At 72.6% G+C, this 57,066-nt stretch carries 55 protein-coding genes (2 of these 55 cut by a window edge); 23 read left to right on the top strand and 32 right to left on the bottom strand.

Annotated features, from left to right (window positions below; all coding sequences use genetic code 11):
* The 3 genes from BJ999_RS15855 to BJ999_RS15845 form a co-directional block, all read right to left on the bottom strand.
* Positions 1-426, bottom strand: partial view of a PucR family transcriptional regulator gene (locus BJ999_RS15855; RefSeq protein WP_179834017.1) — the 5' end (the start) only. The gene continues 780 nt to the left of window position 1, outside the view; only the first 426 of its 1,206 coding nucleotides appear in the window; it begins with the start codon at positions 424-426; the stop codon falls past the left edge of the window.
* A 12-nt stretch (positions 427-438) separates the two neighbouring features.
* The gene (locus BJ999_RS43540; RefSeq protein WP_179834016.1) at positions 439-1,482 is read right to left on the bottom strand and encodes a polyprenyl synthetase family protein; all 1,044 of its coding nucleotides are present in this window, start codon (positions 1,480-1,482) and stop codon (positions 439-441) included.
* A gap of 674 nt (positions 1,483-2,156) precedes the next feature.
* Positions 2,157-4,253: a catalase gene (locus tag BJ999_RS15845; protein WP_179834015.1), complete on the bottom strand. Its 2,097-nt coding sequence runs from the start codon at positions 4,251-4,253 to the stop codon at positions 2,157-2,159.
* Positions 4,254-4,533: 280 nt separating this feature from the next.
* Between BJ999_RS15845 and BJ999_RS15840 the strand changes: the two genes are divergently transcribed.
* The 4 genes from BJ999_RS15840 to BJ999_RS15825 all read left to right on the top strand — a co-directional run bounded on the left by BJ999_RS15840 (position 4,534) and on the right by BJ999_RS15825 (position 8,688).
* Positions 4,534-5,805, top strand: coding sequence for a PucR family transcriptional regulator (locus BJ999_RS15840; protein ID WP_229809932.1), 1,272 nt, complete (start codon positions 4,534-4,536; stop codon positions 5,803-5,805).
* A 119-nt stretch (positions 5,806-5,924) separates the two neighbouring features.
* Complete coding sequence (locus tag BJ999_RS15835; protein WP_089312171.1) at positions 5,925-6,281, top strand: histone-like nucleoid-structuring protein Lsr2; 357 nt, start codon at positions 5,925-5,927, stop codon at positions 6,279-6,281.
* Positions 6,282-6,298: 17 nt separating this feature from the next.
* Positions 6,299-6,628, top strand: coding sequence for a histone-like nucleoid-structuring protein Lsr2 (locus BJ999_RS15830; RefSeq protein WP_179834013.1), 330 nt, complete (start codon positions 6,299-6,301; stop codon positions 6,626-6,628).
* A gap of 182 nt (positions 6,629-6,810) precedes the next feature.
* The gene (locus tag BJ999_RS15825) at positions 6,811-8,688 is read left to right on the top strand and encodes a CASTOR/POLLUX-related putative ion channel (protein WP_229809931.1); all 1,878 of its coding nucleotides are present in this window, start codon (positions 6,811-6,813) and stop codon (positions 8,686-8,688) included.
* Between the two features lie 54 nt (positions 8,689-8,742).
* Here the strand turns inward: BJ999_RS15825 and BJ999_RS15820 are convergent, their stop codons facing one another.
* Together BJ999_RS15820 and BJ999_RS15815 are read right to left on the bottom strand one after the other, a co-directional pair.
* A complete protein-coding gene (locus BJ999_RS15820) occupies positions 8,743-9,747 on the bottom strand; it encodes a hypothetical protein (protein WP_179834012.1) in 1,005 nt (334 codons plus the stop codon).
* A gap of 110 nt (positions 9,748-9,857) precedes the next feature.
* Positions 9,858-10,838, bottom strand: a complete 981-nt coding sequence (locus BJ999_RS15815; protein ID WP_179834011.1) for an MBL fold metallo-hydrolase — start codon at positions 10,836-10,838, stop codon at positions 9,858-9,860.
* A 152-nt stretch (positions 10,839-10,990) separates the two neighbouring features.
* Between BJ999_RS15815 and BJ999_RS15810 the strand changes: the two genes are divergently transcribed.
* From BJ999_RS15810 to BJ999_RS15795, 4 genes are read left to right on the top strand one after another with little or no spacing between them, the layout of a single operon-like run.
* Positions 10,991-12,316, top strand: coding sequence for a hemolysin family protein (locus tag BJ999_RS15810; protein ID WP_229809930.1), 1,326 nt, complete (start codon positions 10,991-10,993; stop codon positions 12,314-12,316).
* A complete protein-coding gene (locus tag BJ999_RS15805; protein ID WP_179834009.1) occupies positions 12,313-13,332 on the top strand; it encodes a hemolysin family protein in 1,020 nt (339 codons plus the stop codon). The genes BJ999_RS15810 and BJ999_RS15805 overlap by 4 nt, the downstream gene beginning before the upstream one ends.
* Before the next feature lie 60 nt (positions 13,333-13,392).
* Positions 13,393-13,626, top strand: a complete 234-nt coding sequence (locus tag BJ999_RS15800) for a helix-turn-helix domain-containing protein (RefSeq protein ID WP_179278852.1) — start codon at positions 13,393-13,395, stop codon at positions 13,624-13,626.
* 3 nt (positions 13,627-13,629) lie between these two features.
* A complete protein-coding gene (locus BJ999_RS15795) occupies positions 13,630-14,187 on the top strand; it encodes a Clp protease N-terminal domain-containing protein (RefSeq protein ID WP_179834008.1) in 558 nt (185 codons plus the stop codon).
* 8 nt (positions 14,188-14,195) lie between these two features.
* On the opposite strand, the gene BJ999_RS15790 is transcribed toward BJ999_RS15795, so the two are convergent.
* The 5 genes from BJ999_RS15790 to gndA form a co-directional block, all read right to left on the bottom strand.
* Entirely contained in the window at positions 14,196-14,693 is a 498-nt protein-coding gene (locus BJ999_RS15790) for a hypothetical protein (protein ID WP_179834007.1), read from the bottom strand.
* Between the two features lie 126 nt (positions 14,694-14,819).
* A complete protein-coding gene (locus BJ999_RS15785; protein ID WP_179834006.1) occupies positions 14,820-15,623 on the bottom strand; it encodes a carbon-nitrogen hydrolase family protein in 804 nt (267 codons plus the stop codon).
* Positions 15,624-15,633: 10 nt separating this feature from the next.
* A complete protein-coding gene (locus BJ999_RS15780; RefSeq protein WP_179834005.1) occupies positions 15,634-18,138 on the bottom strand; it encodes a DEAD/DEAH box helicase in 2,505 nt (834 codons plus the stop codon).
* 54 nt (positions 18,139-18,192) lie between these two features.
* The gene (locus BJ999_RS15775; protein ID WP_179834004.1) at positions 18,193-18,789 is read right to left on the bottom strand and encodes an HD domain-containing protein; all 597 of its coding nucleotides are present in this window, start codon (positions 18,787-18,789) and stop codon (positions 18,193-18,195) included.
* A 92-nt stretch (positions 18,790-18,881) separates the two neighbouring features.
* Positions 18,882-20,306, bottom strand: a complete 1,425-nt coding sequence (gndA, locus tag BJ999_RS15770) for an NADP-dependent phosphogluconate dehydrogenase (RefSeq protein WP_179834003.1) — start codon at positions 20,304-20,306, stop codon at positions 18,882-18,884.
* A 156-nt stretch (positions 20,307-20,462) separates the two neighbouring features.
* Here gndA and BJ999_RS15765 point away from each other — a divergent pair, with 156 nt between their 5' ends.
* The gene (locus BJ999_RS15765) at positions 20,463-21,212 is read left to right on the top strand and encodes an HAD family hydrolase (protein ID WP_179834002.1); all 750 of its coding nucleotides are present in this window, start codon (positions 20,463-20,465) and stop codon (positions 21,210-21,212) included.
* A complete protein-coding gene (locus BJ999_RS15760) occupies positions 21,209-23,602 on the top strand; it encodes a glycoside hydrolase family 65 protein (protein ID WP_179834001.1) in 2,394 nt (797 codons plus the stop codon). Before BJ999_RS15765 ends, BJ999_RS15760 begins: the two co-directional genes overlap by 4 nt.
* Here the strand turns inward: BJ999_RS15760 and soxR are convergent.
* The 7 genes from soxR to BJ999_RS15725 form a co-directional block, all read right to left on the bottom strand.
* Positions 23,599-24,153 carry a redox-sensitive transcriptional activator SoxR gene (soxR, locus tag BJ999_RS15755; RefSeq protein WP_179834000.1) on the bottom strand — a complete coding sequence of 185 codons (555 nt, stop codon included), beginning with the start codon at positions 24,151-24,153 and terminating at the stop codon, positions 23,599-23,601. The two genes, BJ999_RS15760 and soxR, sit on opposite strands and share 4 nt — an antisense overlap.
* Positions 24,154-24,218: 65 nt before the next feature.
* On the bottom strand, positions 24,219-24,794 hold the full coding sequence (locus BJ999_RS15750) for an HdeD family acid-resistance protein (protein WP_179833999.1): 576 nt from the start codon (positions 24,792-24,794) through the stop codon (positions 24,219-24,221).
* A gap of 134 nt (positions 24,795-24,928) precedes the next feature.
* Entirely contained in the window at positions 24,929-26,746 is a 1,818-nt protein-coding gene (locus BJ999_RS15745) for a phosphoenolpyruvate carboxykinase (GTP) (protein WP_229809929.1), read from the bottom strand.
* Positions 26,747-26,923: 177 nt separating this feature from the next.
* Entirely contained in the window at positions 26,924-27,955 is a 1,032-nt protein-coding gene (locus tag BJ999_RS15740) for an ABC transporter ATP-binding protein (RefSeq protein WP_218935859.1), read from the bottom strand.
* Between the two features lie 62 nt (positions 27,956-28,017).
* Positions 28,018-28,848, bottom strand: coding sequence for a molybdate ABC transporter permease subunit (modB, locus tag BJ999_RS15735; protein ID WP_179833996.1), 831 nt, complete (start codon positions 28,846-28,848; stop codon positions 28,018-28,020).
* Positions 28,845-29,624: a molybdate ABC transporter substrate-binding protein gene (gene modA, locus BJ999_RS15730; RefSeq protein WP_179833995.1), complete on the bottom strand. Its 780-nt coding sequence runs from the start codon at positions 29,622-29,624 to the stop codon at positions 28,845-28,847. The genes modB and modA overlap by 4 nt, the downstream gene beginning before the upstream one ends.
* Positions 29,625-29,633: 9 nt before the next feature.
* Positions 29,634-30,041, bottom strand: a complete 408-nt coding sequence (locus BJ999_RS15725; RefSeq protein ID WP_179833994.1) for a TOBE domain-containing protein — start codon at positions 30,039-30,041, stop codon at positions 29,634-29,636.
* 170 nt (positions 30,042-30,211) lie between these two features.
* Between BJ999_RS15725 and BJ999_RS15720 the strand changes: the two genes are divergently transcribed.
* Positions 30,212-31,186, top strand: coding sequence for an alpha/beta hydrolase (locus BJ999_RS15720; protein ID WP_179833993.1), 975 nt, complete (start codon positions 30,212-30,214; stop codon positions 31,184-31,186).
* A 1-nt stretch (position 31,187) separates the two neighbouring features.
* Here BJ999_RS15720 and BJ999_RS15715 read toward each other — a convergent pair whose 3' ends face one another.
* The gene (locus tag BJ999_RS15715; RefSeq protein ID WP_179833992.1) at positions 31,188-32,318 is read right to left on the bottom strand and encodes a nucleoside 2-deoxyribosyltransferase domain-containing protein; all 1,131 of its coding nucleotides are present in this window, start codon (positions 32,316-32,318) and stop codon (positions 31,188-31,190) included.
* Between the two features lie 91 nt (positions 32,319-32,409).
* On the opposite strand from BJ999_RS15715, the gene BJ999_RS15710 reads away from it, so the two are divergent.
* Positions 32,410-33,024 carry a hypothetical protein gene (locus BJ999_RS15710; protein ID WP_179833991.1) on the top strand — a complete coding sequence of 205 codons (615 nt, stop codon included), beginning with the start codon at positions 32,410-32,412 and terminating at the stop codon, positions 33,022-33,024.
* Here the strand turns inward: BJ999_RS15710 and BJ999_RS15705 are convergent.
* The 14 genes from BJ999_RS15705 to BJ999_RS15640 all read right to left on the bottom strand — a co-directional run bounded on the left by BJ999_RS15705 (position 33,021) and on the right by BJ999_RS15640 (position 46,803).
* Positions 33,021-33,224 carry a hypothetical protein gene (locus tag BJ999_RS15705; RefSeq protein WP_089312195.1) on the bottom strand — a complete coding sequence of 68 codons (204 nt, stop codon included), beginning with the start codon at positions 33,222-33,224 and terminating at the stop codon, positions 33,021-33,023. The genes BJ999_RS15710 and BJ999_RS15705 overlap by 4 nt on opposite strands.
* A 174-nt stretch (positions 33,225-33,398) precedes the next feature.
* The gene (der, locus tag BJ999_RS15700) at positions 33,399-34,784 is read right to left on the bottom strand and encodes a ribosome biogenesis GTPase Der (protein ID WP_179833990.1); all 1,386 of its coding nucleotides are present in this window, start codon (positions 34,782-34,784) and stop codon (positions 33,399-33,401) included.
* A 37-nt stretch (positions 34,785-34,821) separates the two neighbouring features.
* Positions 34,822-35,484: a (d)CMP kinase gene (gene cmk, locus BJ999_RS15695; protein ID WP_229809928.1), complete on the bottom strand. Its 663-nt coding sequence runs from the start codon at positions 35,482-35,484 to the stop codon at positions 34,822-34,824.
* A 120-nt stretch (positions 35,485-35,604) separates the two neighbouring features.
* Complete coding sequence (locus tag BJ999_RS15690) at positions 35,605-36,696, bottom strand: prephenate dehydrogenase (protein ID WP_229809927.1); 1,092 nt, start codon at positions 36,694-36,696, stop codon at positions 35,605-35,607.
* Between the two features lie 10 nt (positions 36,697-36,706).
* Complete coding sequence (aroH, locus tag BJ999_RS15685) at positions 36,707-37,069, bottom strand: chorismate mutase (RefSeq protein WP_179833989.1); 363 nt, start codon at positions 37,067-37,069, stop codon at positions 36,707-36,709.
* A gap of 37 nt (positions 37,070-37,106) precedes the next feature.
* A complete protein-coding gene (locus BJ999_RS15680; RefSeq protein WP_179833988.1) occupies positions 37,107-37,838 on the bottom strand; it encodes a pseudouridine synthase in 732 nt (243 codons plus the stop codon).
* Entirely contained in the window at positions 37,835-38,410 is a 576-nt protein-coding gene (scpB, locus tag BJ999_RS15675) for an SMC-Scp complex subunit ScpB (protein ID WP_179833987.1), read from the bottom strand. Before scpB ends, BJ999_RS15680 begins: the two co-directional genes overlap by 4 nt.
* On the bottom strand, positions 38,403-39,305 hold the full coding sequence (locus BJ999_RS15670) for a segregation and condensation protein A (RefSeq protein ID WP_229809948.1): 903 nt from the start codon (positions 39,303-39,305) through the stop codon (positions 38,403-38,405). The genes scpB and BJ999_RS15670 overlap by 8 nt, the downstream gene beginning before the upstream one ends.
* Positions 39,306-39,426: 121 nt before the next feature.
* The gene (locus BJ999_RS15665) at positions 39,427-40,059 is read right to left on the bottom strand and encodes a SecDF P1 head subdomain-containing protein (RefSeq protein ID WP_179833985.1); all 633 of its coding nucleotides are present in this window, start codon (positions 40,057-40,059) and stop codon (positions 39,427-39,429) included.
* A gap of 36 nt (positions 40,060-40,095) precedes the next feature.
* Positions 40,096-41,007 (bottom strand): ParA family protein, encoded by a 912-nt coding sequence (locus BJ999_RS15660; RefSeq protein WP_373292630.1) that lies wholly within the window; start codon positions 41,005-41,007, stop codon positions 40,096-40,098.
* A gap of 161 nt (positions 41,008-41,168) precedes the next feature.
* On the bottom strand, positions 41,169-42,203 hold the full coding sequence (locus BJ999_RS15655) for a site-specific tyrosine recombinase XerD (protein ID WP_179833984.1): 1,035 nt from the start codon (positions 42,201-42,203) through the stop codon (positions 41,169-41,171).
* Positions 42,204-42,242: 39 nt separating this feature from the next.
* Positions 42,243-42,887, bottom strand: a complete 645-nt coding sequence (locus BJ999_RS15650) for an NUDIX domain-containing protein (RefSeq protein ID WP_179833983.1) — start codon at positions 42,885-42,887, stop codon at positions 42,243-42,245.
* On the bottom strand, positions 42,884-44,578 hold the full coding sequence (locus BJ999_RS15645) for a CTP synthase (protein WP_179833982.1): 1,695 nt from the start codon (positions 44,576-44,578) through the stop codon (positions 42,884-42,886). Before BJ999_RS15645 ends, BJ999_RS15650 begins: the two co-directional genes overlap by 4 nt.
* A 473-nt stretch (positions 44,579-45,051) precedes the next feature.
* Complete coding sequence (locus tag BJ999_RS15640) at positions 45,052-46,803, bottom strand: coiled-coil domain-containing protein (RefSeq protein WP_179833981.1); 1,752 nt, start codon at positions 46,801-46,803, stop codon at positions 45,052-45,054.
* Positions 46,804-47,176: 373 nt separating this feature from the next.
* Between BJ999_RS15640 and pip the strand changes: the two genes are divergently transcribed.
* The 11 genes from pip to BJ999_RS15585 all read left to right on the top strand — a co-directional run.
* Positions 47,177-48,145 (top strand): prolyl aminopeptidase, encoded by a 969-nt coding sequence (pip, locus tag BJ999_RS15635; protein ID WP_179833980.1) that lies wholly within the window; start codon positions 47,177-47,179, stop codon positions 48,143-48,145.
* A gap of 616 nt (positions 48,146-48,761) precedes the next feature.
* Positions 48,762-49,310, top strand: a complete 549-nt coding sequence (gene ectA, locus BJ999_RS15630; RefSeq protein ID WP_179833979.1) for a diaminobutyrate acetyltransferase — start codon at positions 48,762-48,764, stop codon at positions 49,308-49,310.
* Positions 49,311-49,362: 52 nt separating this feature from the next.
* Positions 49,363-50,625: a diaminobutyrate--2-oxoglutarate transaminase gene (ectB, locus tag BJ999_RS15625; RefSeq protein ID WP_179833978.1), complete on the top strand. Its 1,263-nt coding sequence runs from the start codon at positions 49,363-49,365 to the stop codon at positions 50,623-50,625.
* Positions 50,626-50,659: 34 nt separating this feature from the next.
* Positions 50,660-51,055: an ectoine synthase gene (locus BJ999_RS15620; RefSeq protein ID WP_089312209.1), complete on the top strand. Its 396-nt coding sequence runs from the start codon at positions 50,660-50,662 to the stop codon at positions 51,053-51,055.
* Positions 51,052-52,017 (top strand): ectoine hydroxylase, encoded by a 966-nt coding sequence (gene thpD, locus BJ999_RS15615; protein ID WP_179833977.1) that lies wholly within the window; start codon positions 51,052-51,054, stop codon positions 52,015-52,017. Before BJ999_RS15620 ends, thpD begins: the two co-directional genes overlap by 4 nt.
* Before the next feature lie 98 nt (positions 52,018-52,115).
* The gene (gene ehuB, locus BJ999_RS15610) at positions 52,116-53,009 is read left to right on the top strand and encodes an ectoine/hydroxyectoine ABC transporter substrate-binding protein EhuB (protein WP_179833976.1); all 894 of its coding nucleotides are present in this window, start codon (positions 52,116-52,118) and stop codon (positions 53,007-53,009) included.
* Positions 53,010-53,012: 3 nt separating this feature from the next.
* Positions 53,013-53,726: an ectoine/hydroxyectoine ABC transporter permease subunit EhuC gene (gene ehuC / locus BJ999_RS15605; RefSeq protein ID WP_179833975.1), complete on the top strand. Its 714-nt coding sequence runs from the start codon at positions 53,013-53,015 to the stop codon at positions 53,724-53,726.
* Entirely contained in the window at positions 53,726-54,379 is a 654-nt protein-coding gene (gene ehuD, locus BJ999_RS15600; RefSeq protein ID WP_179833974.1) for an ectoine/hydroxyectoine ABC transporter permease subunit EhuD, read from the top strand. The genes ehuC and ehuD overlap by 1 nt, the downstream gene beginning before the upstream one ends.
* Positions 54,366-55,313 carry an ectoine/hydroxyectoine ABC transporter ATP-binding protein EhuA gene (gene ehuA, locus BJ999_RS15595; protein ID WP_229809926.1) on the top strand — a complete coding sequence of 316 codons (948 nt, stop codon included), beginning with the start codon at positions 54,366-54,368 and terminating at the stop codon, positions 55,311-55,313. The genes ehuD and ehuA overlap by 14 nt, the downstream gene beginning before the upstream one ends.
* 189 nt (positions 55,314-55,502) lie before the next feature.
* Positions 55,503-56,675: a thiolase family protein gene (locus BJ999_RS15590; protein ID WP_179833973.1), complete on the top strand. Its 1,173-nt coding sequence runs from the start codon at positions 55,503-55,505 to the stop codon at positions 56,673-56,675.
* Positions 56,676-56,677: 2 nt separating this feature from the next.
* Positions 56,678-57,066, top strand: the 5' portion of a protein-coding gene (locus BJ999_RS15585) for a Zn-ribbon domain-containing OB-fold protein (protein ID WP_179833972.1). 7 nt of this gene lie beyond the right edge of the window; the window shows 389 of its 396 coding nt (coding positions 1-389); the start codon lies at positions 56,678-56,680; its stop codon lies off the right edge, out of view.

The following is a 57,066-nucleotide window of genomic DNA, read 5'->3' as shown; positions in this document are numbered from 1 at the left end:
GCGGGGCGCCTCCGCGTAGCCCTGGATGCAGGCCTCCCGGGCGCCGGTGGCGAGCCGGGCCGCGTGCGCGGTCAGCTCGGCCATCTCGGTGAAGCAGCCGGGCGGCGCGACCGTCCAGCAGGACCGCGCCGCGGCGGCGAGGGCCAGGTCCCACGCCTCCGACAGCACCGGCAGCGGGATCGCCTGCCGGGCCGCGAGGACGCCGAGGTCGCGGAAGCGCCCGCGGTCGTCCTCGGGGAGGGGGGACCGGCGCAGGACGAGGCCGAGAAGCCGGGCGCAGGTCTCCCGGCGCCCGCCGAACATCGGCCCCGCCGCACGCCTGATCGGCTGGTAGGCGGGATGGCCGTGCAGCGCCTCCCGGATCGCCGTGGCGACCCGCGGGCAGTGCGCGGCGAGGACTTCCGGGAGGCCGCCGGAAACGGTCATCGACGGTCCTCCCTAGGCCACGGCCAGCGGGAACCTCGGCAGATGGCCGACGGTCCCGTCGACCACCCGGTGCAGCTCCCTGACGCAGTCCGGATCGCCGCCCAGCATGTCGAGCAGGCCGTGGGCGCGGTCGATCAGCGGCGCGACCGTGGCGGCGTAGGACTCGGCGACCTCCTCGTCGAGCATCCAGGAGGCCATCTCGGCGCGCGCGGCGGCCGAGTGGCGGGCGGAGGCGTGCAGCGCGAGGGCCTCGCGGCGCCGCGCGGGGGGCAGCTCGGCCAGCAGGTGGACGAGCAGGTACGTGGCGGTGCCGGCGGCGAGGTCCTCGTGCCGCCCGGAGGCGAGGTCGCGCTGGTCATCGACGAGCCGGCGCAGCACGCCGAGCGCGCGGCCGTACGCCCGCCAGCCCGCGGCCCTGTGGTCGTCCGCTCCGGCGAGGCGCGCCGCCGAGGCCGCGGCCATCGCGTAGGGCGCGCCGGTCTTGCCCTCGTAGCCGCGCAGCACCGACTCGGGGGTCGCGTTCGGCGCCCGCTCGGCGAGGTCGCGGAGCTGCCCGTCGACGGCGTCCAGCCAGGCGCGCGAAAGCTCGTCCGCGAGCGCGGCGCGCACTGTGGCGCCGACGGGCATCCCGGCGATGAGCCGGCCGGGCAGCTGGCCGCCGACGGCCAGCGCGGTGAGCACCCTCCCGCCGGTGGCGGCCCCCGCGGGCGGCGCGCCGGCGGCGCCGGTGAGGTCGTCCAGACAGCGGGCCGACGCCCACCAGAGCAGGTGCAGCACGGCGACGGGCATGGCGGGGCCCGGCTCGCCGGTCTCCGCCCCGTGCACCAGCAGCGGCAGCGTGATCATTCCCTGCACGCCGGGACGCGGGTCCTCGGCCCGGACGAGGTCGAAGAACTCAACGAGGAACTCCGACATGGCGCCCCCGACCATCTCGCGCCCCTCCTCCACGCCCATCGCCAGGCCCTCGGCGAGCATCTCGCACAACCGCGCCATCTCCGTCTCGACCTCGGCGATCGCCCGTTCCTGGGCGGCCCTCCCGAACACTCCTTCGTCCACGTGCCAACTCCTCTGCTGCGGGGTGTCGCGGGCCGGGCCGGCGCCGCCGTCCGGCTCGATCCCGGCGCCGTCGGGGACGCCGGCTCACGGAATCGATCGCTGACGGACCCGGCCATGCGCGTTTCCTGATTTCTCTGGCCCAACGCTCGTCGGTCCGCGCCGGAAACGGCGCCGGACACCCTTCCGGGGAAGGGTGGATAAACCGACCGGACGGCCGTCATCTTGCTACAGAAATGCGGGTTGCTGAACTGCACCCCCGGGCAGTCCGGGGCGCGCCGGGCTGCCCGGTCCGGCAACCGGCGCACCGCGGACCCACCGCGCACCTGGCGCCCACTACCCCGGAAACCGCATGTCAGCGTCCGCTTGCACGAGGCGCCCCGGCGGCGGGCGGCACCGACCGCGCACGTCACCCGCCCCTCGGGAGACCGAGCGCCGCGCGTTTTCGCCTGATCATCGCCGCACTTTCTCGGGACGATCACACAAGGTATATTTTCAGATGAGAATTCAATTGCCCGGGCCGACCGCGCTCCTGTGATGTTGCCCACAATTAATTGGCAGAATGCGGCCAATGCGGCGGGGCCCGGCGCGGCGGCTCGCGTGAGCGTCCGCCGCGCCGGGCCCCGTCCCCCGATCCGTCCCGCCCGTGAGCGGGAGGCCGGCCCCCGGCCGCGGGATCAGGCCGGCACGTGCGCCTTCTTGCGGGTCCAGTGCCGGTGCGCCGCGACCGCCTCGACCACCTTGGCGGGGAAGTCTCCGCCCGCCCCGCGCCCGGTGACGACCCCGGCGTCGGTGACGGTGGCCCCGTCGGAGAACCGCACGCCGTCGATGCCGGCGCGCTCCAGCAGGCCGATGCCCTCGTCGAGCGCGCCGATCGCCTTGCAGTGCACGAACGCCTCGGCGACGAAGTGCACGGCGTCGCCGTCCTGCGCCAGCGCCCGCACGCTCTGCTCGCCGCCCGGAACGAGGACCGCGTCATAGAGGACGGACGCGACGGTCGGCATGGCGCGGGTCACCTCGATCTGGCCGCCGTTGGCCGCCTGCACGAAGCCGTCCTTCGCGGCGAGGACCTCGACCACCGCCCCGGCCTCGGTGAGCGCGTCGCCGACCGCCGCGACGGCCGCCGAGTCGGCGCCATCCGCCACCAGCACCGCGATCTTGCGGCCCTGGACGGAGTCCGCGCGCGCGTTCGCCTGGCTCAGCGCGGGCGAGGTGCGGCCGTGGTTGGCCGTCGCCGCCTCCTGCGGCGGCTCCACCCCGACGCCCTCGGCGACCAGGACGGCGAGGTCGTGGTCGACGCGGTTGAGCTGCTGGATGACGCCCTCCCGGATGTGCCGGTGGTCGCACTTGCCGAGCTCGAACCGGAAGGCGCCGACGATGTGCTCCTTCTCCCAGTCGGCCATGCTGTTCCAGAACAGGGTGGCCTGCGAGTAGTGGTCGGCGAAGCTCTCGCTGCGCTTACGGATCTTGTCGCCGTCCACCCGCTCCTGGTAGTGGGTGTAGGAGCCCTCGCCGCCGACCGCCGGGCAGCCCCCCGACAGCGAGTTCTTGTGGTAGCTCGCCCGCCCCTGGTGGATGTCCGTCTGGTGGTAGCCGTCGCGGTGGTGGTTGCGGACCGGCGCGACGGGCCGGTTCACGGGGATCTGCGGGAAGTTCGGCCCACCGAGCCGGATCAGCTGCGTGTCCAGATAGGAGAACAGCCGCGCCTGCAGCAGCGGATCGTTGGTGAAGTCGATGCCGGGCACGACGTTGCCGAGGTGGAAGGCGACCTGCTCGGTCTCGGCGAAGAAGTTGTCGGGGTTGCGGTCGAGCACCAGCGTGCCGACCGGCCGCACCGGCACCCGCTCCTCCGGAATGATCTTGGTCGGGTCGAGCAGGTCGAAGTCGAACGCGTGCTCGTCCTCCTCCGGTACGAGCTGGACGCCGAACTCGTACTCGGGAAAGGCACCGGCCTCGATCCGCTCCCACAGGTCGGCCCGGTTGAAGTCGGGATTCTTCCCCGCGATCTTCTGGGTCTCGTCCCAGGCGAGCGAGTGGGTACCGAGCTTGGGCTTCCAGTGGAACTTCACGAACGTCGCGCGCCCCTGGGCGTTCACGAGCCGGAAAGTGTGGACGCCGAAGCCCTCCATCATCGCGTAACTGCGCGGCAGCGCCCGGTCCGACATGAGCCACATCATCATGTGCATGGTCTCGGGCTGGAGTTGCACGAAGTCCCAGAGGGTGTCGTGCGCGGAGGACGCCTGCGGGATCTCGCTCGCCGGCTCGGGCTTCACCGCGTGCACGAAGTCGGGGAACTTGATGCCGTCCTGGATGAAGAAGACCGGCATGTTATTTCCGACGAGGTCGAAATTGCCCTGTCGCGTGTAGAACTTCGTGGCGAAGCCGCGAACGTCCCGGACCGTGTCGGCGGAGCCGCGGGACCCGGCGACGGTGGAGAACCGCACGAACACCGGCGTCGTCAGCGACGTGTCGGTCAGGAATTCGGCCGTCGTGTACTCGGCGAGGGACTCGTGCAGCGTGAAATGGCCGTAGGCGCCCGAACCGCGCGCGTGCACGACCCGCTCGGGAATCCGCTCGTGGTCGAAATGGGTGATCTTCTCGCGCAGATGGAAATCCTCCATCAGCGACGGCCCGCGCTCCCCCGCGGAGAGCGAGTTGTCGGTGTCATCGACCCGGATCCCCTGGTCGGTGGTGAGCTTCGCCCCTTCCGGGCTCACCCTCCGATGCTCCAGTTGCTCCTGTTTCCGGTCGTCGCGGCCGGTGGGGTCGCCCATGCTCTGGCTCCTCAGGTGATGACTCGGTGGTGGTGACTGCGCACGTGATGTGGCGGCTACCCCGAGATCTCCGCGGCATGCGTCCTTTGACCGGAACTTGGGTCCTGTTCCGCGCGGCCCGGTACCGGGCCGCGCGGACGGGCGGCCGCGGCTTGTCAGGCGGCTGACAAAGGCCGCCGAGGACGGTGGAGCCGGGTGAGTGTCGCGCGTCACGCCGCATGCCTAGGTTGAGACGACCGGGCCCTGTGCCCGCTCCAGCACGGGGATGGGAGGTGTCACCGTGGCGACGGCCTACGACGACGCGGACTCCGGGCCACCGGTCCTCGACGGCCTGGCGGACGAGCCGTGGCGGGACGTCCCGGCGGAGGAGGCGCGCTGGATGCGCCCCCGCCTGCCCGGTCTGCTCGGCGTCATGGTCGAGGGCGTGCTGCGCCACGTCCCCGAGTACGACAGGCCGGGCGACGCGGCCTACTGGCGGGTCGCCGAGGCGGCCGTCGCCAAGGCGATGGAGCACTTCGTGCAGATGATCGCGGACCCGGACACCTCGTGGAAGGAGGTGTACCAGGTCTACTTCGATGTCGGCTACGGCGAGGCCATGGAGGGCCGCAGCCTGGAGCACCTGCAGAACGCGATGCGGGTCGGGTCGCGGCTCGCCTGGCGGCACCTGGCGGTCGAGGCCGAGCGGCTGGGCCGCCCTCCCGCGCTGGTCAGCCTGCTCGCCGAGGCGAACTTCGCCTATCTGGACGCGCTGGCCTCGGCGGCGGCGCACGGCTACGCCCGCGCCCGGGAGAAGGCAGCGGGGGAACGCGAGCAGCGCCGCGGCCGGCTGCTGACCCTGCTGCTGTCGGACCCGCCGGCGCCGCCCGAGGTCGTCCGCGAGCAGTCGTCCCGGGCCGGCTGGCCGCTGCCGCGCCGGCTGGCGGTGATCGTGCTGCGAGCGCGGCCGGGCAGCGGCGGGGAGGGCCCGGCCGGGCTCCCGCCGGCCCTGCTGACCGGGCTCGACCACGGCCGCCCCTGCCTGGTCATGCCGGACCCCGACGGCCCCGGGCGTCTCGACGAGCTGGCCGCGACGCTCGTCGGCTGGACGGGCGCGGTCGGCCCGTCGGTGCCCGCGCAGGAGGCCGGGACGTCGCTGCTGTGGGCGCGGCGCGCCCTCGACCTGGCGCCGCCCGGCCCGGCCGGGCCCGCCCCCGGCGGGGCCGGGCGGCGCTCGCGGCGTGGCGGGCTGCTCGTGCGGGCCGAGGAGCACCTGCCCGGCCTGCTGCTGCGCGAGGGCGCCACGCTAGCCGCGATCGTGGCCTCCCGGCGGCTGGCCCCGCTGGACGCGGCGGGCCCGCGGCAGGGCCGGCGGCTCGCGGTGACGCTGCTGGAGTGCATGAAGCACGGCTTCAACGCCACCGGCGCGGCCGAGGTCCTCTGCGTGCATCCCCAGACCGTCCGCTACCGGCTGGCGCAACTCCACGAAATGTTCGGCTTCGACATCGAGGACCCGGAGATCCGGCTGGAGATGATGCTGCTCCTGCACACCTGGATCCAGCGCCGCGGCACCTGACGCGCGCCCTTCTTTCCGCGCTCCCCGCGCGTCCCGCGCGTCCCGCCACCATGCGCGCCCCCGGAATCCGCTACGGTCAAGGTCGCCGCGTCGGCGAGGGGAAGGAAGACACAGAACACATGGCCGAGAAGGTCATTCGGGTGGACGACATCGACGGCTCCGAAGGGGCCGATGTCGCAAAGCGGGACTTCGAAGTCCTGGACCGGACGTTCACGATCGACTTGAACGATGACAACTACAAGCGGCTGAACGAGATGCTGGACGCCCTCGCGCCCTTCATCGAGAACGCCGCCGAGGTGAAGCCGGCCGGGAAGGGCCGCAAGTCACGCACCGCGAAGATCAAGGGCTACACGAACGGCGATGTCCGTGCGTGGGCATTGCGTGAGGACATCGAAGTCTCCGAACGTGGCAAGATATCGGATGAGGTCTATGCTGCATTCATCGAGGCACATCCGGACGCCAAGCCGGACGCATAGCTAGAGGGAGTCCCCGCATGGCACAGAAGGTCGAAGTCCTTCTCGTGGACGACATCGACGGTGGAGAGGCTGACGAGACCGTCAGCTTTTCCCTCGACGGCACGTCTTATGAGATCGACCTGAGCAAGAAGAACGCCGCCAAGCTCCGCAGCGGCCTGGAGCCGTTCGTGGCCGGCGCCCGCAAGGCGCGCAAGGCCGCCGGCCGGGGCGGTCGCGGGACGCGCACCGCGGGCAGCCGCGAGCGCTCCGCCGAGATTCGCGAGTGGGCGAAGAACCGCGGCATCAAGGTCAATGAGCGGGGCCGTATCCCCGCCAATGTGATCGAGCAGTACGAAGCCGCGCACTAGCGGCCGCCGCGGCCGGCGGTGTTCCGGCGCGCGGCGAGGGGCCGGGGCGGATTTATCCACGCCCCGGCCCTCTTGCGTGCGCATCGGGCAAATCTTCCCCCCATTGCGGGAGAGAATGCCAGTAATGGTGCGAGACAACACAATAGGCTGGCGCCGGGGGCGACGGCGGAGGGGGCGGCCCGTTGACACGCGTGACGCGGCGGGACAGGGTCCGGTACTGGTTCGACCGGACGATGTCGAAGGGAACGCCCGCTCTCATCGGCTGGCTCGGGCTGGCGTCGGGGGCGCTGGTGCTCGTGGTGGCGACCGCGGCGGTCATGATCGCGCCCGCCGACAGCCGGTCCAACGGCCACTGGCCCGGCATGGTCTGGCGCAGCCTGCTGCGCACGCTCGATCCCGGGACGATGGGAGGCGACACCGGCACCGCGCCGTTCCTCGGCCTGATGCTGGTCTCGACCATCGGCGGGATCTTCATCGTCAGCTCCCTGATCGGGGTGCTCACCACCGGCCTGGAATCGAAGATCACCGAATTGCGCAAGGGCCGGTCGCGGATCGTCGAGCACGACCACACGGTGCTGCTCGGCTGGTCCGAGCAGGTCTTCACCGTGGTGGCGGAGCTGGTGGAGGCCAACCAGAGCCGGCGCAGGTCGTGCGTCGCGATCCTCGCCGACCGCGACAAGGTCGAGATGGAGGACGCCATCCGCGCCCGGGTCGGCGACCCCGGCCACACCCGGATCGTGTGCCGCACCGGCGACCCGCTGAAGGTCGCGGACGTGGAGCTGGTCAGCCCCGGCACCGCGCGGGCCATCATGGTGGTCACGCCGGAGGTCGAGGAGTCCGACGCCCGCGTCATCAAGGTTCTGCTGTCGCTCGGCGCCCGCTCCTGGGGGCGGCGCCGCCCGCACGTGGTGGCCGCCGTGCACGACTCGGCGAACCTGCCGGCCGCCCGGCTCGCGGGCGGTCCCGCCGCGCACGTCATCGACGCCGACGACGTGGCGATCCGGCTGATCGTCCAGTCGCACCGCCAGTCGGGCCTGTCGCAGGTCTGCACCGACCTGCTGGACTTCGCCGGGCACGAGTTCTACATGCGCGCCGAGCCGGCCCTGGCGGGCATGCCGTTCGGCGCCTCGCTGTCGGCCTACGACCTCGGTGTCCCGGCCGGGCTGCGGCGGGCGGACGGGACCGTGCTGCTGAACCCGCCGATGGACACCGCGATCCGCGCCGACGACGAGGTCATCGTCCTGGCGGAGGACGACCTGCTGATCCGGCTGGCCACCGGACCCGCGCCGCCCGTCCGGGAGGCGGCGATCACCACGGCGACCGCCCGGCCCCCGGTGGCCGAGCGCACGCTGATGCTCGGCTGGAACCACCGCGCACCGAAGATCATCGAGCTGCTGGACGAGTTCCTCGCCCCGGACTCGGCGCTGGTCGTGGCCGCGCCGCGCGAGGACCCGACCGGGGCGCTGCCCCCGGCGACCAACCTCAAGATCGGCTTCGTCCGGGCGGAGCCGACCGAGCGTCCGGCGCTGGAGTCCCTCGACCTCGGCTCCTTCCAGCGCGTCATCGTGCTGTCGGACGCCCGGCAGGACCGGGAGCACGCCGACGCCCGCACCCTCGTCACGCTGCTGCACCTGCGCGACATCGAGGACGGGCTCGGCGACCCCTTCGCCATCGTCAGCGAGATCAACGACGACGCCAACCGGGAGATCGCCCAGGTCACCAAGGCCGACGACTTCGTGGTCAGCGAGAAGCTGATCAGTCTGATGCTGACCCAGCTGAGCGAGAACCGGCACCTGTACGAGGTGTTCGCCGACCTGCTCGACCCGGCCGGCTCGGAGATCTACCTCAAGCCGGCCTGCGACTACCTGGCGCCGGGCGCCGAGGCCGACTTCGCGACGCTCATCGAGTCGGCGCGGCGGCGCGGCGAGGTCGCGCTCGGCTACCGCCTGACGGAGCGGTTCCACGAGCCGCCCGGCTACGGGGTGGTGCTGAACCCGGCCAAGACGGCGCCGCTGACGCTGTCGGCCGACGACCGCGTCATCGTGCTCGCCGAGAACTGAGCGGGGCCCGCGGGTGCCGAGAGGGCCGCGGGCGGCGTTCCGGGGGCCGGGGGGTCATCGGCGCGGCGGGCCCAACTCGTGCCCGGCCCGCACGGCACCGGCGACGCGCTCGCGCAGTGCCAGCTCGGCCCGGCGGGCGTCCTCGGCCATTCCGCGGATCTCCTCGCCCGCCATCGCGTCCCCGACGGTGCTCGCCAGCAGGTCCCGGTAGCGGGCGTTCTGCTCGGGCAGCGCCTGCAGGACGCCGGACTCGTGGTAGGCGTCGTCGGCCTCGCCCGCCCGGCGCGCGTAGGCCTCCAGCGCCTCGATCCGCCCGGTGACCGACCGGACCGACAGGTCCAGAGCGCGGTCCTGCGGCTCCAGCCGGGCCCGGACGCGCGCCGAGAGGCGTTCCGGCTGCTGGGCGCGGCGCTCCCGGCGCAGCCGCGTGTGCTCGGCGAGGGCGCCCGCGATCGCCCACTCCTGCCGCGGCAGGACGACCGTGTTGTTGATGTCGTCGAGCAGCCCGGCGCCGTGCGCCTGCGACCCGAGCACGGCGTCCACGGCGCGCTGGGCGCGGACGAGGAGCCCGGAGGCGGGCTGGTCGAAGTCGGCCGGAAGGAGGTAGCTGCCGTGGTGCTCGCGCGCGGCGCGGGCGGCCGCGGGCTCCCGGACGTACCGCAGCGCCCCGGCGACCCAGCCGGCGAAGCTCGCGGCCGCGAGGGCGACGGCGGCCTCCACCTGGCCGAGCAGCAGCAGGAGGACCTGAAGGGCCGGGGTGAGCATCATCGCGAGCACGGGCAGCCTCCCCCAGCGCACCGCGCCCCCCACCAGCTCGTCGTCGTCCAGCGAGGCCACGAAGCACACGCGCAGCCACCCTCCGGGCAGGACGCCGTAGAACATCGCGAACGCCGGGATCCACACCAGCCGCGCCGCGACCGTGGCGCCGCGCAGCCGCGGGGGCGCCGGAGCGGGCAGGCAGGCCGGGACGAGCCGCTCGGGCGCGGCGGCCAGCAGGGCGCGCTCCTCGCCGCCGATGCCGGGATCGAACACCGGGCGGGGACGGTATCGCTCGGTCATCGCCACTCCCCTCCGCGTCGGGAACCCTGGCCGGGCGGTTCCGAGCCTTCCACGCGGGACCCGGCTCTCTCCGGGTTGTCACGAGATCCGGACATTCCTGCCGCCGCTGGTCATCCCTCCTCCGGTACCGGCTGGTCCTGCAGCTCCGCCCAGACCTCCCGGTCGCGCTCGGCCGTCCAGATCCGGGGGCGGTCGACGCCGTCCAGCTCGTCCCAGAGGCGGGAGACGTCGAAGGGCAGGCAGTGCTCGAAGATCGGCCAGCCGCCGTAGGCGGGGGCCAGCGCCGCGTGCACGGCGGCGAACGCGTCCCTCGGCGCGCCGCCCTCCCGCCGGACCCGTTCGACCTCGTCGATCATCGTGGTGAGGAACTCGCGGGTCTGCCCGACGGCGGCCTGGGCGGCGTCGCGGCCGTGCGCGACGGCTCCGCGCCCGCCGATGAGGGTCTCGGCCCCGAAGGAGTGGACGTGGTCGAGCGTGCCGGAGGCCCACTCGCGGTGGAACGCGTCGCCGGTGTAGAGCGCGGCCTGGGTCTCCACGAGGTCGCCGGCGAACAGGATCCGGTGCCGGGGCAGCCACGCCACGATGTCGCCCTCGGTGTGGCCGCGCCCGCAGTAGGCCAGGTCGAGGTCGCCGCGGTCGCCGCCGAGGTCGATGGTGAGGGTGCCGGAGAACGTCGCGGTCGGCCAGGTGAGCCCCGGGATGCCGTCCGGGTCCTTGAACAGCCGGGGCATCCGGCCGTACTCCGACTCCCAGTCCTGCTCGCCGCGCTCGGCGATCAGCGCGCGCGTCAGGTCGTGCGCGACGACCACCGGGGCGCCGAACGCGCTCGCGCCCAGCGTCCGGACGGCGTGGTAGTGCGACAGGACCAGGTAGCGGATGGGCTTGTCGGTGTGCTCGCGCAGGACGGCGAGCCAGTCGCGCGCGGCGGCGGGCGTGGCGAGGGCCTCGAAGCAGACGAGGAAGTCCTCGCCCTCGACGGCCCCGACGTTCGGGTCGCCCTCGGCGGTGAGCGCGTACACCCCGTCGGCGAGGATTTCCAGCGTCTGCGTCTTGTCGCCCAGGTCCGCGGACGACGCGAACGGTCTCGGCATGGGCGCCCCCTCGCGGTCGTGGCCCCGGCCTCTTCGCCTGCATGTGCTTCATTCCACGCAGAGCGGTCGATAACCGTCTGCCCCCTCGGGAGGACGGCCCGGGCGGGGGTAGGAGGGATCTCGAAGGTGCCGCGTGTGAGGAGGATGCCCGGGTGAACGCCGCGCTCGGACTGCTGGCCGTCCTCGTGCTGACCGCCGCGACCGGCTACTTCGTGGCGCAGGAGTTCGCCTTCGTCACCGCGGACCGCCCGGCGCTGGACCAGCGGGCGGCGGAGGGCGACCGGGCCGCCGGACGCGCGGTGCGGGTGATGGGCCGGCTGTCGTTCATGCTGTCGGGCGCGCAGCTCGGCATCACGGTCACCGCGCTGGTCGTCGGCTTCATCGCCAAGCCGGCGCTGGCCGACCTGATCGCGCCGGCGCTGCGCGCGGGCGGGGTCCCGGACGCCGCGTCCGGCGGGGTGGCGGTCGCGCTCGGGTTCGTCCTGGCCACCGTGATCCAGATGCTGCTGGGCGAGCTGTTCCCCAAGAACCTGGCGCTGGCGAGGGCGGAGACGCTGGCCCGCGCGCTGTCCGGCTCCACCCTGGTCTACCTGACCGCGGCCGGCCCGCTGATCCGGCTGTTCGACGCGTCCGCGAACCGGCTCGTCCGCGCGGTCGGCATCGAGCCGGTGGAGGAGCTGCGGCACGGCGCGACGCTGGAGGAGCTCGGCCACATGATCGGCGAGTCCGGGGAGCAGTTCCAGGCGGGCCACGCCGACCTGCTGGAGCGGGCTCTCGTGTTCTCCGAGCGGGACGCCGAGGAGGTCATGGTGCCCCGCGTCGACGTGGTGACCGTCCCGGCCACGGCGCGCGCCGCCGAGCTGAGCGACGTGATCGCGGCGAGCGGGCACACCCGCTACCCCGTCCTCGGCGAGGGCGTCGACGACGTGGTCGGGGTCGTCGGGCTGGAGGAGCTGGTCGCTCTCGACCCGGACGCCGCCGCGCGCACCGAGGTCCGCGCGCTCGCCCGGCCGCCGCTGCTGCTGCCGTCGTCGCTGCCGCTGCCGGAGGTGGTGCTGCGGCTGCGGGGCGCCGGCGGGCCCCTCGCCTGCGTGGTGGACGAGTACGGCGGCTTCGCCGGCATCCTCACCTGGGAGGACGTCGCCGAGGAGCTGGTCGGGGAGATCGCCGACGAGAACGAGCCGGGCGAGGACCTCGCGATCCGCAGCGGCGAGTGGTGGACGACGGACGCGGGGCTGCGGATGGACGAGGTCGCCCACGAGACCGGCATCGCGCTGCCGGACGGCGACTACGAGACCGTCGCGGGGCTGCTGATGAAGCGGCTCGGCCGGGTCGCGCGGCCGGGCGACGTCGTCCGGGTGGGGCTGGCGCCGGCCCGGCTGGGCGAGCCGGCCCGCACGGCCGTGGTGGAGGTTCTGACCATCCACCGGCACGTGCCCGAGCTGATCCGCATCCGCACCGTGGAGGAGGGCCGGTGAACCTCGGGCTGGGCGCTCCGGTCACGCTGGCGCTGCTGGCGGGCAACGGGTTCTTCGTCGCCACCGAGTTCGCGCTGGTGGCGGCGCGGCGGCCCCGGCTGGAGCGGGCCGCGGCGCGCGGTCGCCGGGGGGCGGGCGCGGCCGTCGCGGGGATCGACGAGCTGTCGCTGACCCTCGCGGGGGCGCAGCTCGGCATCACGATGTGCTCGCTCGGCCTCGGACTGGTGTCCGAGCCGGTGTTCGCGGGGGCCCTCACGCCGCTGTTCCACGCCGCCGGGCTGCCGGAGGGCGCGGCGCACGCCGTCGCGTTCGTGCTGGCCCTGGCGCTCGTGACGTTCCTGCACATGGTCGTCGGCGAGATGGCGCCGAAGTCGTGGGCGATCGCCGACCCGGAGCGCTCGGCGAGCGTGCTGGGCCCGCCCTTCCGCGCGTTCGCCACCGTCGTGCGCCCGCTGCTCGCGGCGCTGAACGGCGCGACGAACCTGCTGCTGCGGCTGGTGGGCGTCCGCCCGGCCGACTCCCGGGAGGTGTCGCGCACCCCCGAGCAACTGCGCAACATCGCCCAGGAGTCGCGACGGCTGGGCCTGATCGGGCAGACCGAGCTGGCGCTGCTCACCACCGCGCTGGACGCGCCGCGCGCCCCGCTGGCCGGCCTCGTCGTGCCGGTCTCCGACATCGTGTCGGTCCCGCCGTCCGCGACGCCCCAGGAGGTCATCGACACCGCCGCCCGCACCGGCCACATCCGGCTCATGGTGCGGGGCTCCGGGCGGCCGGCGCAGGCCCGCATGGTGCACGTCCGGGACGCCTTCGTGGCCCGTGCGCGAGGCCGCGCCGCCCAGGCCGGGGACCTGGCGCACCCCGTCCCCGCGATACCGGTCGGCACGCCCGTCGGCGAGGCGGTCGCCACGCTGAAGGCGGGCCACAGCCACCTCGGTCTCGCCGTCGCGCCGGACGGTACCGTCGCCGGCCTGGTCAGCCTGGACGACCTGCTCACCACGCTGCTGGCCGTGCGCTGACCCCCGCAATGATGTCAACGTTGGTTGACACGGCACGGATGTCAACCTACATTGACAGCCATGAGCGATGGAGTGACGCTCGCCCAGGAGGCGAGCAGCCGGGATCCCGCGGTGGGCCTGCGGGCCGTGCGCGCACTGCGCGAGCTGGCCGAGAGGCTGGAGGCGCTGCAGGTCGCCAGCGCCCGCGACCAGGGCTGGTCCTGGCAGGAGATCGCGGTCTGCCTCGGCGTGAGCCGGCAGGCCGTCCACAAGAAGCACGGCTCCGGCCGCCGCCTACTCAAGAAGGAGCAGTAGAGGATGTTCGAGCGTTTCACCGCGGACGCGCGGCAGACGGTCACCGGGGCCCAGGCCGAGGCGCGGGCGCTGCGCGCCCGCCACATCGGCACCGAGCACGTCCTGCTCGCCCTGGCGGGCGCCGAGAACGCCATGGGACGTGCGCTGCGCGAGCACGGCATCGGCCCGGACGACCTGCGGACCCGCATCGTCCGCGTCGACCGCGCGGGCGGCGACGTCCTCGACTCCGCCGCCCTGCGCAGCATCGGGATCGACCTGGACGCCGTCCGGGAGGCCACCGAGCAGAGCTTCGGCGAGGGCGCCCTCGACGTGCCGGCCGGAAAGCTCGACCGGTTCCGGCGCGGCCACATCCCCTTCACACCCCAGGCCAAGAAGGCGCTGGAGCTGAGCCTCCGGCACGCGATCCGGCTCGGCCAGAAGGAGATCCGCAGCGGTCACCTCCTGCTCGGCGTCCTGCACGACGGCGACTTCCTGTCGGTGCGGCTGGTCACCGAGGCGGGCGTCGACGTCGAGCAGCTGCGCACCGAGGTGCTCCGGCTGCTGACCTCCAAGGCGGCCTGACCGCCTGGTCAGCCGAAGGCGCCGGTGAGGGCGCCGACGCAGGCGGCGCCGCGGGCGGGATTGTAGGGGAAGCGCCGTTTGCACTCGCCCGAGACCCACCGCGGGGGCGCGTGGCGGGCCCGCGGCGGCTTGCGCTTCGCGGGCCTGTGGTGCCGCCGAACGGTGTGGTGGTGCCGGCGCGGCGAGGCGGCGGCGTGCTCGCCGCGACGAGCCCGCTTCTTATGCCCGGCGTGCCGGCGGGACGGGTTCGCGCGCGGCTCGGCCACGTCCCGTCCCGGCGGCGGCGACGAGGCGGGCGAGGGCCGGGCGGACGGCACCGGCGTGGTGACGCCGTCCGCCGGACGGGCCGGCGCGAGCCGCGTCGTCCCGTAGGCGATGACGAGGATCAGCCCCGCGACGAGGGCCAGCGCCGCGATGACCACCGACAGGCGGCTCGGACGGCGGACGGGCGGCCGGGGCTCGCCGCGGGTGAACCCGGCGGGCGGAAGGCTGGAGGAAAGGCGCACCCCATGATGGTCACGCTGCGCAGCCGTCCGTACACGGAGACGCGCCGCAACCGTTGCCACCTCGATACATTGGCCGGACCTTCCGGAACGGCCCCGCGATCACGCCGGACCTCGGGGGCGAGACCCCTAGCCGCCGGTCGGGGTGACGGTGAAGCGGCGCAGGTCGAGCGCCGGGTTCTTCGCGCGGACGGCCTTGACGCGCTCGGGCGAGACGTCCCCGGACACGACCCCGGTCCCCTCCCCCAGCGCGGCCACGACGACGCCCATCGGGTCGACGACCATGCTGTTGCCGGCGCCGGTCGGGGCGCACTGGTCGGCGGCCGCCACGTAGATCGTGTTCTCGATCGCGCGGGCCCGCACCAGCGTCCGCCAGTGGTCCTCCTTGAGCGGCCCCGGCACCCATTCGGCGGGCAGCGCCAGGACGTCGGCGCCGGCGTCCACGATCCGCCGCGTCACCTCGGGGAACCGGACGTCGTAGCAGGTCTGCATGCCGAACGTGACGCCGTCGACGGCGAAGGTCCGCGGCTCGCCGATCTCGCCGGGCCGCACCAGCGCCGACTCCTCGTACCCGAACGCGTCGTACAGGTGGATCTTGCGGTACTCGGCGACGACGTCCCCGCCGGGGGCGACGGCGACGAGGGTGTTGGAGATGCGGTCCGGGTCGTCCAGCCGCTCGTTCACGCCCGCGACGACGTGGACTCCGTGGCGCCGGGCCAGGTCGCCGAGGCCCCCCACGAACGGGCCGTCCAGGGGCTCGGCCGAGTCGACGAACCGCCGGTCCATCCTCGGCGCGGTGAACATGGCGAACTCCGGCAGGACCACGACCCGCGCGCCCTGCCCGGCCGCCTCGGCCGCCAGGCCGCCGATCGCCGCCAGGTTCTCGTCCTTGTCGGTTCCGGGCGCGAACTGCGCCACCGCGACCCGCACCATACGCCGCCTCCTACATCCGGTCGACGCCGGTCACCCGGACGACGGCCTCGCCCTCCTGGTCGGACCCCGCGAGGTCGACCTCGGCGCTGACGCCCCAGTCGTGATGCCCCTCGGGGTCGTCGAACACCTGCCGGACGCGCCACAGCGCGTCCTCGGGGACCTCCTCGATCTGCAGCAGCTTCGGCCCCCGCGCGTCGGCCCCGGTGAGCAGCTCGTCGTGCTCCTCGAAGTAGCGGTCCATCGCCTCCGCCCACGCGTCGGCGCCGAAGTCGGGGTCCAGCCCGCCCAGCTCGCCGTAGCGCTCCAGCGCCGCCAGCTCCACCCGGCGGAACATCGCGTTGCGCACCAGCACCCGGAACGCCCGCGCGTTCGCGGTGACCCTGGTGACGCGCTCCTCGATCGGCTCGTCCAGGTCCTCGGCGGGGTTGGCGAGCCGCTCCCACTCGTCGAGCAGGCTGGAGTCGACCTGCCGGACCAGCTCGCCCAGCCACTCGATCAGGTCGATCAGGTCGTCCGTCTTGATCGACTCCGGGACGGTCTGCTGCAGCGCCTTGTAGGCCCCCGACAGGTACCGCAGGACCAGCCCCTCGCCCCGCGCCAGCTCGTAGTAACCGATGTACTCGGTGAACGTCATCGCCCGCTCGTACATGTCGCGCACGACCGACTTCGGGCGCAGCGGGTGGTCGCCGACCCAGGGGTGCCCGGCCCGGTACACCTCGTAGGCGGCGCCGAGAACGTCCTCCAGCGGCTTCGGGTGGTCGACGTCCTGGAGCAGCTCCATCCGCTCCTCGTACTCGATGCCCTCGGCCTTCATCTCCTGGACGGCCTCGCCCCGCGCCCGGTTGACCTGCGCGGCCAGGATCTGCCGCGGGTCCTCCAGCGTCGCCTCGATCACCGACAGCACGTCCAGCGCGTACGACGGCGACGCGGGGTCGAGGATCTCGAAGGTCGCGAGCGCGAACGTCGACAGCGCCTGGTTGAGCGCGAAGTCCTCCTGGAGGTCGACGGTGATGCGCGCGTACCGGCCGGCGTCGTCCGGCTCCGGCAGCGCCTCGACGACCCCGCCCGCGAGCAGCGACCGGTAGATCGCGATGGCGCGGGAGATGTGCCGGCGCCGCGCCGCGGGCTCCTCGTGGTTGTCGGTCAGCAGCCGCTTCATCGCCTGGAACGCGTTGCCCGGCCGCGCGATCACCGACAGCAACATCGCGTGGCTGACCTGGAAGCGGGACCGGAGCATCTCCGGCTCGGCCTCCTGCAGCTTGGCGAAGACGTCCTCGTCCCAGCCGACGAAACCCTCCGGCGGCTTCTTGCGCTGGACCTTCCGCCGCTTCTTCGGGTCGTCGCCGGCCTTGGCCAGCGCCTTCTCGTTCTCCACCACGTGCTCGGGCGCCTGCGCGACGACGAAACCGACCGTGTCGAAGCCCGCCCGTCCCGCGCGGCCGGCGATCTGGTGGAACTCCCGCGCCCTGAGCCGCCGCACCCGGTGCCCGTCGTACTTGCTGAGCGCGGTGAACACGACGGTCCTGATGGGGACGTTCACCCCCACCCCCAGGGTGTCGGTCCCGCAGATGACCTTCAGCAGCCCGGCCTGCGCGAGCCGCTCCACCAGCCGCCGGTACTTCGGCAGCATCCCGGCGTGGTGGACCCCGATGCCGTGCCGGACGAACCGCGACAGGTTGCGCCCGAACTTCGTGGTGAACCGGAAGTTGCCGATCAGCTCGGCGATCCGCGCCTTCTCCTCCTTGGTGCACACGTTGATGCTCATCAGCGCCTGCGCCCGCTCGATCGCCGCCGCCTGCGTGAAGTGCACCAGGTACACCGGCGCCTTCTGCTCGGCCAGCAGCTCCTCGATGGTCTCGTGCAGCGGCGTCACCCGGTAGTCGTAGATGAGCGGCACGGGCCGCTCCGCGGACGTCACCAGGGCCGTCGGCCGTCCCGTCCGCCGCGTCAGGTCCTTCTGGAAGAACGTGACGTCCCCGAGGGTGGCCGACATGAGCAGGAACTGGGTCTGCGGCAGTTCCAGCAGCGGTATCTGCCACGCCCAGCCCCGCTCGGGCTCGGCGTAGAAGTGGAACTCGTCCATCACGACCACGCCGATGTCGGCGTCCGCGCCGTCCCTGAGCGCGATGTTCGCCAGCACCTCAGCCGTGCAGCAGATGATCGGCGCGTCCGCGTTCACGCTGGCGTCGCCGGTCATCATCCCGACGTTGTCGCGCCCGAACATCTCGCACAGGTCGAAGAACTTCTCCGACACCAGCGCCTTGATCGGCGCCGTGTAGAACCCGACCTGGTCCTTGCCGAGCCCCGCGAACAGCGCCCCCGCCGCCACCAGGCTCTTGCCCGACCCGGTCGGCGTGGACAGGATCACGTTCGCGCCGGAGACCACCTCGATGAGCGCCTCCTCCTGGGCGGGGTACAGCGTGATCCCGCGCCCCGACACCCACCGTTCGAACGCCTCGAACAGCGAGTCGGCGTCGGTGTCGTTTCCGGAGGGAAGCTCATCGATAAGGCTCACCCCTCCATCCTGCCCCCGATCACCCACTGCCCGCGCCGGATGCCGCCCCGCGTCCTAGACCAGCCCCTGGCCGTACTTCTCCAGGAGGGGCCCGAGGTCGGGTTCCCCGAAGGACTCCCGCATCGCCTCGAACACGCGAACCTTCTCCTCCCCGTACCGCCGGACGTGGCCGGCGTAGGTGGCGGCGGACACGAAGGTCGGCGGATCGGTCTTGCTGTGGAACTTGTCGGCGTACATGACGAGCCGCTCCTCGCCGCTCTCGGCCACGTAGTCGCCGGCGGGCACGGGAAGCCGCTGCCGCACGATGTCGTCCCGGGTCAGCCCCACCCCGGTGTGGCACGAGCAGAACCGGCAGATCTCCTCGGGGAACCCCTCGTCCCGGAGGATCGCGTGACCGAGCACCCCGTGCCGGACGTAGCCGCTGCCATCGATCGTCCCGGACGGGCCGTACAACCGGTAGACGCCGAGGTCGTGCAGCAGGCACCCGGCCCGCACGAGATCCGCGTCGACCGCGAGCCCCGCACCGTCCATGATCCGCTCGGCGATCTCGCTCACGATGACGCAGTGCGTCCAGACGGCCTCGAACGCCGCGTCCCCGGGCGCATACCTCTCGTGCAAGGCCCGGATCTCGTCGTCCCCCGGTATCTCCACCCCACGACCCTAATCCCGGACCCCCGCACCGGCGGCATGAGACCGGGGAGGCGACCTCGGTCGCCTCCCCGGTCGGCCCGGAGGGCCGGCGGTCAGGCGCTCACCTCGGTCCGGTCGCCGCCCCAGAGGGTGTGGAAGGCGCCGTCGCGGTCGGTGCGGCGGTAGGTGTGGGCGCCGAAGAAATCGCGCTGGCCCTGCGTGAGCGCGGCGGGCAGGCGGTCGGCCCGCAGGGAGTCGTAGTAGGCCAGGGCGGTGGAGAAACCGGGCGCGGGGACGCCGAGGCGCGCGGCGGTGGCGACCACCTCGCGCCAGGCGTCCTGGGCGTCGCCCACGGCTTCGGCGAAGTGGTCGTCGGTCAGCAGCGTCGGCGTGTGCGGGTCGGCCTCGTAGGCGGCCCGGATGCGGTCCAGGAAGCGGGCCCGGATGATGCAGCCGCCGCGCCAGATGGTGGCCATCGCCCCGAGGTCGATGTTCCAGCCGTACTCGGCGCTGCCCGCCTGGATCTCGTGGAACCCCTGCGCGTACGCCACGATCTTGGAGGCGTACAGGGCCTTCTCCACGGCGTCGGCGAAGCCGGAGTCCGCGACGGCGCCGCGGGACGGCCCGGGCAGGCTCCGCGCGGCCTCGCGCAGGGCGGCGTGGCCGGAGACGGACCGGGCGAAGACGGCCTCGGCGATGCCGCCGACGGGGACGCCGAGGTCGAGGGCGGTCTGCACGGTCCAGCGGCCGGTGCCCTTCTGCTCGGCCTGGTCCAGGACGACGTCCACGAACGGCCTGCCGGTCGCGACGTCGGTGTGCGCCAGGACCTCGGCGGTGATCTCGATCAGGTAGGACTCCAGGCGGCCGGTGTTCCAGGTGCGGAAGACCTCGGCGATCTCGTCCGGCGCGAGCCCGGCGGCGTGCCGCAGCAGGTCGTAGGACTCGGCGATCAGCTGCATGTCGGCGTACTCGATGCCGTTGTGCACCATCTTCACGAAGTGCCCGGCGCCGTCGGGGCCGACGTGCACGCAGCAGGGCGTCCCGTCGACCTTGGCGGAGATGTCCTCCAGCAGCGGGCCGAGCGCCTCGTAGGACTCGGCTGAGCCGCCCGGCATGATGCTCGGGCCGTGCAGCGCGCCCTCCTCGCCGCCGGAGATGCCGGTGCCGACGAAGTGGATCCCGCGGTCGCGCAGCGCGGCCTCGCGGCGGCGGGTGTCGGCGAAGTTGGCGTTGCCGCCGTCGACGATCATGTCGCCGGGCTCCAGCAGCGGCGCGAACTCGTCGATGACCGCGTCGGTCGGGCCGCCCGCCTTCACCATGACGACCAGCCGCCGGGGCCGCTCCAGCGACTCCACGAACCGCTCCGGCGTTTCCGCGGGCAGGAACGTTCCCTCACCGCCGAACTTCTCCACCAGCGCCTTGGTCCTGGCGGATGTGCGGTTGTGCACGGCCACGGGATGCCCGTGCCGGGCCAGGTTGCGGGCCAGGTTCCGTCCCATCACCGCCAGTCCGGTGACACCGATTCGCGCCTTCTGCATTGGCTCACTCCTCCTCGTGTGCGACCCTGACCAAGGGGTTGTACGCGGCTCATGATCCCCCCGTTCGAGCGCCCGGGCCCGCATGCCCGCGCTCGGCGCGGGAACGGGTCGCGCGTTGAGGACCACTTTCGATGGTGCCATCTACCAGGGGGTGCGATGCTGGGACTGCCGGACGAGGCGGCCGCGTGTCTCTTCGATCTCGACGGGGTGCTGACCCGGACCGCGGCCGTGCACGCGGCGGCGTGGAAGGAGATGTTCGACGGCTACCTGCGCGAGCGGGCGGAGCGGACCGGTGAGACGTTCACCGAGTTCGACCCCGTGCGCGACTACGGACGGTACGTCGACGGCAAGAGACGCGAGGACGGGACGCGCTCGTTCCTGGAGTCGCGCGGTATCTCCCTGCCCGAGGGCGATCCGGACGACCCGCCCGAGAACGAGACCATCAGGGGTCTCGGGAACCGCAAGAACACGCTCGTCCTGAAGCTCATCGAGGAGAAGGGCGTCGAGACGTTCGACGGGTCGATCGACTACGTCCGCAAGGCGCGCGAGGCCGGGCTGAAGACGGCCGTGGTCTCCTCCAGCGCCAACACCGTCCAGGTCCTGCGGACGGCCGGCATCACCGACCTGTTCGACGCGCGCGTGGACGGCGTCGTCGCGGCGGAGCGGAACCTGCCCGGCAAGCCCGCCCCCGACACGTTCCTCGCCGGGGCCGCGGAGCTGGGCGTCACGGCGGACGAGGCGGTGGTCTTCGAGGACGCGCTCGCCGGCGTCCAGGCGGGGCGTGCCGGAGAGTTCGCCTACGTCGTCGGCGTCAACCGGGTCGGCGACGAGCACGCCAAGGCGCTCGCCGAGCACGGCGCCGACATCGTGGTCGACGACCTGTCCGAGCTGCTGGAGGCACCGTGAGCGAGCGCGAAGGCCAGAGCGACCGGCCCGTGTTCTCGGTCGAGCCGTGGTGCGTGCGGGAGCCGGAGCTGCGGCTGGACCGGCTGGCCCAGACCGAGTCGGTGTTCTCCCTCTCCAACGGGCACGTCGGCATGCGCGGCAACCTCGACGAGGGCGAACCGCACGGGCTCCCCGGCACCTACCTGAACTCCTTCTACGAGCAGCGTCCCCTGCCGCACGCCGAGACCGCCTACGGCTACCCCGAGATGGGCCAGACGGTCATCAACGTCACCAACGGCAAGGTGATCCGGCTGCTCGTCGACGACGAGCCGCTCGATGTGCGCTACGGCCGCCTGCACCACCACGAGCGGATCCTCGACATGCGCGCCGGGACGCTCACCCGGAGCCTGGAGTGGACCTCCCCGGCCGACCGGACGATCAAGGTGACCTCGGTCCGGATGGTGTCGCTGACCCAGCGGGCCGTCGCGGCGATCTGCTACGAGGTCGAGCCGGTGGACGAGGCGGTCCGGGTGGTCGCCCAGTCGGAGCTGGTGGCCAACGAGGCGCTGCCCGGCGGCGCCAAGGACCCGCGCGCCTCGGCGATCCTGAGCAGCCCCCTCGTCGGCGAGGAGCACGTCGCCAACGGCACCAAGGTGCTGCTGCTGCACCGGACGCGGCAGAGCGGCCTGCGGATGGCCGCCGGGATGTCGCACGACATCGAGGGCCCGGAGTCGATGGCGATCGACACCGAGAGCTCCAAGGACGTGGGGCGGCTGACGGTCGCGACGCGCCTGGAGCCGGGGCAGCGGCTGCGCATCGTCAAGTACATCTCCTACGGCTGGTCGAGCCGGCGGTCGCGTCCCGCGCTGCACGACCAGGTGGTCGGGGCGTTGGCGGGCGCGCGGCAGACCGGCTGGCAGGGCCTGCTGGACGAGCAGCGCGAGTACCTGGACGACTTCTGGGAGGGCGCGGACGTCGAGGTCGACGGCGACGCCGAGATCCAGCAGGCGGTCAGGTTCGGGTTGTTCCACGTCCTGCAGGCCGGCGCCCGCGCGGAGCGCCGCATGATCCCGGCCAAGGGGCTGACGGGGCCGGGCTACGACGGGCACACGTTCTGGGACACCGAGACGTTCGTGCTGCCGGTCCTCACCTACACCTCCCCCGGCGCCGCGGCGGACGCCCTCGGCTGGCGGCACATGACGCTGCCCCTCGCCCGGGACCGTGCCAACCAGCTCGGCCTGGAGGGCGCGACGTTCCCGTGGCGGACGATCCGCGGGCATGAATGCTCGGGCTACTGGCCCGCCGGCACCGCCGCGTTCCACATCAACGCCGACATCTCCGACGCCGTCGTCCGGTACGTGGACGCCACGCAGGACGAGCAGTTCGAGCGGGAGATCGGCCTGGACATCCTGGTCCAGACGGCGCGGCTGTGGCGGAGCCTCGGCCACCACGACGTGGGCGGGGTGTTCCGCATCGACGGCGTCACCGGCCCCGACGAGTACAGCGCGGTGGTGGACAACAACGTCTACACCAACCTGATGGCGCGCCGGAACCTCCAGGAGGCGGCCGAGACGGCGATGCGCCACCCGGACGTGGCCGACCGGCTCGGTGTGAACGCCGAGGAGGCGGCGTCGTGGCGGGACGCGGCGGCGGCGATGCTCATCCCCTACGACGAGCGGCTCGGAGTCCATCCGCAGAGCGAGAGCTTCACCAACCACGCCCGCTGGGACTTCCCGGCGACCAAACCCGACCACTATCCCCTGCTGCTGAACTACCCCTACTTCGACCTCTACCGCAAGCAGGTGGTCAAGCAGGCGGACCTGGTGCTCGCCCTGCACCTGTGCGGGGACGCGTTCACCGACGAGCAGAAGGAGCGCGACTTCGCCTACTACGAGGGGCTGACCGTCCGTGACTCCTCGCTGTCGGCGCAGACGCAGGCGGTCGTCGCCGCCGAGGTCGGTCAGCTGGAGCTGGCGCACGACTACCTCGGCGAGACCGCGCTGATGGACCTGCACGACCTGAACCACAACACTCGCGACGGGCTGCACATCGCCTCGATGGCGGGCGCGTGGAGCGGGCTCGTCGCCGGGTTCGGCGGGATGCGGGCGGGGAAGGGCACGCTGCGCTTCGCGCCGCGGCTGCCCGGCGGGATCAGCCGGCTGGCGTTCCGGATGCGGTACCGGGGCAACCGGATCAAGGTCAGCGTGACCGGTGAGGCGGCCCGCTACGAGCTGCTGGACGGCCGGGGCCTCACGCTCTGGCACCACGGCGAGCGGTTCACCCTCGCCGACGAGCCCGTCGAGCTGCCGATCGAGCAGATCCCGGTGCGCCCGGCGGTGACGCAGCCGCCGGGGCGGGAGCCGGCCCCGCGGCGCATCGACCCGCACGGGCGCGACCTCCGCCGCCGCTAGGCGGAGCCGCTCTCCGGATCGCAGACGCGCGCGCAGCCGTCCGCCTCGAAGGCCCGCGTCCCGTCCGCCGGGCGGGACACGGGCCCTCCGGCGCCGGCCGGCACGAGCAGCCGGCGTGGTCCCGGTCCCTCGTCCCCGAGCCGGTCGTAGGGGTTGGCGAGCGCGCACTTGCTGATCGACAGGCAGCCGCAGCCGATGCAGTCGGTGAGGTCGTCGCGCAGCCGTTCGAGCTGCCGGATGCGCGTGTCGAGGTCGCTGCGCCACGTCTCCGACAGGCGCGCCCAGTCCGCCACCGTGGGGGTGCGCTCCTCGGGGAGGGTGGCGAGCGCGTCGCGGATGTCGCCGAGCGGGATCCCGACGCGCTGCGAGACCTTGATGAACGAGACCCGGCGGAGCGTGTCCCGGCCGAACCGCCGCTGGTTGCCTGCCGTGCGGCGGCTCCTGATCAGCCCCTTGGACTCGTAGAAGTGCAGCGCCGAGACGGCCACGCCGCTCCGCTCGGCGAGCTGCCCGACGGTCAGTTCGTGCACCCGGTGCTCCAGCCGCGTCATGCACCGGATCCTATGCGTTCCTCAACCGTGCTTGAGGTTGGGCCCGGCACGGCCCGGGGGCCGGGTCAGTAGTGGGGAGCGGGGCTCGTCCCGCCCGCACGCTCGGCGGCCTGGCCGAGCCGGCGCAGCCGGAACGCCGCGCCGACCATGGCGGCGCCGGTCAGGATGGCCAGCAGCCCGATCAGCCAGACGATGGCGATCGCGCCGGAGACGGGCCAGGCGAACAGCATGATCCCGAAGATCAGAGAGACGGCGCCGGTGAGCACGTACGCCCACTCGCCCTTCAGCTCCTTGCGCATCGCGAGCGCGACGCCGATCTCCAGCACGCCGGTGGCGACCGCCCAGGCGGCGATCAGTATCAGCAGGACGAACGCGGTGATTCCGGGCCACACCAGCGCCGCGATGCCGAGCGCGATCCCCGCGGCCCCCGACAGGGCCAGCAGGCCGCGCGGCCCTCCGGACGTGCCGCGGATCGCCTGCGCCACCGCGAACACCCCGTCCACCAGTGCGTACGCACCGAACAGGACCACCAGCGCCCAGACGGTGATGCCCGGCCACACCCAGGCGACGATGCCGAAAATGATCGCGAACGTGCCGCGCAACGCGAGCACCCACCAGTGGCGAGTCATCAGATCGAACATGCCGGCCTCCCGGGACGGGGACTCCTCCAGTGTTGTCCCGTGTTCCCCGTGGGGAAGGCAAAGGCCGGTCGCGAACTTCGCAAAGTTCGCGACCGGCCCGCGGGTCCGGCCGGTGGCCCGGCGCCGCCCGCGTGTCAGTTCTCCAGGCGGCGCACCAGGTCGTGGTACTCGTCCCACAGCGCCTTCGGCGTGTGGTCACCGAACTTCTCGAAGAACTCCGGCACGAGGGCGGCCTCCTGCTTCCACACCTCGGTGTCGACCGACAGCAGCGTCTCCAGGTCGGCGTCGTCCAGGTCGAGGCCCTCGGTGTCGAGCGCCTCCCTGGTCGGCAGGTGCCCGATCGGGGACTTGACCGCGTCGGCCTTGCCGTTGAGTCGCTCGACGATCCACTTCAGGACGCGGCTGTTCTCGCCGAAGCCGGGCCAGATGAACGCGCCGTCGGCGTTCTTGCGGAACCAGTTGACGTAGTAGATCCGCGGGAGCTTCTCCGGGTCCGTCGCCTTGCCGATCTCCAGCCAGTGGCCGAAGTAGTCGCCCATGTTGTAGCCGCAGAACGGCAGCATCGCGAACGGGTCGCGGCGCAGCTCGCCGACGGCGCCCTCGGCGGCGGCGGTCTTCTCGGACGCGACGTTGGCGCCGAGGAACACGCCCTGCTGCCAGTCGAACGACTCGGTGACGAGCGGGACGGCGGAGGCGCGGCGGCCGCCGAACAGGATCGCCGAGATCGGGACGCCCTTCGGGTCCTCCCACTCGTCGGCGATGATCGGGCACTGCCCGGCCGGGGTGGTGAAGCGGGCGTTCGGGTGGGCGGCCGGGCTCGTGGAGTCCGGCGTCCAGTCGTTGCCCTTCCAGTCGGTCAGGTGCGCGGGCGGCTCGTCGGTGAGGCCCTCCCACCACACGTCGCCGTCGTCGGTGAGGGCCACGTTCGTGAAGATGCTGTTGCCCCACAGCGTCCTGACCGCGTTGGCGTTGGTGCTCTCGCCGGTGCCGGGCGCGACGCCGAAGAAGCCGGCCTCGGGGTTGATGGCGTAGAGGCGGCCGTCGTCACCGAAGCGCATCCAGGCGATGTCGTCGCCGATCGTCTCGACCTTCCATCCGGGGATGGTCGGCTCCAGCATGGCGAGGTTGGTCTTGCCGCACGCCGAGGGGAACGCGGCCGCGACGTAGCGGGTCTCACCGGTGGGCGGCGTCAGCTTCAGCACGAGCATGTGCTCGGCCATCCAGCCCTCGTCGCGGGCCATGGTCGAGGCGATGCGCAGCGCGTAGCACTTCTTGCCGAGCAGCGCGTTGCCGCCGTACCCGGACCCGTAGGACCAGATCTCCCGGGTCTCGGGGAAGTGCGTGATGTACTTGGTGGAGTTGCACGGCCACGCGACGTCCTCCTGGCCCGGCTCCAGGGGGGCGCCGACGGAGTGGACGGCCCTGACGAACGACCCGCGCTCCTCGATGAGACGCAACGCGCCCTCGCCCATCCGCGTCATGATCCGCATGGACACGGCGACGTAGGCCGAGTCGGTGATCTCCACGCCGAGCTGGGAGATGGTGCCGCCGAGCGGGCCCATGCAGAACGGCACCACGTACATGGTGCGGCCCTTCATACAGCCCTCGAAGAGGCCGCCCAGGGTCTCCCGCATCTCGGCGGGCGCGATCCAGTTGTTGGTGGGACCGGCGTCCTCCTGCTTCTCGGAGCAGATGAACGTCCGGTCCTCGACGCGGGCGACGTCGGTGGGGTCGGAGGCGGCGTGGAAGCTGTTGGGCCGTTTGGCCGGGTCGAGCCGCGTCAGGGTGCCCTGCTCGACGAGAAGGCCGGTGAGCCGCTCCCACTCCTCCTCCGAGCCGTCACACCACTCGACCCGGTCGGGTCCGGCCAGCTCGGCGATCCCGCGTACCCACTCAATCAGTTCGGTGTGGCCGGTAGGGGCCTGGTCGAGGCCGGGGACCTGGTTGGACACGGGCGTCTCCTTCAGCTGTTCGCAGGATGTTTGCATGATGAACAAGACCCGTCGTTTTTGCCATTTGGTCTGGACCAATCCCGTCCGCTTTTGGGGCATGATGCCCGATTTTGTGAGGGATATCACTGGAGGTGCCGCCGACCGGCCGCACGCGCTCACCGGACGGCGCGGGGGCGTTCAAGCAGGGTAAACGTGGGTCTCGGTGGCCTTGACCGCCGCCCATATGGGGCTGCCCTCCGACAATTGGAGCTCCGCGACCGCCGCCTGAGTGACGTCCGCAACGGCGTCGAAAGGCGGGCCCGACAGCCGCACCCGGACGCGGTCCCCCTGCCGTTCGATCGCGCCGACACGGGTGCGCCAGAGGTTGCGCGGGCTGCCGTCGGGACGGGTCCGGTAGAGCGCCACCGAGGACGGCGCGAAGGCGAGAAACACCTCACCTTCGAGTGAGTCGACAGTGTCGAGGGTTGCGCCGCCGCCCAGCACCACCGTGCCCGCCTCGGCCCTGCCCCGGTACAGGTTCAGCCCGACCAGGCGCGCGACGTAGTCGGTGCGGGGGCGGCGCGCGACGTCGGCCGGTGTCCCCTGCTGGACGAGCCTGCCGCCCTCGACGACGACGAGGCGGTCGGCGAGCACCATGGCGTCCAGCGGGTCGTGCGTGACGAGCACGGCGGCGCCCTCGAACCCGGCGAGGTGGCGGCGCAGCGCGGCCCTGATCTCCAGCCGGGTGTGCGCGTCGAGCGCCGCGAGCGGCTCGTCCAGCAGCAGCAGGCGCGGGTCGACGGCCAGCGCGCGGGCGAGGGCCACCCGCTGCGCCTGCCCGCCCGACAGGACCCGCGGACGCGCGGACGCGTGATCGGCGAGCCCCACCCGCTCCAGCCAGCCCGCGGCGATCCGCCGGGCGGCGCGGCGCCCGGCGCCCTGGCAGCGCGGCCCGAACGCGACGTTGTCCAGCGCCGTGAGGTGCGGGAACAGCAGGTATTCCTGGAAGACCATGCCGATGCCGCGGCGGTCGGGCGCCAGCGGGCGCAGGTCCGCGCCGTCCACCCGCACGTGCCCGCCCGCCATCGGCACGAGCCCGGCCAGCGCGCGCAGCGCGGTGCTCTTGCCCGCGCCGTTCGGGCCGAGCAGCGCCACGACCTCGCCGGGCCCGGCGGTGAGCGCGAGATCGAGGTCGAACGCGGCGCGGCGGACGACGAGCCGCGCGTCCAGCCCCCGGGGGCCGGCCCCCGCCTCCGCCCGGACCGCTCGGCTCGCCTCCCCGCCTCCGCTCGTCACGCCCCGCCCACCCACCGGTCCCGGAGCGCGGCGAGGACGGCGACCGAGACGGCGAGCAGCACGAGGCTGAGCACGATCGCCGCCTGCGGGTCGGTCTCCAGCGCCAGGTAGACCGCGAGCGGCATCGTCTGCGTCCGGCCGGGGAAGTTGCCCGCGAAGGTGATCGTCGCCCCGAACTCGCCGAGCGCCCGCGCCCAGCACAGGATCGCCCCGGCCGCGACGCCCGGCGCGACCAGCGGCAGCGTGACCCGCCGGAAGATCGTCCAACGGCCGGCGCCGAGTGTGGCGGCGGCCTCCTCGTAGCGCAGGTCGGCGGCGCGCAGCGCGCCCTCCACGCTGATCACCAGGAACGGCATCGCCACGAACGCCTCGGCGAGCACGACGCCGGCGGTGGTGAACGGGAACGTGAGGCCGAAGGCGCGGTCCAGCCACCCGCCGACCAGCCCGCGGCGTCCGAGCACCAGCAGCAGCGCGACGCCCCCGACCACCGGCGGCAGCACCAGCGGCACGGTCACCAGGGCCCGGACGAGCCGGACGCCGGGGAAGCGGACCCGGGCGAGCGTCCAGGCGAGCGGGACGCCGAGCAGCAGGCACAGGCCGGTGGCGAGGGTGGCGGTGAACAGCGAGAGCCTCAGCGCCTCCAGGACCTGTGCCTGCAGAAGGCGCGTGCCGAGCGTCGACCACGGCGCCCTGACGAGCAGGCCGAGCAGCGGCAGCACCAGGAAGGCGAGCCCGAGCAGCGCGGGCACGAGCAGCGCCCAGGGCGGCCTGCCCGGCAGCCGGTCCGCCTTCCGGGCCGCCCGGGACGCTCGCCGCGGTCGCGTCACGGACCCTCGAAGCCCGCCCGGCTCAGCACCGACCTGCCCTCCTCACCGACCACCAGCTGGATGAACTCCTTGGCGAGCGCGCTGTGCGGCGCCTTGGCCACCTCGACGATCGGATAGTCGTTGATCGCCTTCGCGGCCTCCGGGAACTCGATGCCCGTGACCTTCCCGCCGGCGGCCTTCACGTCGGTGCGGTAGACGAGCCCGGCGTCGGCCTCCCCCAGCCCCACCTTCGTCAGGACGGCCTTGACGTCCTTCTCCCGCGACACCGGCTCGACCTCCACCCCGGCCGCGGCCAGAGCCGTCTCGGCCGCGGCGCCGCACGGCACCTGGACCGCGCACAGCACGACCTTCAGCCCCGGCCCGCCCAGGTCGCCCACCTTCGCGACCTTGCCCGGGTCCCCCTTCGGGACGGCGATGACCAGGCGGTTGCGGGTGAACACCCGCGGCCGCCCCGACGCGCCCCCGGCGACGGTCACCGTCTTCATGGTGGCAGGGCTCGCGGCCGCGAACACGTCCGCCGGGGCGCCCTGCGTGATCTGCTGCGCCAGCGTCGAACTGCCGCCGAACTGGAACCTGACCCTCACACCGGGATGCGCGCCCTCGAACGTCCTCCCGAGCGCGGTGAACGTCTCGGTGAGCGAGGCCGCCGCGAACACCGTCAGGGTCGTGCCGTCGCCCGGCCTCCCCGTCCCGGAGGAGCCCTCGCCGCCGGCGTCGCCGCAGCCGGCCAGGACGGTGAGCGCCAGCACCGCCGCAGCCGCAGTGCGCTTGAGCACGTTGCCTCCTCAGCCCTGGTCCGGCACTTCGACGACGACGTTCGTGGACTTGACGACGGCGTCGGCGACCACGCCCGCCTCCAGGCCGAGGTCGTCGGCCGCCTCACGGCTCATCAGCGACACGACGCGGAACGGCCCCGCCTGGATCTCGACCTGCGCCATCACTCCGTCCCGGAGGACGTCGGTGACGATCCCGCGCATCCGGTTGCGCGCCGAGGAGAAGCGTTCGGCCTGGTCGGCCGGCCCGTTGCCGCGCGCCTGGTCGCGCACGAAGGCGGCCAGCTCGGCCCCCGGCACCCGCCGGTGCCCGTGCTCGTCCCGGGACGCCGGGAGCCGGCCGCCGTCCACCCACCGGCGGACGGTGTCCGCGCTGACTCCGAGGAGCGCGGCGGCCTCACTGATCCTGAACGTCGTCACCCGAAACAGCCTAGACAACCGCATATGCGAGGAGAAGGGCCATAGCAAGCTAGATTCTGCGATATCAATCTCCGAAGTCCCTCGCAGGTGCGAGAGGCGAATCCCGCCTTCCCCGTTGCTCGCCGCGGATGTCACCATCTACTTACATCCCCCGACGGCGAGGAGGACCCGTGACGGTACAAGGCCCCGCGACCCTGGTGATCGAACGGCACGGGACGGCGAGCCTGCGCTCCCGTGCGGTCTCGGCGGGCGTCCGGCGGCTGGTCCGGCCCGGCCTCGCCCGGTTCGCGGGCCGGCCGTTCGACGACCGGGCGCTGCGCCGCGCCGCGCTCGTCGACCGGCTCGCGGCGCGGGCCGGGACGCCGCGGCGCATCCGCGTGGAGAAGGTCCGCTTCGACGGCTTCGGCGCCGAGTGGGTGTCCGCGCCCGGCGCCGCCCCGCCGCGCGACAAGGCGATCCTCTACCTGCACGGCGGCGGCTGGATCTCCTGCGGCCTCAACACGCACCGCCGGATGATCGCCTCGTTCGCCGCCGCGTCCGGCGCCACGGCGCTGTCGGTGGACTACCGGATGATCCCGGCGGTCCCGTTCGAGCGGGAGGTCGAGGACTGCGTCACCGCCTACCGGTGGCTGCTGGAGAAGCGGGGGATCGACCCCGGGCGCATCGTCATCATGGGCGACTCGGCGGGCGGGCACCTCACCTTCGCCGCGGCGCTGCGCGCCCGCGAGGAGGGTCTGCCCATGCCCGCGGCGCTCGCGGCCCTGTCCCCCATGCTCGACATGGACCTGACCGGCAAACTCGCGCACGCCAACATGGGCCTCGATCCCTCCGACCCCGGAGCGCTGCTGGAACGCCTCGTCGAGGGGTTCCTCGGCCATCTCGACCTCGCCGACCCCGCGGTCTCCCCCGTCCGCGCGGACCTCGCGGGGCTGCCGCCCGTCCTGCTCACCGCCGGGTCCACCGAGCTGCTGTACTGCGACTCCGAGCTGATGGCGCGGCGCCTCGCCGAGGCCGGGGTGCCGGTCACGCTCCAGGTGTGGGACCGGCAGCTGCACGTGTTCCAGATGTTCGGGCCGTACCTGCCCGAGTCGCGCGCGGCGATCGCCGCGCTCGGCGCGTTCGTCCGCGATGCGCTGGACGGCTGAGTCAGCGCGCCTCCAGCAGCGCCTCGGCGATCATCCCGAGGTTGGCGGCGTCCACGAGCCCCTCCCGTCTGATCCGCCCGAACGGGGCCACCACGACATAGGTGCGCTCACCGTCCGCCGCCACCCCGTGCGGGCCCGATCCCCGGATCCGCTCCAGCTCGCCGTCGGTGACCTCGGCGGAGAACAGGTGCGCGCGGTGCGCCGACAGGGTCGCGTTCACCTGCCGGGAGCGGTGCTCGCGCAGCCGGGCGGGCACCAGCACCAGCCCGGTCTCCTCGGCGACCTCCGCGAGCGCGACCTCGGGAGGGCTGCCCGGCCCGGAGCCGCCCGGCAGCTCGTGGACGGCCCCGTCCGCGCCCGCGCTCCGGAACTCCCGGACGAGCACGACCTGCGTCGCGTCGAGCGTCGCGCCGGGCCGGTACAGCACCACGGCCGAGATGTCCGGCCGCCCGATGACGATCTCGTTGTCCTTGATCCGGTCCTCCGCGGTCACGCGGACCCGGACGTGCAGGCCCCAGCACACCCCGAACCGGAACACCACCCGCGCCCCGAGCAGCACGTTGCCCGCGCCCCGCTGCCCCGCGTACCAGCGCTGGAACGCCGCGTCCCGCCACAGCAGCAGCGGGACCTCGCGCTCCCCGCCGGCCCGGGGCGCGCCGGCGCCGATCCGGCGCAGCGCCGCCGCGACCGTCTCGGGCAGGCCGGGAGCCGTCGGCACCGCGGACTTCTCCGCGTAGTGCAGCAGGTAACCGTTCCTCGGCGCCTCCGGCGGCGCGCCGAACACCACCCGGCCGCTGTCGTGCCACATCCCCCATTCCACGTTCGTGGTGAAGGCGGGCATGGTCGCGAGGTCGCGCGGGACCCAGAAGACGACCTCGTCGGCCAGATGCAGGCAGCGCTCCTCCCAGTCGATCTGGCCGTCGTAGTCGTCGTAGCGGCCCTCCCGGTGCTCGGGGTCGAACACCACGAGCCGGCCCCCGCCGCGCCAGCGGGCCCGCAGCTCGGCGTGGGCGGCCGGCCGCCACGAGGCGACCCCGGGCACCCGGGGCGTGGGACCGGCGAGGAAGACGGCGGCGTCCCAGCGGTCCGGTGGCCTCTCCCGCGCGTGGACGAGGGTGACGCCGTCGTCCATACGGTGCCTCCTTTCCGGTCGTGTGGACCGTCTACTAACGGGTAAACGCTGCTGATAACAGAATCACACTCCCGGTCAGGAGGAATCGATCATGGCTGGGACCATGCGAGTCCCGCGCACCCGAGGCGCCCTCAGCGGAATCCTGCTGATCCTGCTGGGGCTGTGGGGCGCACTGCTCCCCCTCGTCGGCCCCTACTTCCACTACGGATTCGCGCCGGACGACACCTGGGTCTACAACACCGACCGCCTGCAGCTCAGCATCGCCCCCGGAGCCGCCGCCGCGCTGGGCGGGCTGATCCTGCTGTTCAGCGCCAACCGCGTGGTCGGGATGTTCGGCGGCTGGCTGGCCGCGCTCGCCGGCGCCTGGTTCGCCGTAGGGCCGATCCTCGCCACGCTGTGGAACGTCCCGGGTGTCGGCGCGCCGCTCGGCACCGGCGAGGGGCGGCATATCGCCGAGCAGCTCGCCGGCTTCACCGGCCTCGGCGTCGTGATCGTGTTCCTGGCCGCGCTCGCGCTCGGCAGGTTCGCGGTGGTCGGCGTCCGCGAGCGGCGTCCGGACGAGCCCGAGCCCGAGCCCGAGCCGCCCGGGTCGAACACCACGCAACCGCTCGTCTACGGGCGCTACGCGCGGGAGAACCAGCCCGGGCAGGGCCCGCCGCCGACCGGCGACCAGCACGTCGCGGGCGACACGCGCTGGGAACGCTAGCGGCCCCGGCGGCGCATGTTGCGGACCGACTTGGTGGTCTCGTAGCTGCCGCGCTCGTCGTCGAGCCGCACATCGTCGCGGTCGGTGAACATGGCGACGAAGGCGACCAGCAGTCCGACGCCGCCGATCCAGGGCTCCCGCCATGCGAAGCTGAGCGCCACGCAGGCGACGGCGACGGCGATGAGCAGCAAGAGCTTCACGTCACACCCCTCGACCGCGTCCCGGCGCCGGGGGACCCGGTCGCCCGGACGTGCGAACGCGTCCGTCGCGGGATCAGCGAGTAATGGAAGACTTACTCATCCCGCAGATGCATCCTGCCACGGACGCGGCCCGCCGGGGAAGATCCCCGGCGGGCCGCGCGCGTGATATTTCGGCTACTTCTTGCTCTTGCCGCGCTTTTCGCGGATCTTCATCGTGATGTCGAGGGGCGTCCCGTCGAACCCGAACTCCTCCCGCAGCCGCCGCTCGATGAACCGCCGGTAGCCCTCCTCCAGGAAGCCCGACGTGAACAGCACGAACCGGGGCGGCCGCACCCCCGCCTGGGTCGCGAACAGCACGCGCGGCTGCTTGCCGCCCCGCACCGGGTGCGGATGCGAGTTCACCAGGTCGGCGAAGAACTGGTTCAGCTTGGACGTCGGGACGCGGGTGCCCCAGCCCTCCAGGGCCGTCTCGATGGCCGGCACCAGCTTCTCCATGTGCCGGCCGGTCCGGGCGGAGATGTTCGCCCGCGGCGCCCACCGCGCGGTGTGCAGCTGCCGGTCGATCTCGCGTTCGAGGTAGTGGCGGCGCTCCTCGTCCAGCAGGTCCCACTTGTTGTAGGCGATGACCAGCGACCGGCCGGACTCGACCACCATGGAGATGATCCGCAGGTCCTGCTCGGCGAGCGGCTGGTCGGCGTCCACCAGCACGACCGCGACCTCGGCGCGCTCCAGCGCCGACCGCGTGCGCAGCGTCGCGTAGAAGTCGGCGCCCTGGTTCTCGCGGTGGCGGCGCCGGATCCCGGCGGTGTCGATGAACCGCCACGTCTTTCCGCCGAGTTCGATCAGCTCGTCGACCGGGTCGCGGGTCGTGCCCGCCACCGAGTCCACGACGGCGCGGTTCTCCCCCGCCAGCTTGTTCAGCAGGCTCGACTTGCCGACGTTCGGGCGGCCCAGCAGCGCGACCCGGCGCGGCCCGCCGATCTCGCCGAACGTCTCCGCCGGGGGCTCCTCGGGCAGCGCGTCCAGCACCGCGTCGAGCAGGTCGCCGCTGCCGCGGCCGTGCAGGGCGCTGACCGGGTGCGGCTCACCGATGCCGAGCGACCACAGCAGCGCCGCGTCGGACTCGGCGCCCACGTCGTCGACCTTGTTGGCGACCAGCACCACCGGCTTGCCGGACCGGCGCAGGATCTCCACCACGGCCTCGTCCACGTCCGTGGCGCCCACGGTCGCGTCCACCACGAACATCACCACGTCGGCCAGGTCGACCGCCAGCCGCGCCTGCTCGGCGATCGCCGCGGCCAGGCCGGAGGAGTCCGGCAGCCAGCCGCCGGTGTCGACGACGGTGAACCGGCGTCCGCTCCACGCCGCGTCGTAGGCGACCCGGTCGCGGGTCACGCCCGGGACGTCCTCCACGACGGCCTCGCGGCGGCCGAGGATCCGGTTGACCAGGGTGGACTTGCCGACGTTCGGCCGCCCGACCACGGCCACGACCGGCGCCGGGCCCGCGTCCTGGTCGACGTCCTCGACGGCGTCCACCGTTTCGATCTCGAAATCGCTCACTGTCACATTCCCCGGCGGGGACCGTCAGGCCGCCCGCTCACTCATGCTCTTTGGCGAGGCGGACGACCGCCTCGATGACCTCGTCCAGATTCAGCCCGGTCGAGTCGATCTCGTGCGCGCCCGCCGCCTTGGCCAGCGGCGACGCCTTGCGCGTCGAGTCCAGCCGGTCCCGCCGCTCCTGCTCGGCCCGCGTGACCGTCACCGACGCGCCCGGGTCGGCGGCCAGGTCCTTCGCGCGGCGCGCGGCGCGGACCTCGGCGCTCGCCGTCAGGAACACCTTGACCGGCGCCTCCGGAGCGACGACGGTCCCGATGTCGCGCCCCTCCACCACGATCCCGCCGGCCCCGATGATCTCGCGCTGGAGTTCCACCAGCCGGGCGCGCACCGCCGGGACGGAGCTGACGGCGCTGACCGCGTTCGTCACCGCGCGGGTGCGGATCGGGGCGGACACGTCCGTCCCGTCCACCATGATCGTCGGCGCCGCCGGGTCGGTGCCGGACTCGATCACCGGGTCCTGCGCGCGGGCCGCGACGGCGGCGCCGTCCTCGACCGGCACGCCGTTCTCCAGCATCCACCACGTCATGGCGCGGTACATGGCGCCCGTGTCCAGGTAGCGCAGCCCGAGCGTCCGGGCGACGCCCTTGGACGCGCTGGACTTCCCCGACCCGGACGGACCGTCCATGGCGATGACGAGCGGCACGATCGCTCCCTCTCTGTTCGTCGTGAAGCGGGCGGCGCTCGTCGCCGCGCCGGTGCGCAGGAGTCCCCCGGAACAAGTCTTCGGCGCCCCAGATTACCGGCCCCCCGGCACCACTGCGGCCTAGCCGGGCACCGACCAGCCGCGGGCGCGCAGCTCCTGCGCCAGCCGCTCGGCCGCCTCCGGGACGACCGACAGCTCCAGCACGCCGAGCGGGCGGCCCGGGGAGTGCTCGATGGTCACGTCCTCGATGTTGACCCGCGCGATCCCCGCCGCCTGGAAGATCATCGCCAGCTCGCCCGGCCGGTCGGGGATGACCACCTGGACCGTCGCGTAGGCGGGCTGGTCGCCGCCGTGCTTGCCGGGGATGCGGGACCGGCCCGCGTTCCCGCGCAGCAGCAGGTCGGCGACGTGCGTGGCGGCCTCCTCGCTGCCGTCGCGCAGCAGCGACGCCGCCACGGCGAGATCGGTGGCGACGGCCTCCAGCACGTCGGCGACGGGCGCGGAGTTGGCCGACAGGATCCCGATCCACAGCCGGGGATCGCTCGCCGCGATCCGGGTGACGTCCCGCACGCCCTGCCCGGACAGGCCGAGCGCCACGTCGTCGGCGCCGGTCAGGCGGGCGGCGACCGCGGCCGACACCACGTGCGGGGCGTGGGACACCAGCGCGACGGCCCGGTCGTGCTCGGCGGCGCCCACCCGCACCGGCATCGCGCCGCACGCCTTCACCAGCCCGGTGACGACCTCGACCGTCTCCGGCGTCGCCTCCGGGGTCGCGCACAGCGCCCACGGGCGGCCGAGGAACAGGTCGGGCCGCGCCGCGCTCGGCCCGGACCGCTCGCTCCCGGCGAGGGGATGGCCCGCCACGAACGTCGTCAGGTCGCAGCCCAGCTCGGCCGCCTGCGCCAGCGGCAGCGCCTTCACGCTGGCCACGTCGGTGTAGGCGGTCGCCAGGCCGCGCTTCTGCGCGTCCAGCAGCGTCACCGCCACCGCCGCCGGCGGCACCGCGAGGACCGCCAGGTCGGCGGGCTCCCGCCGCGCCCCGTCCGGCAGCGCCTCGCCCGCGCCCAGCTCCACGGCCAGGGCCAGTGCCGCCGAGTCCCGGTCGGTCAGCAGCACCTCGGCGCCGCGCTCCCGCATCGCCAGGGCGATCGACGTCCCGATCAGGCCCGTCCCGACCACGACGATCCGCCGCGCCACCACGTCCTCGCTCACGTCCGAAACCCTACTGTGCGATGTCCAGCCGGAGCGCCGTCGCGCCGCGCAGGTACACGTGCTGGACGTCGGAGCGAGGACGGTCCGTCGCGATGTGCGCCATCAGCCGGATGACCCGCGGCAGTGCGCCGGGGACGCCGATCTCGGTGGCGCACAGCAGCGGCACCTCGTGGAACCCGAGCTTGCGAGCGGCGAGCGCCGGGAACTCGGCCGTCAGGTCGGGCGTCACCGTGAAGATGACGCTGATGACGTCGCCGGTGGTCAGCTCGTTGCGGGCCATCACCTCGGAGACGAGCTCGGTCGTCGCCTCCAGGATCTGGTCCCGGTCGTCGGCGTCGATCTGCGTCGCGCCACGGACCGCGCGTACCGCCACAGTCGTACCTTCCCTTCGCGTCCGGTGTCCCGTGCCTCTACAGCCCGACGGCCTTGTACAGCTCGCCGACCTCGTTGACGGTGAGCGCGCGCATGCCGCCCGGCTTCAGCTGGCCCAGCTTGATCGGCCCGAACTCGACGCGGGCGAGCTGCTGGACGGGGAAGCCGACCTCCTTCAGCAGCCGCCGGACGATGTGCTTGCGCCCCTCGTGCAGGGTGATCTCGACCAGCACGCGCCTGCCGACCTGGTCGAAGATGCGGAACTTGTCGGCCTTCGCGGGACCGTCGTCCAGGGTGACCCCGGCCCTGAGCCGCTTGCCGAGGTCGCGCGGGATCGGGCCGTGGATCTCCGCCAGATAGGTCTTGAACACCCCGTAGGAGGGGTGGGTCAGCCGGTGCGACAGCTCGCCGTCGTTGGTGAGCAGGATCAGGCCCTCGGTGTCGGTGTCCAGCCGCCCGACGTGGAACAGCCGCTCGGGCACCTCCACGTAGTCGGCCAGGGACTTGCGGCCCCGCTCGTCCGCCATCGTCGACACCACGCCGCGCGGCTTGTTGATGGCGTAGTAGCGCATCTCGGACCGGGTCTCGACCCGCTTGCCGTCCACGTGGATGACGGCGCTCCGCGGGTCGACGCGCTCACCGAACCGGAACACCTTGTGCCCGTTGACGGTGACGCGGCCCTCGCCGATCAGCTCCTCGCAGTGGCGGCGGCTGCCGATCCCGGCCTCGGCCAGCACCTTCTGCAGGCGTACGCCCTCGTTCTCGCTCACGCGTCCTCAACTATGTCGTCTGGAAGGTCATCGGGAAGGTAGGGGGCGAGCTCGGGCAGCTCGTCGAGGTCGCGCAGCCCCAGCCGCTCCAGGAAGTACCCGGTGGTCCGGTAGAGGTGGGCCTGCGACTCCGGGTCCTGCCCGGCGTCCTCGACCAGGCCCCGCAGCGTCAGCGTCCGCATGACGCCGTCGCTGTTGACGCCGCGGATCGCCGACACACGGGCCCGGCTCACCGGCTGCCGGTAGGCGACGACGGCGAGCGTCTCCAGCGCGGCCTGGGTCAGCCGCGCCTGCTGCCCGTCGGTGACGAACCGCTCCACCACCGGGGCGCAGACGTCCCGAGTGTAGAACCGCCAGCCGCCGGCGACCTCCCTGAGATCGAACCCCCGGCCCTGCTCGGTGTATTCCGCGGCCAGCTCCCGCAGCGTCCCGGCGACCTCGCCGCGGGGCCTGTCCAGCAGCTGCGCGAGCGTCATCTCGGTGACCGGCTCGTCCACCACGAGCAGGATCGCCTCGATCGAGGCGCGCAGCCCCGGGAGCTCCGGCGCGTCCGCGCCGGGTTCCTCACTCATCGTCTCCCTCGTCCTTCCGGCTCTTCTCGTCGGGTCCGGCGGCGTCCCCGGCGGCGCCCTCGGCCGGGTCCTTCTTCGGGGCGCCCTCGTAGTCGTCGCCGACCTCCACGTCGCCGTCGTCGGCGCCGGTCCAGGTGATGTGGAGCTCGCCGAGGGGCTCGTGCTGCTCGAACGTGACGGCCTGCTCCCGGTACAGCTCCAGCAGCGCCAGGAACCGGGCGACCACCTCGTAGGTGCCCTCCGCGTCGGCCGCCAGGACGCGGAAGGTGGTCCGGCGGAGCCGGCGGAGCCGCTCCACGACGATCGCGGCCTGCTCCTTGACGCTGGCCTTCGGCTGGTACATGTGCTCGACCGAGACCGACGGCGGCGCCTTCGGCGTGAGCGCCTTGGCGGCGAGCCGGGCGAACTCCTGCGGGCCGAGGCCGAGCAGCACCTCCGGCAGCAGGTTGGCGAACTTCGGCTCCATCGGGACCACGCGCGGGAACCTGCGGCTCGCGTCGGCGACGCGAGCGGCGATCACCCGCGCGACCTCCTTGTACGCCCGGTACTGCAGCAGCCGCGCGAACAGCAGGTCGCGGGCCTCCAGCAGCGCCAGGTCCTCCTCGTCGTCGACCTCGCCGGACGGCAGCAGCCGGGCGGCCTTGAGGTCCAGCAGGGTCGCGGCGACCAGCAGGAAGTGGCTGGCCTGGTCGAGGTCCCACTCCGCGCCGTGCGAGCGGATGTGGGCGATGAAGTCGTCGGTGACCTTGTGCAGCGACACCTCGGTGATGTCGAGCTTGTGCTTGGAGATCAGCCCGAGCAGCAGGTCGAAGGGGCCCTCGAAGTTGTCCAGGCGGACGCGGAACCCCTGCTCCTCCTCGGTCTCCCGCCCCGGCTCGGGCGACGTCGCGTCCACGTCGCTCACGGTAGCGGAGAGCTCCTCGTGCGCTGTGCTCACCGGCCCCATCGTCCCATGCCCCGGTACGCGCTCGCACCAGCCGCGATCACCGGCGGTGACAGGGTGCCCGGCCGCGCCGCTACTTCCCGATCATCCGGTGCACGAGGTTCTCGGTGTAGGCGCGGGTGAACCTGTCGGCGGGCCCGTTGATCTCTACCTGGCCGCCGGTGATGGCCCGCATCACCTGCGCGGGCTCCGACACGAGGGTCCCGCCGACGAGCATCGCCATCCGCCCGCCGGGCGTCCGGGCGGCGAAGGCGTCGGCGGCCTTGCGGGTCAGCGCGGCGAAACCGGGCGTGTCCGCCGAGGTCAGCGTCAACGTGACGGACCAGCCGGGGCTGCCGCGCGCCGGGTCGGGCGGGACGGCCTTGACCTCCTCCAGCCGCCGCACCGCCAAGGTGTCCGAACCGAGCGTGTAGCACTCGGAGGCGCCGGTGACGGTGACGGAGCCGCCCGTGCACGGCGGGGCGGACACGCTCGCCACGAGCCGGAACGTCAGCGGTACGCGCAGGTCGACCGGGCCGGACGAGGCGGCGGCCGAGGAGTCGTCGTCGCGCAGGACCAGATAGGCCCCGAGGCCGCCGACCGCGACCAGCGCCGCAACGGCCACGGCGACCAGCACGATGACCAGCGGGCCCGCCCCCCGGGCGGGCGGGGGCGGCGGCAGGGCGCCGGGTGGCGTGCCGTACGGGATGGGCGGGGGGTGGCCCATGGTGTGCTCCGTCGGGTCAGGGGCCGCCGCGCGGCCTCACTCGAACTCCGCCCATCTGATGAGGACCTCCCGGGCCAGGCTGCGGTAGGCGTTCGCGCCCATCGAGTTGGGATCGAAGAAGGTGATCGGCTCCCCCGCGACGGTCGCGTCGGGGAACCGCACCGTGCGGTTGATCACGGTGTGGAACACCTTCTCGCCGAACGCCTCGACGATGCGCCCGAGGACCTCGCGGGTGTGCAGCGTCCGCGAGTCGTACATGGTGCCGAGGACCCCGTCGATGACCAGGCCCGGGTTGATCCGGCCCTGCACCTTCTCGATCGTCTCCATCAGCAGCGCGACCCCGCGCATCGCGAAGTACTCGCACTCCAGCGGGATCAGCACGCCCTCGCTGGCGGCCAGTGCGTTCACGGTGAGCAGGCCGAGCGAGGGCTGGCAGTCGATGAGGATGTAGTCGTAGTGGTCGACGGCCGACTTCAGCGCGCCCTGCAGGATGTACTCGCGGCCGACCTCGTGGACGAGCTGGACCTCGGCGCCGGACAGGTCGATGTTGCTCGGCAGCAGGTCCATCCCGTCGACGCCGGTCTCGATGACGATGTCCTCCCACTCGGTGTCGCGTTCGAGCAGCAGGTTGTGGATCGTCACTTCGAGCTGGCGCGGGTCGCCCTTGCCGAGGCCCACCGACAGGGCGCCCTGCGGGTCGAAGTCGACGAGCAGGATGCGGCGGCCGTACTCGGCGAGCGCGGCGCCCAGGTTGATCGTCGTGGTGGTCTTGCCGACGCCGCCCTTCTGGTTGCAGACGGCCACGATCCGTGCGGGCCCGTGTTCGGCCAGCGGCTCCGGCTCCGGGAACACCGGGACGGGTCGCTGCGTGGGCCCGAGGGCGCGGCTCGGATCGGTCTCTATGGTGGCGGAGGAAAGGACTCCATCCGCACCGTTAGTGCTGGTCACCCAGATCCCTCCCCGGCGGCCCGGAAATGCCATCCAGAACGGGGACTCTAGGCCCGTCAACCCCGTCGCTCAAGCCGACGCGCAACGAACGTCGCGATTTGTCAATGTGGCGGATGACCCGATTCGTCCCTTCGTGCGTGTCCGCCGCTTCCGGCGGGCGGTCAGTTTCGCGCCCGCGGGTGCGAGGTCGCGTAGACCTCGCGCAGCAGCTGGACGGTGACGAGCGTGTACACCTGCGTGGTGGTGACCGAGGCGTGCCCCAGCAGCTCCTGGACGACGCGGACGTCGGCTCCCCCGTCCAGCAGGTGGGTGGCGAACGAGTGCCGCAGCGTGTGGGGGGACACCTCCGACAGCTGCGCCCGGTCGGCGGCGGCGCGCAGCACCATCCAGGCGCCCTGCCGCGACAGCCGGCCGCCGCGCGCGTTCAGGAACAGCGCCGGGCCGCCCCGCCCGGCGCCGGCCAGCTCGGGGCGGGCCCGCACCAGGTAGGCCTCCACGGCCTCGCGGGCGTAGTCGCCCATGGGCACGACCCGGGCCTTGCCCCCCTTGCCGGCGACACGGGCGAACCCGTCCCGCAGGTCGAGGTCGTCGACGTCCAGGCCGACGGCCTCGGAGATGCGCGCGCCCGACCCGTAGAGCAGCTCCAGCAGCGCGCGGTCGCGCAGGCCGCGCGCGGTGCCGGGATCGCCGGACGGCCCGGCGGCCGCGGCCAGCAGCCGTTCGACGTCCTCCAGCGAGATCGCCTTCGGCAGCCGGCGCGGCGGTGTGGGGGGCTTGACGTCGTGGGCGGGGTCGCCGGCGGCGAGACCCTCGCGCAGCGCGAACCGGTGCAGCCCCCGGACCGCCACGAGCGCCCGCGCCGCCGAGCCCGCCGACAGCGGCGGATGGTCCTCGTCGCCCTCGCGCAGCCCCACCAGGAAGGCGCGGACGTCCTCCTCGGAGACCTCCCCGACCTCCTCCCGCCCCCGCCCCGCCTGCACCTGCGCGTAGCGGCGCAGGTCGCGGCGGTAGGAGCTGAGCGTGTTGGCGGCCAGGCCCCGCTCGACGGCCAGGTGCCCCAGGTAGGCGCGCACGGCCGAGTCGAGCGCAGACCCCGCGCCGCCGTCGCGTGCGGGGCGCCGCGCGGTGCTCCGGGAGGACGGGCTCGGGGACAGGGCGGCACCTCTTCCGGCCGTGGGCTCCGGGGACCCGCCCATCATGCCCCCTCCGGCGACCGGAGGGGGACCTCATCCGGCTCAGCCCTCCGGCGCGTCGACGGGGCGCAGGTCCGCGAAGCCCGAGTCTCGGGCGGCGCGCACCGCGAGGATCCCCATGCAAGCGATCATGTTGTGCAGCTCACCGGCGAACACTTTGCGGACCGCCTCCTCCAGCGGCACCCACACGACCGGCATGTCGGCCTCCTCGTGGACGCGCTCGAAGTCGATCTGGTCGGCCGGGACCTCGGTGAGACCGCGCGCCAGGAAGATCCGGATGCGCTCGTCGGCCATGCCGGGCGACGGGAACACGTCGAGCAGGGTGTCCCAGCGTTCGGCGCGGTACCCGGCCTCCTCCAGCAGCTCGCGCTCGGCGAGCTTGTGCAGGGGCTCGCCCTCCACGTCCCGCAACCCGGCGGGCGCCTCCCACAGCTGCCGCGCCACGGGGTGCCGGTACTGCCGCAGCAGCAGCACCCGGTCGCGGTCATCGACGGCGATCACGCCGACCGAGCCGGTGTGCTCGATCACGTCGCGGGCGACGGCCTCGGTGGTCTCGCCGCGCGGCATCTCGACCCGGTCGCTGCGGACGTTGAAGACGCGCCCCCGGTAGACCGTGGAGGACTCCACGACCTTCCAGCGGTCGGGACTGTCGCGGACGTCGCCCGGGCCCGGCTCCTCGCCGCTCATGAGGCGGTCACGGTCCCCGTGCCGCCCTCGCCCGCGCGCGCCTCGGCGTAGTCGAGGGCGGCGGACACGAGGCCGGTGAACAGCGGGTGCGGGCGGGTCGGGCGGGACCGGAACTCCGGGTGCGCCTGGGTCCCGACGAAGAACGGGTGCTGCTCGCGGGGCAGCTCGACGTACTCGACCAGGCGGCCGTCGGGCGACAGGCCCGAGAACCGCAGCCCGGCCTGCTCCAGCCGGTCGCGGTAGGAGTTGTTGACCTCGTAGCGGTGCCGGTGCCGCTCGGACACCTTCGCCTCCCCGTACAGCTCCCGGACGACCGACCCGTCGGCCAGGTCGGCCGGGTAGAGGCCGAGCCGCATCGTGCCGCCCATGTCGCGCTCCCCGGCGACGACGTCGAGCTGGTCGGCCATGGTGGCGACGACGGGGTGGGCGGTGGTGGCGTCGAACTCGGAGCTGCCGGCGTCGGCGAGCTCCCCGAGGGTCCGCGCGGCCTCGATGACCATGCACTGCAGCCCGAGGCAGATGCCGAGCAGCGGGACGCGGTTCTCGCGGACGTACCGGATGGCGCCGAGCTTGCCCTCGATGCCGCGGACGCCGAACCCGCCGGGGACGAGGACGCCGTCGACGCCGTCCAGCTCCCGCTTGGCGCCCTCGGGCGTCTCGCAGTCGTCGCTCTTCACCCAGCGGATGTGCACCTTGGCGTCGTTGCCGAACCCGCCGTGCCGCAGCGCCTCGGTGACCGACAGGTACGCGTCGGGCAGGTCGATGTACTTGCCGACCAGCGCGATCGTGACCTCGCGGGCGGGCTTGTGGACGCGGCGCAGCAGCTCGTCCCAGGCGCCCCAGTCGACGTCGCGGAACGGCAGGTCCAGGCGGCGCACCACGTAGGCGTCCAGGCCCTCGGAGTGCAGGACCTTCGGGATGTCGTAGATGCTGGCGGCGTCCACCGCGGACACCACGGCCTCGCGGTCCACGTCGCACATCAGGCTGATCTTGTGCTTGAGCCCGTCGGTGATCGGCCGGTCCGACCGGCACACGATCGCGTCGGGCTGGATGCCGATGGAGCGCAGCGCGGCGACCGAGTGCTGCGTCGGCTTGGTCTTCAGCTCGCCCGACGGGCCGATGTAGGGCAGCAGCGACACGTGCAGGAAGAAGCAGTTCTCCCGGCCGATCTCGTGCCGGATCTGCCGGACCGACTCCAGGAACGGCAGCGACTCGATGTCGCCGACCGTCCCGCCCACCTCGGTGATGACGATGTCGACGTCGCCGTCGTCGGCCATCCCGCGGATCCGGTCCTTGATCTCGTTGGTGATGTGCGGGATCACCTGCACGGTGTCGCCGAGGTACTCCCCGCGCCGCTCCCTGGCGATCACGTTGGAGTAGACCTGCCCGGTGGTGACGTTCGCCGACCCGTGCAGTTCGGTGTCGAGGAACCGCTCGTAGTGCCCGATGTCCAGGTCGGTCTCGGCGCCGTCGTCGGTGACGAAGACCTCGCCGTGCTGGAACGGGTTCATCGTGCCGGGGTCGACGTTGAGGTAGGGGTCGAGCTTCTGCATGGTGACCCGGAGGCCACGGAGGGCGAGAAGCCGCCCGAGGCTGGACGCCGTCAGACCCTTGCCGAGGCTTGAGGCGACACCGCCGGTGACGAAGAGATGCTTGGTAGGACGTGACCTACCAGTGGTAGCCGAAGGCAAGAAAGCGCTCCCGTGGTCGTTGCGAGGCGGACGGTACCGCCCTGTCCACGGGGTTCTAGCTTATTGCATTTCTCTCCTCCTCCGGCCCCGGGGGGCCTCCATCGTCGAGAAACGCGGGCTGTGTCTATTGCAGCGCCCTCCTCCTTCGGGCCTGGCGGCCCTCCATCGTCGGGCACCGCGGGCGATCGCTGGCATCGCTTCGTCTCGCCTTGCGGCTCGCTGCGCGATCAGGTTCTCGCTTCGCTTGAACCTGCCTTCGGACGCGATCGCGACCCTCAGGTCGTCGCGTGGTCGCGGCGCGGGCCGGTGTCGGCGCGATGGCCCCACCGGTCGGCGCGTCCGGCCACGGCAGTCGACGCGTAGCCGTGCCCGGCGGCGCGATCCCCCGGTCCGCTGGCGTCCGGCGCAACCGCCGGCGCGGCCGTCATGGCTGGTGGCTCGCGGGCGGTGGTGCGGGTGGGGCCTCTCGCGGGTTACAGGCGGGGGGTGGCGGCCGTGGGCATGATGGTGCGGAGTTGCCTGGTCAGCTCGTCGATCAGGGAGCGGGCCTGGTCGGCGGCCTGGCGGGCCGCGTCGCGCTCCTGGGACAGCTCGGCGATCTGCGCGCGCTGCTCGGTGACGGCCTGCGCGAGCTGGTCGACCCACTGGTCGCGCTCGGCCAGCTTCTCGGCGACGGCGTCGCGCTCGGCGGCCAGCTGCCGCATCGCCGCGACGGTCTGGTCGCGCTCGCGCCCGGCCTGGTCGGCGCGGCCTCGGGCCAGGGTCAGCTCGGACTCGGCGCGCGCCTGCGCCTGGACGGCCCCCTCCCGGGCCCGCTCGGCCGCCTCCCGCGCCTTGGCGTTGCCGTCGCGCTCCCGCTCGGCCTTCTTGGCGGCCTCCAGGGAGTGGGCGGCCGTGTCGAGCGCCTGCTGCCGCTCGCTCTCGGCGGCGTCGGCCCGCCCGGCCGCCTCCTGGGCGCGGCGCTCGGCGTCCTGCACCCGCCGTTCGGCTTCCTGCGCGCGGCGCTCGTTCTCCTGCGCGCGGCGCTCGGCGACCTCGGCGCGGCGCCGGGACTCGTCGGCCTCCTTGCCCGCCGCGACGACGGCGTGCTGCAGGTTCTGCGCGCTCATCTCGGCGTCGGTGACCTTGGCGCGCAGCGCCGACAGCTCGGCGTGCGCGGTCTCCAGCGCGCGCGACAGCTCCCCGGCCTGCTCGGCGACGCGGTCGCGCTCGGTCTCGGCGGAGCGGCGGCCGCCGACGGCGTCCTCGACGGCGCGCAGGGCGTCGTCGCGGGCCTCGCTCATGGCGTCGCGCTGCTGGATCGCCTGCCGGACGGTCGCCTCGGCCTCGGCGACGCGCCGCTCGGCCTGCTCGGCCTGGGCCTGCAACTGCTCCATCTGCGCGCGGGCCTGCTCGACCTGTGCGCGCGCCTGGTCGGCCTGGACGCGCGCCTGCTCGGCCTGGCCGCGGGCCTGGTCGGCCTGGACGCGGCCCTGCTGGGCCTGGTTCCAGGCGGCGGCCGCGTCGCGCTGGGCGTTCTCCTTCTCGGTCTGGAGGGCCGCGATCTGGGTGACGGCCTCGTTCTGCACCTCGGCGGCGCGGCGCTCGGCGTCGGCGACCTGGCGCTCGGCCTCCACGGCGCGGCGGTCGGCCTGCTCGGCCTGGCCGCGGGCGCGCTGCACCTCGCCCCAGGCGGCGGCCGCGTCGCGCTGCGCCGACTCCTTCTCCGCCTGCACGGCCGCGATCTGTGCCGCGGTCTCGTTCTGGGCCTCGGTGACGCGGCGCTCGGCCTCCACGGCGCGGCGGTCGGCCTGCTCGGCCTGGCCGCGGGCGCGCTGCACCTCGCCCCAGGCGGCGGCCGCGTCGCGCTGCGCCGACTCCTTCTCCGCCTGCACGGCCGCGATCTGCGTCGCCGTCTCGGTCTGCGCCTCGTTGACCTTGCGCTCCCCGGCGGCGAGCGCGTCACCGATGAGGTCGGCCATCTGGCGGAGCCGCTCGACGATGTCCCAGGGCTGGGCCTCGCCCTGCTCGACGTCGGGGCGCACGATCTCCCCCGTCTGCCCGTGCCGGCCCGGCTGCGCGGGCTGGCCGGCCTGCGCGGGCTGCCCTGGCTTGGACATCTGGATGGGCTGCTGGGCGGACGGCAGCGCCTGCTGCGCGCCGCCCGGGTCGCGTCCCATGGCGGGCCAGGGAGTCGCCGCGTCGGGGACTCCTCGGGAACCGCCGGATCCGTTCAGCTCGCTCACCGGTCTCCTCGCCTCCCGGACGGGAGCGGGCCGACCGGCGGCATGCCGCTCGCCCTGCTCGCAGCGTTCCCGGCCCGACGGCTCGTCACTTCGCTCACGTGTCTCCTCGCCCGGCGGCGCGCGGCCGCGTTCGCGGGGGTCGTTGTGCACATCTCGCTCGCTCCGCTGCCGGCCCTGTGGCTCCTCGCTTCGCTCACTAGGAGCACTCTAGTCCCGACCAGCGGAACGTTTGCCCAGTTTGGGGTTTGCCTTCTCGACACCCGCCCGGCGTTCGCGCACGCCGGACGCCTGATCGCCGTCCGCGCGGCCCGTCCGCGAGGTGCCGTGGGTCACATCCGGCCGCGGCCCGGGCCGGGTGGAACAATCGCGCCCCATGGAGCTTCGCACGCTGTACCCGCCGATCGAGCCCTACGACTCCGGGCTGCTCGACGTCGGCGACGGAAACCGTATCTACTGGGAGGTCTGCGGGAACCCTGACGGCAAGCCCGCGGTGATGCTGCACGGCGGGCCGGGCGGCGGGTGCAGCCCGGCCCACCGCCGGCAGTTCGACCCCGAGGCGTACCGGATCGTCCTGTTCGACCAGCGCAACTGCGGTCGCAGCCTGCCGCACGCGAAGGACCCGGAGGTGTCGCTGGAGAACAACACCACCTGGAACCTGGTCGCCGACATGGAACGGCTCCGCGAGCACCTCGGCATCGAGCGCTGGCTGGTGTTCGGCGGGAGCTGGGGCAGCGCCCTGTCGCTGGCGTACGCGCAGACGCACCCCGACCGGGTGACCGAGCTGGTGCTGCGCGGCATCTTCACCCTGCGGCCGTTCGAGCTGTACTGGTTCTACCAGGAGGGCGCGTCGCTGCTGTTCCCCGATCTCTGGGAGAAGTACGTCGAGCCGATCCCCGAGGACGAGCGCGAGGACCTCATCTCCGCGTTCCGCGAGCGGCTCGACTCGCCGGACCTGCAGGTGCGGATCGCGGCCGCGAAGGCGTGGGCGACGTGGGAGGGCTCGACGCTCACGCTGCGGCCGGACCCGGAGATGGCCGACGCCTTCGGCGAGCCGGAGTACGCGGTGGCGTTCGCCCGCATCGAGAACCACTACTTCAGCAACGAGGGGTTCCTCGAGGAGGACCAGCTGATCCGGGACGTGGACAGGATCCGCCACATCCCCGCCGTGATCGTGCAGGGCCGCTACGACGTGTGCACGCCGGCCGCGACGGCGTGGGACCTGCACCGCGCGTGGCCCGAGGCGGACTTCCACATCGTCGACGACGCGGGGCACGCCTACAGCGAGCCGGGGATCCTGCACCGCCTGATCGAGGCGACCGACCGGTTCGCCGGGAAGATGTGACCCTTCGTCATCGCCTGATAACATTACGTCATCGGACGGCGGAAGGCCGGATCTGAATCGGCCTCACCAATAACGAGCTTCGACATGCCCGCAACCGGGCCGGGGTCCGGTTTCCTTGCCCGGCCCCGGCCCCCCGGAAGCGGACCAAAACCCACATTCCCTGTCCTGTTAGCAACCCTGGCCTTACCCTCTGGATAGCGCACCTGCCCCTGAGGGGTAGCGCAGACGGCCTCGCGGAGTGCTTCGGCCCACACCCGCCCCACCTCGCCCCGTCGCGGCCCGACCTCCCGCGATGCGAAGTGACGCCCGCCGCACCCGCCCCGTTGACACCGGATATATGTGACTTACCTCACATAACCGATACAGAAAAGCACTCCTGGCACCACGGCGAAACGTTAAGGTTGCATTCAGGAAGCATGCCGGCAACATCTCCGGCGCACCCGGCAGTACCTCCTGCGTATCCCGGGGAAAAGCGGATCGCGGCCCGCCTGAAGACCGCCCAAATTGCACCCGAATCGGGAAAGCCCTCAATCATACCCACTGATGATCGGGCTAAACATCTCGTCGATAACATCTATCTGCGATCATCGCGCGAGATTCGGTAAATTGCCTGGACATGGCAGCGCAACCCCTGGAATCACCGACCCGACGCCCCGGGAAGAACGAGACGAACGCGGAAGTGCAACTCCAGGAGCCGAGCCTCGCCGATGGACCCGCGCTTTGGCGGCTCGCCCGGGACTCAAGAGTCCTGGACGTCAACTCGCCGTACAGCTACGCGCTCTGGTGCCGCGATTTCGCGGACACTTCCGTCGTCGCACGCGACGGCGCCCGCCCGTGCGGCTTCATCACCGGCTACGTCCGCCCTTCCCGCCCGGACACGTTCTTCGTATGGCAGGTCGCGGTCGACCGCGACCACCGTGGCCAGGGCCTCGCCCGCCGCATGCTCGACAGCCTGGCGGACCGCCTCGCCCCCCGCGGGCTCGAGTACATGGAGGCCACGGTCACGCCGGACAACACCGCCTCCACCGCGATGTTCGAATCCTTCGCCAAGGCCCGCGGGTGCGAGATCTCTCGCAGCCCGCTGTTCGCCGCGGAGCACTTCCCCGAGGGGGGACACGAGCCCGAGGTGCTCTTCAGGATCGGCCCGATCGCCGCCGCGAACTGATCCACGCTCCACGCCCCCATCCGCTCCTCTCCGACCCTGCCTGGAGGCAGACATGGACGTTTTCGACCGCATGGAATCGGAAGTCCGCGGCTACTGCAGAAGCTGGCCCACGGTGTTCACCACGGCACAGGGCAGCCACATGACCGACGAGAACGGCAAAAGCTACCTCGACTTCTTCGCCGGAGCAGGAACCCTCAACTACGGGCACAACAACCCGGCGCTGAAACGCCGGCTGCTGGACTATCTCGCCGGCGACGCCGTCGTGCACGGTCTCGACATGTACACCTCGGCCAAGCGGGAGTTCCTGGAACGCTTCAACGAGTACGTCCTGGCGCCCCGCAACCTCGACTACAAGGTCCAGTTCCCCGGGCCCGCGGGGAACAACTCGGTCGAGGCGGCGCTGAAACTGGCGCGCAAGTACACCGGCCGCGAGACCGTCGTCAGCTTCACCAACGCCTTCCACGGGATGACGCTCGGCGCGCTCGCCGTCACCGGCAATTCGATGAAGCGCACCGGCGCGGGCGTGCCGCTCGGGCACGGCGTGGCGATGCCCTACGACAACTACCTCGACGGCAGGACGCCCGACTTCCTGCTCTTCGAGACGATGCTGGACGACAGCGGCAGCGGCCTGGACAAGCCCGCCGCCGTCATCGTGGAGACCGTGCAGGGCGAGGGCGGCATCAACGTGGCCACCGCCGAGTGGCTCCGCGGCCTGCAGGACCTGTGCCACCGGCAGGACATCCTGCTCATCGTCGACGACGTGCAGATGGGCTGCGGCCGCACCGGGCCGTTCTTCAGCTTCGAGGAGGCCGGGATCACCCCGGACATCGTCTGCCTGTCCAAGTCCCTGAGCGGCTACGGGCTGCCCTTCGCGATCACGCTGATGAAGCGCGAGCTGGACGTGTGGGAGCCGGGCGAGCACAACGGCACCTTCCGCGGCTTCAACCCCGCGTTCGTCACCGCCGTCGGCGCGATGGAGGACTACTGGACCGGCGACGACTTCGAGAAGCAGACCCTCGCCAAGGGCCAGCAGGTCCAGGCGGCCCTGAACGAGATCGCGATCACGCACGCCGGCGCCATCGACTCCGTCCGCGGCCGGGGCCTGGCGTGGGGCCTGGTGATGAAGGACGCGGAGGCGGCGCCGAGGGTGTGCGGCGAGGCGTTCGCCCGCGGGCTGCTGATGGAGACCTCCGGCCCCGAAGGCGAGGTCGTGAAGCTGCTGCCGCCGCTCACCACGACCGAGTCCGAGCTGGCCACCGGCCTGGAGATCATCGCGGACTCGGTGGAGGCCGTCCGCCAGAAGATCACGGCCTGAGCCGGTCCGGCACCGAAAGAACAAAGGAGTTTCAATGATCGTTCGTTCCCTCGGAGAGATCATCGGCACGGAAAGGGACGTGCAGGCGCCGACCTGGTGCAGCCGCCGCTTCGTGCTGGCCAAAGAGGGCGTCGGGTTCTCGCTGCACGAGACGATCCTGTACGCGGGGACCGAGACGAAGATGTGGTACGCCAACCACATCGAGGCCGTGTACTGCGTCGAGGGCCAGGGCGAGCTGACCAACGACGAGACGGGCGAGAAGCACAAGATCGAGCCAGGCGTGATGTACCTGCTCGACGGCCACGAGCACCACACTCTGCGCGCCCACACCGACGTGCGGACCGTCTGCGTGTTCAACCCGCCCTGCACCGGCCGGGAGGTCCATGACGAGAACGGTGTCTACCCCCTGCTGACCGAGGAGGACGCATGAGCATCATCGAGTCCCATCCGACGATCGACGACGCCTACCCCACCCGGAAGGCCTCCGAGGCCGCATTGCTGTACCGCCAGGACCCGGTCGTTTACGGCGAGGCGAAGGACGGGCCCATCGACGGCGCGACCCTCGACTCCTTCGAGGCCAACGGGTTCCTGTCCGTCGACCAGCTGATCGCGCCGGAGGAGGTCGAGGACTACCGGGCCGAGCTGCGCCGGCTGTCGTCGGATCCGCAGATCCTGGCCGACGAGCGCACGGTGACCGAGCGCGGCTCGGACGAGGTCCGCTCCATCTTCGAGGTGCACAAGATCAGCGAGGTGTTCGCCGAGCTCGTCCGCGATCCCCGCGTAGTGGGCCGGGCCAGGCAGATCCTCGGCTCGGAGGTTTACATCCACCAGAGCCGGGTCAACTACAAGCCAGGCTTCACTGGCAAGGACTTCTACTGGCACTCGGACTTCGAGACCTGGCACGCGGAGGACGGCATGCCCCGGATGCGCGCGGTGAGCATATCCATCGCGCTCACCGAGAATTTCGTGCACAATGGCGGGCTAATGATCATGCCTGGCTCGCACAAGACCTTCGTGGCCTGTGTCGGGGAGACCCCGGACGACCACTACAAGGAGTCCCTGCGCGGCCAGGAGATCGGTACACCCGACCCCAACAGCCTGTCGATCCTGGCCGACAAGCACGGGATCGAGCTGTTCACCGGCCCCGCGGGCTCGGCGACCATGTTCGACTGCAACTGCATGCACGGCTCGAACGGGAACATCACCCCGTTCCCGCGCTCCAACGTGTTCATCGTGTTCAACAGCGTGGAGAACACGTGCGTCGAGCCGTTCTCCGCACCCGCGCCCCGTCCCTCCTTCATCGGCGCCCGTGACTTCACCCCCGTCGGAGCCGGGAGCGTCCCGGAGGCCGCGGCAGACCGTCCCCCCGCGGAGGGCACCGCCGGCGCCTGAGCCTAACAATTCGATAACCCGACCCACCCGCTCCGCGCCCGCACGGGGGCCGTCCGGCCTCCCTGCGGGCGCGGAGCTCACCCATCAGGAGTTCAACGATGACTTCTTCGAGACGCGACTTCCTCCGCACCGCCGTGCTGCTGTCCGCCGCGGCGCCGCTGGCCGCGGCGGGCTGCTCCACGACGGATCCGGAGAAGGAGAAGACCGGCGGCGGCACGCTGCAGAAGGCCAAGGACTCCGGCACGATCACGGTCGGGTTCGCCAACGAGGCGCCCTACGGCTACACCGACAAGTCCGGGAAGCTGACCGGTGAGGCCCCTGAGCTCGCGCGCGCCATCTTCAAGAACCTCGGCATCGACGAGATCAAGGGCGTCCAGGTCGACTTCGGGGGGCTCATCGGCGGGCTCAACGCCAAGCGCTTCGACGCGATCGCCGCCGGCATGTTCATCACGCCCGAGCGGTGCGCCTCCGCGGCGTTCGCCAACCCCGAGTACGTCGCCAAGAGCGCCTTCATGGTGCCCGAGGGCAACCCGAAGGGCCTCAAGGCCGCCGAGGACCCGGGCAAGAAGGGCGTCAAGGTCGGCGTGCTCACCGGCGCCGTCGAGGCCGGGTACGCCGAGAAGACCGGCGTCAAGAAGGGCGACATCAAGACGTTCGCCGACCAGGCGAGCGCCTACGAGGGCCTGAAGGCCGGGCGCATCGACTGCATCTGGCTGACCCGCATCTCGCTGGCCGACCTGCTGACCAAGCACAAGGGCGAGGGCTTCGAGGTCACCGACGCGTTCACCCCCGTCATCGACGGCAAGGAGCAGCTCGGCGCCGGCGCCTTCGCCTTCCGCAAGGCCGACACGGACCTGGTGAACGCCTGGAACGGCGAGCTCGCCAAGCTCCAGCAGGGCAACAAGCTGCTGCCGATCCTGCAGCCGTTCGGCTTCACCCAGGCGGAGATGCCCGGCCCGGACGACACCGCCGCCAAGTTCTGCCAGGGCTGACCCGTGTCCGAGGTCCTCGACAGCTATCCCCAGTGGCTGGACGGGGCGTGGGTCACCATCCGGCTCACCCTCCTCGGCGGCGCGCTGGCGTTGGTGCTCGCGCTCGTCTTCGGGATGGCGGGCACGTCGCGCCACGCGTGGGTGCGCGTGCTCAACCGCGTGTACGTGGAGTTCTTCCGCGGCAACGCCACGCTGGTGCTGCTGTACTGGTTCTTCTACGCCCTTCCCCTGATCGGTCTCCGGTTCTCCACGATGTTCGCGGCCGTGCTGGCCCTCGGCCTGAACGTCGGCGCCTACGGCGCCGAGGTGGTGCGCGGATCGATCAACGCCGTCCCGAAGGCGCAGTACGAGGCGACGATCGCGCTGAACTTCACTCCGTTCCAGCGCATGCGCCGGGTCCTGCTGCCGCAGGCGTTCGCGCTGATGCTGCCCCCGTTCGGCAACCTGATCATCGAGCTGATGAAGGGCACCGCCATCGTGTCCCTGGTGGGCCTGGTCGACCTGACCCGCGTCTCCAAGAACATCCAGGGCAGCACCGGCCAGACCGTCGCCGCGTTCACGGTCGTGCTCGTCCTGTACTTCGTGATCGCGCAGGTTCTGCAGCTGTTCGTCCGCTACGCCGAGCGGCGCGTGGACCGGATGCTGGGCCGCAGGCTGCCCGCTGAGCCGTCCCTCGGGACGATCGCGGCCGGCGCGCCCGGGGCGGGGGTGGGCTGATGAGCTGGGACTGGCACTACTCCGGCGAGATCCTCCCCGACCTGCTGGACGGGCTGCGCTACACGCTGACCGCGACGCTGCTGGGCTATCTGATCGCCCTGGTCCTCGGGCTGGTGTGGACGCTGCTGCGCCGCTCCCCGAGCCGGGTCTTCAACCAGGTGATCCGGTGGGTCACCGAGTTCATCAGGTCCACGCCGCTGATCCCGCAGCTGTACTTCGTGTTCTTCGTGCTGCCCGCCTGGGGCATCACCATCGGGTCCCTCACCGCGGGCACCATCACGCTCGGGATCCACTACTCGACCTACACGGCCGAGGTGTACCGGGCCGGGATCGCCGACGTCCCCAAGGGGCAGTGGGAGGCGTGCACCGCGCTGAACCTGCCGCGTTCGCGGGTGTGGCTGGACGTCGTCCTGCCGCAGGCGATCCGGCGGGTGATCCCGACGCTCGGCAACTACCTCATCGCGATGTTCAAGGATTCGCCGCTGCTGCTGGCGATCAACGTCTCGGAGCTGCTGTTCTCCGCGTACCAGGTCGGGTCCAAGACCCTGCAGTTCCTGGAGCCGATCACCATGGTCGGCCTGTTGTTCGTCGTGGTCAGCGTCATATCCTCGATACTCGTCCGCCGCTTGGAGAGGCGTTATGCCACCAATTGACACCGACGCAGTCGACCCCGGGGGCGAGGCGGACCGCCCGCCCTCGGAAGGCGCCAACGCGGCGCAGGACCCCGCCCCCGGCGAGGCGGCCGCCGACGCGGGCGTCTCCACGCAGAAGGGCACCGCCACGAAGGCCGATCCCGCCGCGGGGCTGCCGCGCGGCGAGGCGCCGGGGATCCGCTTCGAGAAGGTGGTGAAGCGGTTCGGCTCCAACGTCGTGCTCCGCGAGCTGGACTTCACCGTCGCGCCCGGCGAACGGGTGACGCTCATCGGGCCGAGCGGGTCCGGCAAGACCACGATCCTGCGGCTGCTGATGACGCTGGAGAAGCTCGACGACGGGCTGATCTGGATCGGCGACGAGACGCTGTGGCACATGGACCGCGGCGGCAAGCGCGTCCCGGCGAACCAGAAGCACCTGCACGAGATGCGCAAGCAGGTCGGCATGGTGTTCCAGCAGTTCAACCTGTTCCCGAACATGAACGTGCTGCGCAACCTCACCGAGGGGCCGGTGCGCGTGCTCGGGGTGTCCAAGGACGAGGCCGTCGAGCGGGCCCGCGGCCTGCTGGACATGGTCGGCCTGTCGGACAAGGAGAACGCGCACCCCACCCAGCTGTCGGGCGGCCAGCAGCAGCGGGTGGCGATCGCGCGGGCGCTGGCCATGCAGCCGAGGGTGCTGCTGCTGGACGAGGTCACCTCGGCGCTCGACCCCGAGCTCGTGGTCGGCGTCCAGGACCTGCTGCGCGACATCGCCCGGCAGAGCGACCTGACCCTGCTCTGCGTCACCCACGAGATGGCCTTCGCCAAGGACATCTCCGACCGGGTCCTGATGTTCGACCAGGGCCAGATCGTCGAGGAGGGGCCGCCGGACCAGATCTTCGGCGAGCCGTCCGAGCAGCGCACCCGCGACTTCCTGCAGGCCGTCCTCGCCTCCTGACCGGTCCGGCCCCGCCGGGCGGGACCGTGTCCCGCGCGTCGCCCGCGTCCCCGTCGCCCCGGGGACGCGGGCGACTCCCGTTCCGGGGCCGCCCGCGCGGGGCGGCGTCCAGCTCCCGATCACCCCGCCCGCTCCCGTACCGAACGCGATTCTGTACCGTGGGGCCCCACGGACGAGGAGAGCGAGGCGATGGGCACTTCGATCGTGGGGCTCGGCATGACCGAGCTCGGCAGGGTGTACGGGCGCAGCCCCCGGCGGCTCGCGGCCGACGCGGTGCGGCTGGCCGCCGCCGACGCGGGCCTGGCGCTCGGCGACCTGGACGGCCTGCTGGTCAGCCACGGCATGAGCGGTTCGCCCGGGATCGAGCTGGCCGACACGCTCGGCCTGCGCGACCTGCGGCTGCTGGCCCTGGTCAACTCCTACGGGGCGACGGCCGGGGCGATGGTGTCCTACGCGGCGATGGCGGTGCTGAACGGTTCGGCGACCACGGTCGCGTGCGTGTTCGCGGACGCGCCGCTCAAGCCGAAGCAGTCGGCGGGATCGGCCTACAACCGCGACGCCCCCGCCGGGAAGGCGGAGTGGTACGGGTTCGGCGGGATGACGGCGGCGCTCGGCCTTCGCAGCGTGAACTCCCACTACGCCCTCGCCGCCCAGCGGCACATGGCCCGCTACGGCACGACGAGCGAGCAGCTCGGCGCGATCGCCGTGGCGACCCGGCGGTGGGCCGCCGGCAACCCGCTCGCCCAGCTGCGCGAGCCGATCACGATCGAGGACCACCAGCGCTCCCGCTGGGTGTCCGAGCCGCTGCACCTGCTGGACTGCTGCCTGGTGTCCAACGGCGCCGTCGCCGTCATCGTGACGAGCGCCGACCGGGCCCGCGACCTGGCGCGCCCGCCCGTCCACCTGTGGGGCTGGGGGCAGGGCCACCCGGGGCACCGCAAGGAGCGCGGCAGCGACTTCGGCCTGGCGACGGGCGCCGCGGCGTCCGGCGCGGCGGCCATGAAGATGGCCGGTGTCACCGCCGCCGACGTGGACGTGTGCGAGCTGTACGACTGCTACACCTACACGGTCCTGGTGACGCTGGAGGACTACGGGTTCTGCGCCAAGGGCGAGGGCGGCGCGTTCGCCGCGTCCGGCGCGCTCGGGCCCGGCGGGTCGCTGCCGACCAACACCGGCGGCGGGCAGCTCTCGGCGTACTACATGTGGGGCATGACGCCGCTGTCGGAGGCCGTGATCCAGGCGCGGGGGGACGGCGGGCGGCGGCAGGCGCCCTCCACCGACGTGATCCTCGTCAGCGGGAACGGCGGGATCCTCGACCACCACTCCACGCTGGTCGTCAGCCCGCACGCGAAGGGGGCCTAGCCATGGAGATCGGCGTTCTGCGGCGGGACGGGCGGACCGACCCGTTCTTCGACGGAACGGCCGCCGGCCGGCTCGTCGTCCGGCGCTGCGAGGCGTGCGACCGGTGGTTCGCGCCGGACGCGAGCGGCTGCCCCGGCTGCGGCGAGGAGGACCTCGGCTGGGCCGAGGCCAGCGGCGCGGCGACCCTGGTGACCTGGACGATCCTTCCCAAGGAGCCGCCCGCGTTCCTGGCGCTGGTCGAGCTGGCCGAGGGGCCGTGGCTGCACGCCCGCCTGGACGGCGTGGAGCGCGCGGACCTGCGCGAGGGGCTCGCGCTGCGCGCGGCGTTCGAGCATCCCGACGAGGGCGAGTCGTACGTGCTGTTCCGCCCCTGGACCGAACGCGGTTCGGT

The sequence above is a fragment of the Actinomadura citrea genome (genome assembly GCF_013409045.1).
Lineage (GTDB): Bacteria > Actinomycetota > Actinomycetes > Streptosporangiales > Streptosporangiaceae > Spirillospora > Spirillospora citrea.
This window is presented reverse-complemented; position numbering and strand designations above follow the sequence as displayed.

Bases quoted from the DNA above. Each gene is read 5' to 3' on its own strand.
- BJ999_RS15845 (WP_179834015.1), bottom strand. From the start codon at position 4,253: ATGGGCGACCCCACCGGCCGCGACGACCGGAAACAGGAGCAACTGGAG.
- BJ999_RS15835 (WP_089312171.1), top strand. From the start codon at position 5,925: ATGGCCGAGAAGGTCATTCGGGTGGACGACATCGACGGCTCCGAAGGG.
- BJ999_RS15830 (WP_179834013.1), top strand. From the start codon at position 6,299: ATGGCACAGAAGGTCGAAGTCCTTCTCGTGGACGACATCGACGGTGGA.
- BJ999_RS15820 (WP_179834012.1), bottom strand. From the start codon at position 9,747: ATGACCGAGCGATACCGTCCCCGCCCGGTGTTCGATCCCGGCATCGGC.
- BJ999_RS15815 (WP_179834011.1), bottom strand. From the start codon at position 10,838: ATGCCGAGACCGTTCGCGTCGTCCGCGGACCTGGGCGACAAGACGCAG.
- BJ999_RS15800 (WP_179278852.1), top strand. From the start codon at position 13,393: ATGAGCGATGGAGTGACGCTCGCCCAGGAGGCGAGCAGCCGGGATCCC.
- BJ999_RS15795 (WP_179834008.1), top strand. From the start codon at position 13,630: ATGTTCGAGCGTTTCACCGCGGACGCGCGGCAGACGGTCACCGGGGCC.
- BJ999_RS15785 (WP_179834006.1), bottom strand. From the start codon at position 15,623: ATGGTGCGGGTCGCGGTGGCGCAGTTCGCGCCCGGAACCGACAAGGAC.
- gndA (WP_179834003.1), bottom strand. From the start codon at position 20,306: ATGCAGAAGGCGCGAATCGGTGTCACCGGACTGGCGGTGATGGGACGG.
- BJ999_RS15765 (WP_179834002.1), top strand. From the start codon at position 20,463: ATGCTGGGACTGCCGGACGAGGCGGCCGCGTGTCTCTTCGATCTCGAC.
- soxR (WP_179834000.1), bottom strand. From the start codon at position 24,153: ATGACGCGGCTGGAGCACCGGGTGCACGAACTGACCGTCGGGCAGCTC.
- BJ999_RS15750 (WP_179833999.1), bottom strand. From the start codon at position 24,794: ATGTTCGATCTGATGACTCGCCACTGGTGGGTGCTCGCGTTGCGCGGC.
- BJ999_RS15715 (WP_179833992.1), bottom strand. From the start codon at position 32,318: ATGGACGACGGCGTCACCCTCGTCCACGCGCGGGAGAGGCCACCGGAC.
- BJ999_RS15710 (WP_179833991.1), top strand. From the start codon at position 32,410: ATGGCTGGGACCATGCGAGTCCCGCGCACCCGAGGCGCCCTCAGCGGA.
- scpB (WP_179833987.1), bottom strand. From the start codon at position 38,410: ATGAGTGAGGAACCCGGCGCGGACGCGCCGGAGCTCCCGGGGCTGCGC.
- BJ999_RS15665 (WP_179833985.1), bottom strand. From the start codon at position 40,059: ATGGGCCACCCCCCGCCCATCCCGTACGGCACGCCACCCGGCGCCCTG.
- BJ999_RS15655 (WP_179833984.1), bottom strand. From the start codon at position 42,203: ATGGGCGGGTCCCCGGAGCCCACGGCCGGAAGAGGTGCCGCCCTGTCC.
- BJ999_RS15650 (WP_179833983.1), bottom strand. From the start codon at position 42,887: ATGAGCGGCGAGGAGCCGGGCCCGGGCGACGTCCGCGACAGTCCCGAC.
- pip (WP_179833980.1), top strand. From the start codon at position 47,177: ATGGAGCTTCGCACGCTGTACCCGCCGATCGAGCCCTACGACTCCGGG.
- ectA (WP_179833979.1), top strand. From the start codon at position 48,762: ATGGCAGCGCAACCCCTGGAATCACCGACCCGACGCCCCGGGAAGAAC.
- ectB (WP_179833978.1), top strand. From the start codon at position 49,363: ATGGACGTTTTCGACCGCATGGAATCGGAAGTCCGCGGCTACTGCAGA.
- BJ999_RS15620 (WP_089312209.1), top strand. From the start codon at position 50,660: ATGATCGTTCGTTCCCTCGGAGAGATCATCGGCACGGAAAGGGACGTG.
- thpD (WP_179833977.1), top strand. From the start codon at position 51,052: ATGAGCATCATCGAGTCCCATCCGACGATCGACGACGCCTACCCCACC.
- ehuB (WP_179833976.1), top strand. From the start codon at position 52,116: ATGACTTCTTCGAGACGCGACTTCCTCCGCACCGCCGTGCTGCTGTCC.
- ehuD (WP_179833974.1), top strand. From the start codon at position 53,726: ATGAGCTGGGACTGGCACTACTCCGGCGAGATCCTCCCCGACCTGCTG.
- ehuA (WP_229809926.1), top strand. From the start codon at position 54,366: ATGCCACCAATTGACACCGACGCAGTCGACCCCGGGGGCGAGGCGGAC.
- BJ999_RS15590 (WP_179833973.1), top strand. From the start codon at position 55,503: ATGGGCACTTCGATCGTGGGGCTCGGCATGACCGAGCTCGGCAGGGTG.